The sequence below is a fragment of the Corynebacterium sp. CMW7794 genome, from assembly GCF_001563605.1.
GTDB classification, from domain to species: Bacteria; Actinomycetota; Actinomycetes; order Mycobacteriales; family Mycobacteriaceae; genus Corynebacterium; species Corynebacterium phoceense.
Genome location: NZ_KQ961780.1, coordinates 54566 through 107921, shown reverse-complemented (window position 1 = coordinate 107921; position 53356 = coordinate 54566). Strand labels below are relative to the sequence as shown.

Sequence of the window (53356 nt, the reverse complement as noted above, 5' to 3'; positions counted from 1 at the left end):
CGCCGGAATTTGCCCAGGAGGCGCAGGATCTGTGGCAGGTAGCCGGCGATCACGAGCACGATGATGAGGCGCACGATCTGGACGGAAACTACCGCAGGACCTGCGCCGCCTTCAGCCGAGAGCGCGAGGACGGTTTCGAGCGCGCCGGGCGAGGTCGCGAGGTAGGCCTCGAAGTACGAGATATCGATCCACACGGTGAGTGGCCACGCCGTGAGTGCGCAGACTCCGATGACGACGACGATGAACAGGATGGTCGCGGGCAGCTGCTTGGCAAAGGACGTGAGCGCGGGCAGGGACAGGCCGCCGCCGCAGATCCAGCCGATGGACATAAACGCCATGATCTTGAAGATGTCGAGCGGCTCGAGCGTGTGGCCCTCCGGCAGGAACTGCGCGGCGATGACGGTGAGGATGAGGGGGCCGAGCACCGCCGCGGCGGGCAGGTGCGCGAGCTTGCCTAGCTTCTCGCCGCCCACGGCGATGGCGATGGTGAGCAGGATGATCCACCACGTCGTCTCGCCGGCGACGGAGAGGCCGACGCCCTGGCCGGCGGGCGAGTCGAGGAACGCGACCACGAGCGGCAGTGACATGGACACGGCGAGCAGGCGCAGGTACTGCGTGAGTGCGACGTAGCGGTAGTCGGCGCCGAGCTCGCTGGCCAGCGCCGGCATGAGCGAGGCGCCGCCGGGGAGCATGGACAAGATGCCGGTTTCCCACGAGATATCTTTCGGTTGTGCGCGGTGGATGAGCATGCCGCCCACCATGCCCACGAGCACGCTCACCAGCGACATCGTCACGGCGGCGGGCAGGTAGCCCACGACTTGCCCGAAGGGCACGAGCGTGAGCGGGATGGCGGCCATCATGCCGATGAAGCCACGGGCGAGCGCGTAGAACTGCTTGTTGACAGGCAGCTCCTCGCCGGTGGTGAGCGCCATCGCGCCGGAGACCACAATCGCTGCAAGAATCCACGCCGCGGGCACATGGAGGTACGTAAATAACGCACCCAAGGCAAATGACCCAGGAACGATAATGGCCCAACGTGCGTGAACAGACATGGCGTCGAGTTTAATGGGTGCCATGGAGATTGCAGCAGGAGGTTGGGCGGTCCTCGTCGGTGGCGCGGCGGTCGCCGGATGGATCGATGCCGTCATCGGCGGCGGCGGGCTGGTCCTCATTCCGCTCATTCTGGCGGTGGCGCCGCAGCTGGCGCCCGCTGCGGCGCTCGCGACGAACAAGCTGGCGGCGGTGTCGGGGACGGCATCGGCAGCCTTCACGCTCGTGCGCAAGGTCCGCCCGCCGGCCCGTGAATTGATTCCCATGGGGATCATCGCCGCGCTGTCCTCCGGCCTGGGCGCGCTCCTCGTCTCCATGCTCGACAAGTCCGTCATGCGGCCGGTCATTATCGTGTTGATGGTCGTCGTAGGCCTCTTCGTTGCGTTCAGGCCGAGCTTCGGTTCCGGCGAATCCGACGGGATCCACGCCGGATGGCGCGTGGCCGCAGGGCTTGCCGCAGTTGCCGCGATCGCCTTCTACGACGGCATTTTCGGTCCAGGCACCGGCATGTTCCTCATCATGGCGTTCACCGCAATTTTCTCGCAAAACTTCCTGCGCTCCGCTGCGATGGCCAAGGTCGTCAACACGTGCACCAACCTAGGCGCACTCGTCGCATTCATCGCCGGCGGCCACGTGCTCTGGGGGCTGGGCATCGTCCTCGCGCTCGCCAATATCGCCGGCGCACAGCTCGGCGCCCGCACCGTCCTAGGTGGCGGCACGAAGCTCATCCGCTACGCGCTTCTCACGCTTGTTATCGTCATGAGCCTCTATTTGTCCTGGCAGCAGTGGAGCTAACTGCCCCGCTCGTGGGCTACGCCTTTTCCTTGGGGTTTAAAAATAAAAGCCCTTAGTTCTTGTTGAGTGGATTTTCGGTATGTTCCCGCCTGCTGAAATTCTGCAGTACAGCGCCCGCGTCTCTGAGCGCGGGCGTCTTTCTTATTTCATGCGGTTCTTCGTCCGGGCTGTCGCCGGTGCCGTCCACGGATCCTCCGGCCACGGGTGCTTGGGGTAGCGCCCGCGCATCTCGGAGCGCACGCCCTGGTACGGCCCCGCCCAAAAACTTGCCAGGTCGTCCGTCACCGCGAGGGGCCGGCCCGCGGGGGAGAGCAGGTGGAACTGGACACGATGGCCGCAGTATTCGGGCGACTCCGCCAGCCCAAAGCATTCCTGCAGCTTGATGTGGACAATCGGGCGCTCGCCCGTCCAGTCAATGCGCGCGTCGCGGCCGCTGGGCACCGCGAGCCGCTCCGGCGCGAGCTCGTCCAGGTGCGTCGCTTCCGGCCACGGCAGCAGGCGTTGCAGCGCAGGGTACATGTCGACCTGGGCAATCGGCGTGCCGTCGGCAATCTTTCGCAATTCCGGCGCGAGCCACACCGCGAGATTCTGTGCCTCGAGGTCGGGCCAGGGCTCGCCGTAGAAATCGTGCAGGTGGCGCAGACGGTCGCGCAGGAGCTGGGCCTTCTCGGAGAAGTGGAAATCATCCAAGTTGATACCGGCAGCGAGCGCGTCGGCCGCCGCCTGTCCCGTGACCTTGACCGGAGTGGAGGAGAGCTCAATGGCTCCGGCACGCTTGACCTTCCGGCCGCGGACTTTCCCTCCGTTGAGCTGTGCGACGACCTCCTCTGTGATGCCGATCGCGTCCAGGGCTTCGGCCTCCTCGATACGTGCGGCCGCGCGGACGATGGCGTTGCCAGCGTGCGACAGGGAGACCTCCGCGATGGCGAGCCACGCGGAGCCGAGGAGCGAAGAGTCGCGGACTTTCGCGCGTGTGCCGCTGGCCAGGAGATATTCGTCGTCCTTCATGCGCTTGGCGACCTGCTCGGGGAAGGCCGCGGCGACGACGGCGCCCGGCGTGGTCGGTCCCTTGTCCTCGACGAGCCGCTCAAGGCGCTGCGTTTCCCGCTTGGGTGCGCTCAGCTTTCCGATGTCCCCTCGTGCGTCGTTGCTTACGATCGCCACCGTCGGCGCCGCGCGGCGTCCCAGCTTGAGCAGGGCCGCGCCCAGCCGCGGGTCTGTGGGCAGGACGGCGAGCTTCTCGCCGAGCGGGGTCACGGCCCCTGCGGACCTGGCGCCGAGTGCTTCGAGGGTGCGGTGGGCATCGGCAAGCGCGGCTCGAGGCGGCTGATCGAGGAGCGGGAAGTCGGGGCCCGCGCCCCACGCGTCCATGAAGAGCGCGGCCTGTGTGAGATCGGCGCTCAAGATTTCCGGCGTGATGTGAGGGCTGAAGTGTTGGTAGTCCTCTGCGGAATAGCAGCGAACGACGTGGCCAGGAGCCTCGCGGCCCGCACGGCCGGCGCGCTGATCGGCGCTCGACTTCGACGTGGAGACCGTCACCAATCCGGACATGCCGCGCTGCGCGTCGCGCCGGGGCACGCGCGAGAGGCCTGCGTCGACGACGGTGCGCACGCCCGGCACCGTGAGCGAGGACTCCGCGATGGAGGTCGCGACGACGATGCGTTCCTCGTCGGTGTAGAGCGCCGCGTCCTGTTCTGCCGTGGTCTGCTGGCCGTGGAGGGGATACACGTTGGTCTCGTGATGCGCCAGCAGCACGTCTGCCACTTGGTTTACTTCTCGCAGACCGGGGACGAAGACGAGCGTGGAGCCGGGATTCTTCGCGTGCGCCTGCTGCGCGACGCGGGCGACCTCCTGGTAAAACTCGCGCGTGCCTGCAGCTCGGCCATGGAGCGGTTGGTAGCTGGTCTCAACCGGGTAGGTGACCGCCTCGGTGGCGTGAATCGGCGCGTTGCCAAGCAGGCCGGCGAAGCGCTCCGCGTCCACCGTCGCGGACATGGCGACGACGCGAAAATCCTCGCGGAGGGTCGCGAGCTCGACGCACATGGCGAGGACAAGATCCGTGTCGAGCTGACGCTCGTGGACCTCATCAAGCGCGACGGCGGACACGCCTTCAAGCTCCGGATCCTTGAGCAGCCGGCGCAGGAGCACTCCGGGCGTCACGAACTCGACGCGGGAGCCTTTCTTGCTTTCCCCACGGATGGCGTAGCCGACCTGCTCGGGTGTGCCGGAGAGCGCCGCGAGGCGATTCGCCGCGGCGCGGACCGCCACGCGCCGGGGCGCAGTGACGATGACCTTGCCGTCTACTTGATTGGACAGCGCCGGCGGGACGAGCGTGGTCTTACCCGTGCCGGGCGGTGCTTGGACCACGACGTGGCCGGTGCTGGGCAGGCTGCCGATGGTCTTGGCAACAGGCAGACCCGCGCCGATGGATTGAAGATCAAACATTAGAAAGGAGATTCGCCCGCCCCAAAGCCCTCGACGGGGCCGTCAAGATCGACGCGCTCGAGGTTCTCACCTTCGAGCTTGCGCACCACGCGGCCAGGCGCGCCGAGAACCAACGAATTATCCGGGATGTCCCGCGTGACGAGCGCGCCCGCGCCCACCACGCAATTCTCGCCAATCGTCACGCCCGGCATGACGGTGACGTTCGCGCCGAACCATGTATTGCGGCCGACCGTGATCGGCTTCGCGATTTCCCAGCCGCCCTCGCGCATCTCATGGTCGTTCATCGGGTGGCCCACCGTGATGAGCGAGCAGTTCGGGCCAATCATGACGCGCTCGCCGAGCGTCACCTTCGCCTGCGCCAGGATGGTCGCGCCGAAGTTGATGAACACGCCCTCGCCACACACGAGGTTGCGGCCATATTCCAGGTTGAGCGGCGCATGCATGCCGGGGACCTCGGATTCCTCCGGGAGGATCTCGCGCAGGATGTCCTTTGCGCGCTCGTGGTCCGTATTGCCTAGCTCATTGAACTGCTTGACGAGCTTGAAAGTGCGCGCGTGTTCCGCGCTCGCTTCCGGGTCCGTGCCCGGCAGATGCCACTGGCCGCTGGTCTGGCGTTCCCACGTTCCGAATTGCTGCAAGTCCATGCGGACATTCTACGGGTGCGGTCGTGAGCGCTACTACGCCAAGCGATGCGTGCTGCTTTCCTCTAGGATTCTTTGACAAGCCATGGTTTCTGGGGACATGACTCGGGTTTGGCAGCCTACGGGGCATTTCACTTGATCAGTCGGGACTGGCCTGAATGGTGTCCTCGCCATAAAGCCGACCACGGGGCCGTTGATGCCTATAGGGCGCTTGAGGCGTTGTGATGGTCTGGCTGCGAAAAGGGAATCGTCTTTCTGGATGAATGAATTGCAAGAGCTCCTGCGGTTCGTTATGAACTGCAGGAGCTCCGCGGGGCAAGACTCCCGACCCAGCAACGCGGCTGGAAGGACCCTTGCAATACTGTTAATTCTACGCGATAAATCCCCAAAATCAATCGTGGTGGTGCGTAACGGGATACGTTAAATCCCAAAAAAGTGATTGGATGGATCCATGCTTTTTGATTCGCTCCCGCGCCCTGCGGTGAAGGTCGCGCCGGGCGTGGCGCACCTGCCGGGGTGGCTGGATATCGACCAGCAGCGCGCGCTCGTGGAGGAGTTTCGCGAGACGGCGCGGGCTTACGCAGGCACGCCGATGGGCATGTACAAGCCGCAGCTCAAGTCCGGGCAGATGAGCGTGTTTCAGCTGCATGTGGGGCGTTTCTGGCACTACGCGAGCTACCGCTATGTCAACAATATTGAGGGCACGCAGGTGCCGCCCATGCCCGAGTCGCTGGCGGGGCTGGCTCCTGCGGCGTTGCGGGCGGCGGCATCGGTAAGCGCGGAGCTCGAACCCTGGGTCGAGGGCTACGTCCCGCAGATGGCGCTTATCAATTACTACCCGCCGGGCTCGGCGATGGGCATGCACGTCGACGACTTCGAGGAGTCCGAAGCACCCGTGATTTCACTGTCCATCGGCGACGAGGCGCTGTTTCGGATGGGAAACACGGACAACCGTAACAAGCCGTGGGATGACATCATGGCGTGCTCGGGCGACCTCATCGTCTTTGGTGGGCCGAAACGCTTTGCGTACCACGGCATCGTGCGCGTGGACGACGGGACGCTGCCGGAAGGCTGTGGCCTGCGCGAAGGGCGGATCAACATCACCATTCGGCAGGTGGATGCGGCGCCGCGGACTCCCGAATAATTCATCGGTCTGGCTACGGATAACCGCGTACCATGTGGGAAAAGATCTCATGTACACGCAGCGAAAGGACCCTGAACCATGGCAATCCCGGTAGATAAGAAGGTAGCGGTCGTCACGGGGGCGTCCTCCGGTATCGGTGAAGCTTCGGCTCGCGCGCTGGCCAGCGATGGCTGGCACGTGGTCGTCGCGGCGCGTCGCATGGATCGCCTAGAGAAGCTCGCCGAGGACATCGGTGGCACGGCGGTGCAGCTCGACGTGACGGATCAGAAGTCCGTGGACGCGCTGGCCGAGGTGCTCCCGCGTGTCGATCTGCTGGTCAATAACGCCGGCGGTGCGAAGGGGCTTGAGCCGCTCGCGGAGACGAAGATTGAGGACTGGCAGTGGATGTTCGACACGAATGTCCTGGGCACCGTGCGCGTGACGCAGGCGCTGCTGTCCAAGCTCGAGGCGGCCCCGGAGAACTCCGGTCTCATTATCAACATGGGCTCCGTTGCGGGCTGGAATGTCTACGAGGGCGGCTCCGCGTACAACAACGCGAAGCACGGCGTGCGCGTCATTTCGCGCGCGCTGCGCATCGAGAACCACAACGTCCGCGTCACAGAGCTGGATCCGGGCCGCGTGGCCACGGAGGAGTTCTCGCTCAACCGCTTCCGCGGTGACGCGGGCAAAGCCGCCGCGGTCTACGACGGCGAGGTCAACCTCACCGCTGAGGACATCGCGGAGGCTGTGCGCTGGGTGGCCTCGCTGCCCGCGCACTTCAACATCGACGTCATGACGCTCAAGCCGCGCACGCAGAGCTAGTGCCGCTGTCTACGCTGGCCGCCCGCTTGGGAGTGTGGGTGGCCGTCCTCGTCGTGCCCGGGCCCGACATCGTGCAGGTCATGCGCGTCGCCCCGCGGTCCATGATGCGGTGGATCGCGCGGTGGAGCGCCCACATCGACGTCGTGGCGGGTGTGATCTTTGTCGTGCTCGGAGCCGTCATGGTGGGGGAGGGATTCGGTAGTCTGAGGGCATGATTTTTACGACCACGAATAACGTTGAAGGCCACGAAATCACTTCATACATTCGGGTGATTGCGGGCGAGACCGTCACCGGCATCAATTTCCTCAAGGACCTGGGCGCGTCCCTGCGCTCCTTTACCGGCGGACGCTCCGCGGGTTACGAGGACGAGGCTGTCAAGGCCCGTGAGTCCGCGCTCAACGAGCTGTGGAACCGCGGCGCGGAGCTCGGTGCCGATGCCGTCGTGGGCATCGCTTTCGACTACTCGCCCATGGGCGCCAACAACGACATGCTTATGGTCACGGCCACCGGCACGGCCGTGAAGCTGCGCCCGCTGAACTAAGCATGCGCCGCCCACAGCGGGTTGAGGCACGCTGGTTGCCGAAAACCCTGTCGTGGCAGGCGTGAGAAGAAGATTTTTGGCAGCCGCGGGGGTGTGCGGCGCGGGCCGCTAGACTGGCACGCATGCTAGAAGTCTCAATCAAAGGCGAGTCCATCAAACTCGGCCAGTTCATTAAGCTGGCCAGCCTCGTGGCCACGGGCGGCGAGGCCAAAGAACTCATCGCCGAAGGTGCGGTGACCGTCAACGGCGAGCCGCAGACCGCACGTGGCCATGCGGTGCACGTGGGCGACGAGGTGTGCATCGGCGACGCGTGCGCGCGCGTCATCGCGCAGGACGACGAGGACGATGACTACTTCGACGAGGCCACGGCCGATGACGATTTTGATCCCGAAAAGTGGAGGAACATGTAATGCCCGCATTCGAAGCTGAAGTGGGCATGCCCTACTGGATTGACCTCACCACGGCGGATACGCGCAAGTCGGCGCGTTTCTACGAAGAAGTCTTGGGGTGGGAGGTTTCCCTCGCAGGCTCGGGAAACCTCGACGCACGCGGATATCGAATGGCCCGCATTCAGGGCCTGCCCATCGCCGGCATGATTCCGCAGCCCGAGGAAGGCAGCATGCCGGATACGTGGGTGACGTACTTCTTGTCGCGGAATATCGATGAGGATTTGGCGAAGGTGGAAAAGCTGGGCGGGCGCGTGCTCGTTCCGGCGCAGCCGGTAGAGCTGGGTCATATGGCGCTCGCCGTCGACACAGCTGGCGGCATGTTTGGGCTCATCCAGCCGGGCGGTGCGGACCAGTTCGTCGCGGGCGGCGAGCCGGGTACCCCGGTGTGGCATGAGCTCACGGCCACGGCGAACTTCCAGCAGGCGTTGGACTTCTACGGCGAGCTCTTCGACTGGGAGATTCGCACGCAGACCGGCCCGGAGATGGACGGCATCGTCTACGCCACCGCCGAGGAAGACGGCGCGCCATTCGCGGGCTTCTGGAACGCGCAGGGCCAGTTCCCGCCGCAGGTCCCGAGCTTCTGGCAGACGTATCTGGGCGTGCGCGATGTGGAGGCCGCCGCGAAGAAGGCCGTGGAGCTTGGCGGCGAGATTATCCGCGAGCCGTGGGATTCGCCGTTTGGCCGCATGGTGCTGCTCGCGGACTCGACGGGTGCGACCGTAACGCTCACCGAGGTTGAGGATGCGCCGGAGGAAGACCCGCGCGAGTCGGACGATCTGCTTGACCTCTAAAAAGACCTCTAAAAGGACCTCTCAGAAGGGGGCCTGGGTGGAAGGCGTGCCGCCGCGCTCGGAGAAGGCGAAAGCCAACGTCGAGCGCGTGCAGGCGCTTGTGCAAAGCATTCCCCCGGGCAACGTTACAACCTACGGGGAGATCGGCAAGGCCACGGGCGTCGGTGCGCGTTACGTCGGCTGGGTCATGCGCGTGCACGGCGCGGATCTTCCCTGGTGGCGCGTGCTGCGTGCGGACGGTTCTCCGCACGACCCGGAGCGGGTCTGGCCGCGCTGGGAGGACGAGGGCATCGGAAGGCTAGCGTCCGGAAAGGCGGACATGCGGGCGCATGGGCTGGACGCGCGGGACCTGCGCGCGCTGGTTGGCAGGAAAGAGGACTAAGGTTTCCGGCATGCTCAAACGCGCTCTTCCTGTTCTCGTTGCCTCCCTCGTGCTGGGCTCCGCCCCGGCCGTCGCCGCCACCATCCTCGATCCCGCCGCCGTTGCCGCGCGCACGCAGGTCACGCTGCGCTACAACAATGGTGTGGTGGTCTCTACCGCGAACTCGCACGAGTCGCGCCCGGCGCTCTCGCTGGTCAAGCTCTATCTGGGCTACTGGGTGCTGCACCACGGAGCGCCTGAGGATAAGGCCCGCGTGGAGAACATGATTCGCTATAGCGAGGACGCCACCGCGTCTGACCTGGACCGCAAGTATCCGCAGGCGATTCCGGAGGTCATCGGCCAGTTCGGCCTGAACGAGACCCATTACCGGGGGCACTGGGGCAACACCACGACCTCTACGGAGGATCTCGCGCGATTTACCTCGATTATGGTCGGCGACCCGGTGGCGCAGCCCATCGTCACCGGCATGCGCACCGCCGCGCCCGTCGCTGCGGATGGCTACAAACAGGACTACGGCACGTCCCGAATTCCGGGGATTATCGGCACGAAGTTCGGCTGGTCCGACGCACGTGACGTCAATGCGACCGTCTCGCTGGGCAACGGCTTTGTCATCGCGGCGAATACCTATGGCTCGGCCGCGGACCTCACCTTCGACGTCCTGCGCGCCGTGCGTGTGACGCCGGACGGTGCTCCGGCTCCCGCACCGCTTCCCGATGCCCCCGCCACCCGCCAGCCCTCGCAGCTCGAGGCCTCCATCCTGCCGGGCATCCCCGTGCAGTTCCGTGCCCAGGCGCGCCAGTTCATCCGCAACGCGGAGGACCAGGTCGCCGCGACCCAGGCGCAGGCCTGTGCGGCGCTGGCCCAGGCTGGGTCCTCAGGCTCTTCGCAGGTCTGCTAGCTCACGGAGTCGATGGCGCGCTTGCCGGTAAGCAGGTCTGCGCCGGTGCGTTCGCGGTAGGCCTTGATGGCCTTGATGGGTTCGCCCTGCGCGACGAGCGTACGCTCGGCGTCGCTCACGCCGTAGGCGTTGACGTCTTCTGCGGTGAGGCCGAGACGCTGCGTGAGATCCTCGATGACGGCGGCTTGGCGCTGCACTTCGGCGCGCAAGCGCTTTACTTCGGCTGCGTTATTGAACCAGGCGAGCATGATGTTCTCCTTGACTTAGACGGCACGGCTAAACGCGGTGGCGCGCGCGACGAGTTCGGGCTCGGGGCGAATGCCAGTGTAGAGCACAAACTGCTCGAGGGCCTGCAGGCTCATGACCTCGGCGCCGGTGATGATGATTTTCTCGAGTTCCTGCGCGCGGGCGCGCAGCGGCGTGATGGTGGGGCGGGGTACGACGTCGAAGACGACCTCGGCCGCCTGGACTGCGGCGTCGGGCACGGGCAGGTCGGCCGCTTCCGGACCGCCCTCCATGCCGATGGGCGTGCAGTTGATGATGAGCTGTGGTGTGAGCGAACCAAGCTGGGGCGCGTACCCGAAGCCGTACTTGTCCGCGAGCGCAGGGCCCGTGGTGGTGTTACGGGCGACGACGGTGACGTGGGTGAAGCCCTCGTCGCGCAGGGCAGCGACGGTGGCCTTGGCCATACCGCCGGAGCCGAGGACGACGGTCTCGAGCGCTGGGTCGAGCTGGTTGGAACGCAGCAAGGAGACGATGGCGAGGTAGTCCGTGTTGTAGGCCTTCAGATGGCCGTCCGTGTTGACGATGGTGTTGACGGACTCGATGACCTCGGCGGACGGATCCATCTCGTCGACGAGGGCGATGACGTCTTCCTTCCACGGCATGGAAATCGCGGCACCCCGGATCTGCAGGCCACGCACGCCGGCGATTGCCTGCTGGATGTCGTCCGTCGTGAACGCTTTGTAAACGTAGTTGAGCTCGAGCGCGTCGTACAAGTAATTGTGGAAGCGCGTGCCCGTGTTGCCAGGGCGGCCGGACAGCGACAGGCACAGCTGCGTGTCCTTCGTGATGCCGCCGGCGACGAGACGCGGCGAGTCTGTGTTGAGTGATGCTACGGCCGGGATTTCAGTCATGACGCCCAGTGTAACCAGACTTCCCACGGCGCCTCGCGGAGCTTAGTGGTGCTCGACCTGCTTGATTTCTTCGGACATGTCGCGGCCCAGATCGGCGGCGCTGAATTCGTCCGTGAGCGGCAGGCGCAGCTGCAGATCCGTGCACAGGCACAGCTCGACGGTGCCTTCCTCGAGGACGAAGTCCACGAGGTGGCCGCCCCAGGTGCGCTCGTCGTTGATGACGTGGGCGTGGCAGCCGGCCACGGAGATGGCGGCCTCGTAGAGCGGCGTGCGGAACCCGGCGATGGTGCCCGTGAAATTGTCGAGCCGCACGACCTCCTCGCCGTCCGTGGCCTCGACCATGGGGCGGTAGGGCTGCTCCTGGCGTTCCACGGTGCGCGCGCTGGCCCAGCTAAAACGGCCGGTAACGCGCAGGGCGTACATGTAGTTGGAGCTGGGAATGAATCCGTCTACGACCTTGGAGAATTCCTCACGCGTGAGCGGGCCGGTGAGTTCCTCGCGGATAGAGGGCACGAAGTTGGTGACCACGGCATAGGGCGTGCGCTCGTCGAGCGGGGGTTCGGTGACGGAGCCATCGGAGCGCAGGCGGTAGCAGCGCCCATCGAGGATGACCATCTCGCCGTCGAGGCCGTTGAAGGTGCCAATGCCAAAGGAGCCGTGACCGAGGAGCTCGGACAACATCATCTCGTCCTCGTAGACGCCCTGGGCGAGAGAGGTGATGAGGCTGGTTTGGAAGATGGCGTGGCGCGTGTGGTGCATGCGTTCCAGCTTAGACGCGGGTCCGCAACTCCTTCACGGCCACGTAGCCCGGATCCGCCGCTGCGAGACGCCGCGCGCGGTGCACGAGCAGGAAAACTGTGGGATAAGTAAGAAGTGCGGAACACACCATGGGGGCGTAGACCCACCACGCGTCCGTGTCGAGCGTGATGTTCCACAGGAAGTGGCCCGCGAAGGCGAAGGCGAGGAAACCCGCGGCAACGCCCACGCGGCGCAGGCGCGACCACTCGGCGGCGTAGAGCGCCCAGCCCACACCCCAGCCGGCGATGGCCGTGAAGACGACGTGGAGGCAGGGCCCAGCGATAACGCGCAGGCCCCACATGGCCCAGAAGCCGCCCCAGTCCGAGACCGGATCCATGAGCGCTCCCATAAACGAGTACAGGAGATTCTCGGTGGTCTCGAAGCCCAGGCCCACGACGGCGCCGGCAAGGAACCCATGCCACGGGCGGCGCAGCTCACGGAAGGACAGGAGCAGAAGGAACACGCCCAGGGCCTTCGCCGGTTCTTCCGGGTAGGCGCCGCCGAAGGAGGCGATGAGGGGATCCCAGCGCCAGTGGTCGATGATGTCGAACCACCCCAGCCCTGCAGCGGAGACGACGCCGAAGGACGTTCCCGAGCCCCAGAGCAGCGCGGCGACGACCCACGCGCGCCCGCCCGGCCACGCCGGCCGGGTGAGGTGGAGCAGCCACAGGACTATCGCGGTGTAGAGGGCGGCGAGGGCCGAGCCCGCCAGCGCGAGCCCCGGCAGCACAAAGAAAATAGGAAACACGAAGAGGACCAAGACCACAATGCCCAGGCCCAGACCAGCCCAGAGGACCCCGCGGGCGGCGCGACTCATACGTTCACCGCCTGCGGAAGCGCCGGCTCAAAGCCGTCGTGGGAGTCGATGTGCGCGAGCTCGTCCGTGATCGTCGCCGGCAACGCCTCGCCGGTCGCCGCCTGCCACGTGGGAGCCAGGACAGAGGCCGCGTCCGCGCCCTCAAAGGTGACGACGAAGGCCGTGTTCTCTTCTGGGGCCTCGTTTGGGGCGGGGAGGATGAGGGCTGCGGCGCCGGTGGGGGCATCGGCAAGCACGAGGGTCGAGCCGGAGACTGCGACGGGGCCAGCAGGGTCCGTGCCGAACGCGATATTGCGCAGGGCGCGCCGGGCGGCGAGCTCTGCGTCCGCGACGCCGGGAGTCTCCGTGACCGTGACGGTCGTATCCCCGCAATACCAGCCCTCAGAAGGCAGCAATCCGGCCGTGGGCGTGCACTCCATGGGCACGGCGACGTCTCCAATGACCAGTGGCTCCGCCGGGCGGAGTTGGTCTGGAAGCGTGAGCCAATAGACCGTGGGCGCAAAGAGCAGGACCGCGGCGCTCAGCAGCACCGCAGTGAGCCCTGCCCCCATGCGCGGGGGCTGGAGACGATAGGAGAAAGCGGGAGCGGACATGGCGTCCACCTTAGCTATTAAGCTTGGGCGGCATGAATGACCTTTACCAGTTTCTGAATGGGCCCTGGCTGGCCACGCACGAGATCCCCGCGGACCGCGCGGTGGACGGTACGTTCCATAAGCTGCGCGATGACGCGGAGGAGATGGAGCACGAGATTGTGAAGAACGATACCGGCCGCGCCGGGAAGTTCTACGCCGCGTTTATGGATGTCGACGCGCTCAACGCCGCGGGCGTGGCTCCGCTCGACGCGGACCTCGACCGCCTCGCCGTGGCGGATACACAGGAGCTCGCGCGCGTGTTGGGTGAGCTGGACCGACTCGGGATTGGTAGCCCAGTGGCTGCCTACATTGAGAAGGACCCGGGCGGCACTGATGCGATTGCGACGCTTATCCAGTCGGGCCTCGGCCTGCCGGATGAGGCCTACTACCGCGAGGAGGCCCACGCGGAGACCCTCAAGGCCTACCGCGCGCACGTGGAGCGCATGCTTGGCTTCCTCGATTCCGGCCGCATCTTTGGTTTGCCTGCCGATGCCGCCGCCACCCGCATCGTCGCACTTGAGACCTCCATCGCGGCTGGTCATTGGGACGTCGTCGCCTCCCGCGACGCTGTGAAGACCTATAACCCGACCGAGTTCACTGATCTGCCCGAGCACGTGCAAGAGATCCTGCGCGGCGCCCGGTTCCCTGAGTCCCGCGTCGTTGTCGCACAGCCGTCCTTCCTCACGCACCTGGATTCGCTGTTTACCGCAGACCGCATTGCGGACTGGCAGCTGTGGGCAACATGGCACATCCTGCGCGGCCGCGCGGCCCTGCTCACCGAGGAGATTTCTAAGGCCAACTTCGCTTTCTACGGCACGACGCTCACCGGTGCCACCGAGCAGCGCGATCGCTGGAAGCGTGCCCTTGGTCAGGCCGGCTACGTGGGCCAGGAGATCGGCAAGGCTTACGTGGACAAGCACTTCCCGGCCTCGTACAAGGAAGAGATGCTTGAGCTGGTCTCTTACCTGCTCGACGCCTACCGTTCCCGTATTTCCGAGCTGCCGTGGATGACCGCCGAGACCCGCGAGCGCGCCCTGGAGAAGCTGGGCAAGTTCAACGCGAAGATCGGTTACCCGGATAAGTGGCGCTCGTACGAGGGCCTGGAGCCCACGGACGACGCCGTCGAAAACGACCGCCGCGGCTCCGCCTTCTCGCACGACTATGAGCTGGCCAAGATGGGCAAGCCGGCCGACCGCACGGAGTGGTTCGCCACCCCGCAGACCGTCAACGCCTTCTACAACCCGGTGGCCAACGACATCACGTTCCCCGCTGGCATCCTGCGCCCGCCGTTCTTCACCGCGTCCGCTGAGGGCGGTGACGTCGCGGAGAACTTTGGCGCCATCGGTGCCGTCATCGGCCACGAGATCGGCCACGGCTTCGACGACCAGGGCTCCCAGTACGACGGCGACGGCAACCTCACCTCCTGGTGGACTGACGAGGACCGTGCCGCGTTTGAGAAGCTCACCGCCAAGCTCGTGGATCAGTATCAGGGCCAGGTGCCCACCGTGCTCAAGGAAGCCGGTATCGAGTCTTCCGGCGTGAACGGCGCCTTCACCCTGGGCGAGAACATTGGCGACCTCGGCGGCCTGGGTATTGCCGTCGTGGCGTACAAGAAGTACTGCGCCGATCACGATCTAGACCCGCTCGGTCAGGTCCGGCCCTTCACCGCTGAAGGCGCCGAGCCCGCTCTCGCCGAGCAGGAGTGGAACGGCCTCCAGCGCCTCTTCTTCGCCTGGGCCCGTGTGTGGCGCACTGCCATCCGCCCGGAGATGGCCGCCCAGTACCTCGCCATTGACCCGCACTCGCCGGCCGAGTTCCGCTGCAACCTCATTGTCGCCAATGTCGCGGAGTACTACGAGGCCTTCGACGTGCCTTCCGATGCCCCCACCTACGTCGCGCCCGAGGACCGCGTCACCATCTGGTAGCTCGCTTCGGCGTCCGATAGCCACAACGCCCGAATAAGGTCGAGAATTTTCAATTTTTCGCTTCTTATTCGGGCGTTGTGGCTATTTCTTCTTGTTGCTTGATGTCGTGCTGCTTGATTTCGAGCTGCGCGCCGATGCTAGCGCGTAGACGAACGCGACCGTCGTCACGCCGATGCGCACCCAGTCATTGGGAAACGCGAGGGTGAGGTGTCAGGATTCTTTTTGACACCCCACCCACAACGCCGTGCGGATCTCGGGCAGCGGGCGGGGCGTGGAGGTAGGCCGCCAGGTACTTCTCTCTAGGAGATTTCAAATCCTCGGGGTGAATGCAATGCTCCTTCCAGTCGCATTGCATTCACCACCTGAACCGGCCCCCATTGAAACGAGGAATTTTCGGCAGGAACAGGAACTGCTCAGCTGGCTTCCAGGAAACCAGGCTCGAACTCTCACGACCCTGCCCAGAAATCCGCGCGGTGCGTGCAGGTGGGTGTCCTTAAATAAGTCTCATACCCGAACATCACGTATGAGAGGACTCCCATGCAGCGCTTGACCTTGCGCACAAAGATCATCGCCGGCATCGTCGCCGGTGCCACCGCCATTTCCCTGGCCGCGTGCAGCGCGAACGACACGACCAGCACCGCATCCGCCACGTCCGTGCAGACCACGCAGCTCGCCGATCTCCTTGACGACACCACCGACGTCGGCGCGGACAACCCCGACCTTTTTGATCTGTCGCAGTCCCACGAGGTTTCCCTCGATATTGACCAGGACGCCATCGACACCATGCTTGAGGACTACCAAAGCGGCGACGAAAAGACCTGGGTGAAGGCCAACATCACGATTGACGGCACGACCATCGAGAATGTCGGTGTGCGTCTCAAGGGCAACTCCTCCCTGCGCACTCTCGGCGGCAACTCCGGTATGCCGGGCGGCGGACAAGCGCCTGGTGAGAATGCCGACGGTCAGGCTCCCGCAGGAATGCAGATGCCCACGGACGGCGAGAAGCCCACCCCGCCCGACAGTGGTCAGGGTGGCCCTGGCGGGGCCCCGCAAGGCGGCGGCATGTCCGGCTCCAGCATCGACGAAAGCGACGTGACCACCTGGCCGTTGCTCATCAGCTTCGACAAGTATGAGGACGGCCGCGTCTACCAAGGCATGTCCCAGTTCTCGCTGCGCTCGGGCATTCCGTCGCTCAACGAGGCGACGGCGCTCTCGGCCACCGCCGAAACCGGTCAGGCCTCGCAGCGCTACACGTACCTCACGTATTCGGTCAATGGCGGCGAGACGCTTACTCGCATCGCACTGGAGAACCCGGACGAATACTACGCGGCCCGCCTTGGTGACGGCATCCTCTACAAGGCGGACTCCGAAAGCTCCTTTACCTACCAGGGCGATGACCCGGAAACCTACGAGGATCAGTTCAAGATCGAGTCCAAGGATGACGACGTGGAGAAGGAACAGCCCATCGTGGATCTGCTCAAGTGGATGGACTCCGCCGACGACACCGAATTCGACGCGCACCTCGAGGATTACGTCGACGTCGACTCCTTCGCGAAGTACCTCGCCACCCAGAACCTGCTCGTCAACAGCGATGACATGGCCGGCTCCGGCAAGAATTACTACCTCTGGTACGACAACGAGACGAAGAAGGTCTCCGTCGTGTCGTGGGACCTCGACATGTCGATGCAGAATAATGCGGAGCAGTCCCCGGACGAGTCCGCATCCATGGGTGGCGGCCGCCGCCAGCAGGCCCAGCCTTCCGATGCCGCCACCTCCACCACCGCAGACGCCGCAGCCACCCAGACCGCAGACATTCAGGAGCAGCAGGGCGGCATGATGAGCGGCAACGAGCTCAAGACGCGCTTCCTGGCGTCCGAGAAGTTCAAGGCCGTCTATGACCAGGCGTACTGGGACCTCTACGAGCAGATCTATGGCTCGGGATTCGCTGAAAAGACGCTGGAGAACCTGCGCTCGCAGGTTCCGGCGACGGACGGGACGCCACAGTCAGACATCGACTCGGCCGCAGACAAGCTGCAGGAATTCATCACGCAGCGCAAGGACTATCTGGCCACTCAGAAGGCCTAGGCCTTGCGTCGCGAGGCGCGCGGAACGACGGCACCAGCGAGGTAGTCGGCGCCGGTTTCGTGATCAATGACGCGTAATTGGCCGGGGGCCTTTGGCTCGTCGATGAGGGTGGAATAGCAAAAGAACTCGCCCTCGCCGCCGGTGCCATAGGCGGTAAAACGCTGGGGGATGTCGTTGTCCTCGCGGTCGACGAAGCCCGCGGATACGTCCGATTCTTCGACGATCCTCTTGAACTCAGCCTTTGCCACGCGGTCATCGGCGCCGAAGGCGACGGAGCGCTCGCCGAGCACGGAGTGATCCATGCGTGCGATTTCCTTCTTGGTGGCGTTATCCGCGGCGCGATAGGAGAGGAAGAGCTGGCCCAGCTCGCCGGAGAAGGTGCGGCCGATGATGACCTCGATGCCCACCTCGCCGTCCGGATCCACCGCGCGATACGAACCGAGACGCTCGGTGATGGTGGAAAACTCGGCGCACAGCTCGTCCTTGGTGGGCGAGAGGGCGGCTTCGGGGTGCACGGTCGCTTCAGTCATGCCGGCCAGCTTAGCGCGCCGGGGAGGTAGTCTGGGCCCATGACTGACAAGCAACCGCAGGAAGTACCGCACGCCGAACTGGCCGAAGGTCAGTCTTGGGAGATTGGCGGCCAGGACCGCCAGCTCAGCGAGAATGAACAGCTCGAGCAGCTGGGATCGTACATCGATGCGCACTATGAGCTGCCGGACTTCCGTCCGCCGTGGGCCGGTGGCGGCTCGCCGGAGGCGGATAATTACTGCGCGAAGCTGCCGGATCGCATTGTCCAGGCCTCCATGATGGTGTTGGGGACGGCGGTGGACCACTCCATGCCGGGCACGGCGTTTACGGACGGCGTGACCGTGAGCGATAACGAGCACGGCCGCGTCTTTACCCCGAGCGATCCGAACGGCACGTACGCCGTGTCGCTGCATTCGGGCGGCTGGTGGCGCGGCGACGGTCAGGCGCTCGAGATGCAGTGGCGCCCCGAGGTCGCGGCGGCCGCGCAGCTGTCCGGAACGACCATCGTGGACATTGATTACCCGCTGGCGCCGGAACACACCGTGGATGACATGGTGAAGGTCGTGCAGGCGGCCATCGATGCGCTGCCCGGACACGTGACCGTGTGGGGTTATTCCTCCGGCGGCGCGCTCGCGGCGCTGGTCAAGGCCGACGCGTACCTGCTCACGTTCCCCGACTTCGCAGCACTCGGCAACCTGCCGGATGAGCTGCGTGCGGGTTATGAGCTTCCCGATGCCCTCCCCAACACGCTCATCCAGACCGCGACGGAAGATGAAATCGCCGGGCGCGTGGAGCTGCCGGGCGCGCAGACCGCAGACTACGTGGCGCGGCACCGTATTTCTACGCCGGCCGTGGCGCGTCAGCGCATTAAGGACACGGCGGAGTTCCTCAAGAAAGTCGCAGAGTAACGCAGGCAAGCGCGACACGGCGCGTGAAGCCACGCTGATCTCCGCGCTTGTCGATCCGATTATGGGCGCTTGCTGCCTACGATGGAAAGATTCATCGGCGCGCGGCGGCCCGGGAGCGACCCTTAGTCTTAATCGACGACGAAGTTCTTCCGCGTCGAGCGGAAGATGACCCAGCGCTGCACGCAAAAGTTGATGAGCGTCGCGGTGCCTTGGGCGATGACATAGGCGACCACGAGGGCCCAGGAGCTGGGCCAGGCAAGATCGTTGTCGAGGAACTCGAAGCACCACTTGTATAGCGCGATGTTGACTGCGTAGGTGAGTGCGTACGTTGCGGCAACGGCGAGGAAGCGGCGGGTGGAGGCCTTCGCGTTGAAGGTCCAGCGGCGGTTGAGCAGGTACGCGGTGAGCGTGCCCACGATAAAACCGACGGTGCGGGCCGCGGTGTCGCCGAGGAGGTCGAGGCCGATCTGGAGCAGCCAGGTGATCCCGACGTCGATGACGCCGGAGATGCCGCCGGTGATGGCGAACTTCGTGCCCTGTGCCTGCAGGGAGTTGGAGCGCGAAAGGCGATCGGCGGCGGAATCCATGGCGGTGGTCCCGTCTTACTTGCCCTTGAAGATGAAGACGCGCTGGATGACGAAGTTTGTGATCGTCGCGACGGCCTGGGCGATGACAAACGAGATGGTGTCCTTGACGGCGCCCTCGAAGCCCATCGCGATGAGCGGGGCGTTCGTGGCCCAGTAGAGGAAGTTCTGCACCGCGAAGGTCGAGGCGTAGAGCAGGCCGACTGCGGTGGCAGTGCGGCCGGAGACCTGCGCCCCGAAGGTCCAGCGGGCGTTGGCGAGGTAGGCCGCGATGGTGCCGAAGACCCAGCCGATGGCCTTCGCCGCGGAGCGGTGGAGGCCCAAGTGCGTGAGGATGAGGGTGAGGCCAAAGTCGAGAATGGCCGTAAACACGCCCACGGACACGAAGCGGACGAGCTGGGTGCGCAGCGAATTATTGGGCGTCGCGTTGACGACGTCGTCCGTGCTCAGGGTGGCATCGTGCGCGTCGGGCTGCTGCGAGTTGGGGGTCTGCGCGGTATTTTCCACGCTGATAGCCTACCTGCCGCGGGCCTGCGGAATGGTTAACGACGAAGAAGCGCGCGGAAGAGGTCGAGTCGGTCGACTGGGGCGAGGGCCTCGGGACCGGTGGCGCGGACCTGCGTGAGGACGGCGAGGGAATCGGCGCAGAGGTTAAGGGCGGCATCGGCAAGCAAGGGCGCGCCGGAGTCGTCGACCCAGCCGAGGGCCTCGAGCGTGGTGGTGAGGACGGACTCCGTGAGTTGCTTGTCGCCCATGCAGGTAAGCGCCAGGGCGGTGGACCAGAAAGCGTCGCGGCCCTCGAGCGTGACCTCGCGGGGCAGGCTCGCCAGCGCGTGCAGCGTGGCGGCGGGAAGGCTCACCTCGCGGGTGAGATCGAGCGCCTGGAGGAGCGGCACGAAGTCGAAGAGCCGGGAACGCACGACGGCGTCGCGGACCTCGGGGCGGACTTGCTCGAGGACGGCGTTGATGGTTTTATCGCCGGTGAGCTGAGCATTAATCGCCGTGATATCGAAGGGGACATCGAAAGAACCGGAACCGCCGACGCACAGCGCGCGCGGGGTGTCAGCGTCGCGCAGGTAGACCTCCGCGACGGTGATGGTGAAGTCCCACAGGCCCCAGACGTAGTCGATGTGTTGGCCCGGGCGGCGCAGGAAGTCGCGCACGCGGTGGGCGGGATCGATACGCGCGCCGCGGGCGGCGTCGTGCTCAAAGAAATGCCAGGGCGCGTCTTCGTTGGGGAGCGCGAAGCACGTGGCGAGAACCTCGTGGAACTCCTCGAACGTGAGCGCGTCGTTGATGCCAATCTGGCGGTGGACCTCCGCGTCCGTGCGCACGTGGGCGACCTGGACGATGATGGTCGACTCGGCAGGCTGGCGTCGCGCGCGGGCCTGCTCGAGATCGATGATGGGGGAGGACATGGGCCCCAGCCTAACCACTTTGACGGTCCCGCGCCGTGGGCGCCGAGCTGAGTTAGCGGGACGTGTCGTTGAACGACTGCTTGTCGAGGCCGCGGGCCTCCGCCTCCGAGACGGCGAAGGTGAGTGCTGCGAGCAGCGCGCCGGTGAGGCTCCAGGGCTTGGTGGCGCCGCGCTTGCGCAAGAAGCTGACGATGCCGCGGGCGATCTTCACGTTGAGGAACGCGCCGACGGCGAGTAGAGCGAGGAGGACAAGGAATGCGCCGTACGTCTTGAGTGGGGATGCCGGCTCGACCGTAAGCGGTGCGTCATCGCGCTCGTCCTCGTTCTGGGCGTTAGCGAAGGCGACGAGGCTGCCGAAGGCGGTGAACCCGGTGAGGTAGCCGACCGTGAGACCGACCTTGGACTTGAGGTAGTCCGGCAGCGCGGTGAGAATTCCCACAGCGGCGGCCTGCGCGATGCGGCCGGCAAGCGTGTCGTCGAGGGCATAATTATCGGGCTTATTTTGCGGAGCGGTCATGCGGGATAGTCTAGACGGCATGTATTCCGATAAGCATGAGCATATGACGCCGGCGCAGCAGGCGGCCCAGGACGAGCGCACGGAGGACGACCGTCGCAATGGCTCCTACCAGGCAACACAGAATACGACGGCGCCGCTCAGCGACTTTATGACGCGACTCATGGCGCAGGAACTGCCCATCATGGACTCGACCTCGCGCCAGCGCGTGTACGACATTCTGCGGGAGTATGACGGCCCCGTGATTGAGACGCAGGAGGAACTGCCCAAGGAAATCCGTGACCTCATGGATTTGTATTAAAGGTTTTTGATCGGGCATGAGAATGCCCGGTTTGTTCCGTATATCACTTGGGTCCTGCGTGTCATGCGGGCTCACACGTGGGTAGGCTGGATGGAGCATTATCCGTCGAGCAAAGAGTAAGAGATGGAACTACACACCACCGAACAGTCCCTGCATGGTTGGGGACGTACTGCCCGCACCTCCGCTCACGTCTTGTCCACCGCAGACGTTGAGGTCATCCAGGCGGCCGTCGCCCAGGTGGCGGACGACAACTCCGACAAGCCCGAGCACCTCAAGCGCGGCGTCATCGCCCGCGGCATGGGTCGTTCCTACGGCGACCCGGCACAAAACGCCGGCGGCCTCGTGATCGACATGCAGCCGCTCAACAAGATTCACTCCATTGACCCTGAATCCGCCATCGTCGACGTCGACGGCGGCGTCACCCTGGACCAGCTCATGAAGGCTGCCCTGCCGTACGGCCTGTGGGTTCCGGTTCTGCCGGGCACCCGCCAGGTCACCATCGGCGGCGCCATTGGCCCCGATATTCACGGCAAGAACCACCACTCCGCCGGCTCCTTCGGCAACCACGTTGTCTCCATGGAGCTGCTCGTGGCCGACGGCCGCGTCCTCCACCTGGAGCCGGAAGGCTCTGCAGATGATCCGGACGGCACGCTGTTCTGGGCCACCGTGGGTGGCATGGGCCTTACCGGTATCATCCTGCGCGCCCGCATTCGCATGACGAAGACGGAGACCGCCTACTTCATCGCGGATACGGACCGCACGAACAACCTGGATGAGACCGTGGCCTTCCACTCGGACGGCTCTGAGGTGAACTACACCTACTCGTCCGCATGGTTCGACGTCATCTCCCCGGAGCCGAAGCTGGGCCGCTCGACCATCTCCCGTGGTTCGCTCGCCACGCTGGCACAGCTTGAGGAGCTCGCGCCGAAGCTGGCCAAGGACCCGCTCAAGTTCAACGCGCCGCAGCTGATGACGGTGCCGGATATCTTCCCGAACTTTACGATGAACAAGCTGTCGCTCATGGCGATTGGCGAGGCCTACTACATGATGGGTGCTCCGGCCCGGAACAAGGTGAAGAACCTCACGCAGTTCTACCAGCCGCTCGACCTCATCGGTGAGTGGAACCGTGGCTACGGTTCCAATGGTTTCCTGCAGTACCAGTTCGTCGTGCCCACCGAGGCCGTCGAGCCGTTCAAGGACATCATTCGCGACATGCAGCGTTCGGGCCACTACTCGGCGCTCAACGTGTTCAAGCTCTTCGGCCCGGGGAACAAGGCTCCGCTGTCCTACCCCATGCCGGGCTGGAACGTCTGCGTGGACTTCCCCATCAAGCCGGGCCTGGGTGCCTTCCTCGACGACCTTGACCGTCGCGTCATGGAGTTCGGTGGCCGCCTGTACCTGGCCAAGGAGTCGCGTACCTCCGCCGAGAACTTCCACAAGATGTATCCGGGCATGGAGGGCTGGCTGAAGACCCGCAACGAGATCGACCCGACCGGCGTCTTCGCATCTGACATGTCCCGCCGTCTCGAGCTGCACTAGAAACCACCCCGAAAGGACCTGAAAAGAACATGCTGAATGCAGTAGGCCAGGCACAAAACATCCTGCTTCTGGGCGGTACCTCCGAGATCGGTCTGGGCATCGTCTCCGAGTTCCTCTCCCACGGCGGCACCCCGCACGTCACGCTTGCCGCGCGCAAGGATTCCCCGCGTATCGACGCGGCCCGCGCACAGCTCGAGGCCCAGGGCGCACAGGTCGAGGTTGTCGATTTCGACGCCACGGACTTCGACTCCCATCCGGCCGTCATCGACGCCGCGTTTGCGCACGGCGACGTGGATGTTGCGATCATCGCCTTCGGCACCCTGGGCGACCAGGAAGCGCTGTGGCAGGACCAGGCGCAGGCTGTTGCCTCCGCACAGACCAACTTCACGGCGCCCGTGTCCGTGGGCGTGCTGTTGGGACAGAAGCTGAAGAAGCAGGGCCACGGCACCATCGTCGCCCTGTCCTCCGTTGCAGGCCAGCGCGTGCGTCGCTCCAACTTCGTCTACGGCGCGTCCAAGGCGGGCGTCGACGGCTTCTTCGTCAACCTCGGCGAGGCGCTGCGCGAGTCCGGTGCCAAGGTGCTCGTCGTGCGCCCGGGCCAGGTGCGCACCAAGATGTCTGCCGCCGCAGGCGAGGCACCGCTCACCGTCAACGTCGCGGACGTTGCCAAGGCCACGTACGACGCAGTCGTGCACAACAAGGAGTCCATCTTCGTGCACCCGCTGTTCGAGTACGTCTCCCTGGCGTTTAAGTTCATCCCGCAGCCCATCTTCCGCAAGCTGCCGTTCTAGAACGACCCGCAACCCCCGCGCCCGCTCGTCGACTGTGACGTGGTCGCGGGGGTTTCGCGATCCCGGATCCCGGTGGGGAATGTGGTTCACTGGAAGCCATGACTACTGCCGCCGCTCAGCCGCGCCGCCGGGGTACCATTCTGCGTCCCCAGATGCGCACCGAAAACTATGCGTCCGATCTGCTCTCCCTGCGCTCCACGCTCTTAGGGCTCTCGAGCGCCGGTGTGGGCGCCTTTGCGGTGACGCTCGTGGCGTGGATGGTGTTCAAGCGCACGCACCTGCCGGCGTTTAGTACCTCCATGGTCACGCGCGCGCTCGCGACGGCGGGTATGGTGCTCACCCTTGTCATTGTGGCGGGGCTGCTCGCATGGTGGATTTCGGATGAGTACTACGGTAAACGCCGCCGGCCGCAGTGGCGCGTGGCGCTCACGTATTTCTTCTCCTACATGGCACCGGCGTTCATCGTCATCGCTGCGGTAGGAATTCCGCTTTCGGCCACCAAGCTGTGGCTCGACGGCATTCAGGTCGATCAGGTCTTCCGCACACAGTTCCTCACGCGCACGACGGAGCAGGGCGGCTACGCCGACATGAACTACCTGGACATGCCCACGTTCTATCCCATGGGCTGGTTCTGGCTGGGCGGCCGGCTCGCGGCCGTGTTGGGCTTACCGGGCTGGGAGGTTTTCCAGCCGTGGGCACTCATCTCGCTCGCGGTGGCAGGCTCCATCCTCGTGCCGATCTGGCAGCACCTCGTGGGCTCGCTGCCTGTGGCGACGGCCATTGCTGTGATGACCACGGCGGTCACGCTCACGCTCGGCGCGGAAGAGCCGTACTCCGCGGTCATTGCGATGGGCGCGCCGGCGGCGGCGTTGCTCGCGCAGCGTGCCTTCCATGGCTCGTGGTCCGCGACGGCGGGCCTTGCCCTCTTCCTGGGCATCTCGGCGACCTTCTACACGTTGTTCACCGGTGCCATTGCGCTCACGGTGGTTTCCCTGCTCGCCATTATCACCGCGGTTTATGAACGCCGGTGGCTGCCGATTGTCCGGCTCGTCATCATCGGCGTGGCCTCGTTGGCCATCGCCGCCGTCGCGTGGGGTCCCTACGTCATGTCGGCGTTGCGCAGCGGCGTCCCGCTCGAGTCTGCCGCGCAGCATTACCTGCCCAGCGAGGGCACGCAGCTGCCCGTGCCGTTCCTCTCGCCCAGCGTCATCGGTGCGCTGTGCCTCATCGGTGTCATTTTCCTGGCGCTCCGGCTTGCCGATGCCGAGGTGCGGGCGCTTGCTTTCGCGCTCGGCGGAATCTACGCATGGATCGTCGCCTCGATGGTGGTGACGCTCGCCGGTACGACGCTGCTCAGCTTCCGCCTGGAAATCATCGTCGTGCTCTTCATGGCCACCGCCGGCATCCTGGGTCTGGCGGAGGTACGGCTGGTGGGCATTCACTCCCTGTATCCGGCGCGCTTTGACGTGCCGACAAACCGCGCGATTACCACGGCCTTCGTGGTGGTCATGCTGCTGTCAGGTATCTACTACGTGCAGCAGATTCCGCGCCTCAACGAAGACGCCATTGACCACGCGTACGCGGATACGGACGGCAATGGCGAGCGCGCGGACCAATTCACCCCGGACTCGGCCTCGAAGTACGGGGAGATCAATGACTTCATCGTGGACCACGGCTATACGCCGAACGGCACGGTCATCATGACTGACGAGAAGCTGTTTATGGCGTACTACCCGTACCACGGCTTCAACGCCTTTACCGCGCACTACGCCAACCCGCTGGGACAGTTCCGCGAGCGCAGCGCACAGATGGAAACGTGGGCGCGCGAGTCCTGGGATCAGACCCCCGAGCAATTCCGTGAGGCGCTCGATAGCGCCAAGTGGCAGGGTCCGTCCGCCATCATCTTCCGCGGCGAGGTCGCCGAGGACGGTGCGGAGACGGACGGCTATAAGATCCACCTCGCGGAGGATATCTACCCGAACCAGCCCAACGTGCGCTACCGCGCGATCTTCTACAACCCGGAGGTCTTCGCCGAGGGCTGGGACGTCAAGCAGGTCGGCCCGTTCGTCGTCGCCGTGCGCACCCAGTAGTAGACAGTCGTGACAGACCCGCTGGAACACGCCATCGCGGGCGCGTGGACGGCGTGGCTGCCGGACTTCCGGCTGGCCTTCCGCATCGACCGCGCGGCGGGCCTGCTCACGGCGGAAGCCTGCTTCGACCGCGCTCCCGCGAACACGCAGATGGAGGCGGAACTGCGGGCGGCAGAGGAGGAGCTGGCCCACGCAGCTCGGGTGCTGGGGCCGGGATCACCTGCGCAGAGATAAGGCGAACCGTGCGAGGTGGTTTAGACTATCTGGGTGACTTTATCGACCGAAAGCCCAGCATCGAGCGTTGCTTCGCAGCCCGTGCGCATGGAGACCGCGCCGGCATGGTTGAAGTGGACTGCTCTCGTCTCCGGCATTCTTGGCTTCCTGGCCTTTGTGGCCCTGCCGTTGTTGCCGGTCAACCAGGTGCAGTCCAGCGTGCACTGGCCGCAAAATGACTCGCTCAATTCGATCAACTCGCCGCTCATCTCGGTGGCGCCGGAGAAGATTGATGCGGAAATCCCCATCGCAGCGACGCAGTACCTGCGTGAGGGACAGTCGCTGCTCTACGGCACGGTGCCGCCCGAGTCGGAGAAGGCGACCAACCGCGGTATGTTCGTCCGCTACGACGAGGAGCGGGGCCTCACGGTCGCCTCCCTCGACACGGTCATCCTCTCCCTCGACAAGAGCGAGGTCGCGGCTCTGCCTGACGATGCCGTGCTGCATATCGCGGCGGATGGCGACTCCGTGCGCGTTGACGTGGGCAAGCACGAAGAAGAGACCGAAGACGACGAGCGTCCGCAGGTCACCGGTACCTACACCGAGATTGATAACACGCCGGAGGCTCGCGCAGCGCTCAGCGACATGCGTGTCGACGTGGAGGTCAACTCCCGCTTTACTTCCTCGCCGTCCACGGTGAAGACCATTGCCATGTGGTTCGGCCTGCTCATGGTCCTCATCTCCTTGTTCTGCCTGTGGCGTATTGACCGCCTCGACGGCAAGCGCTTCGGCTTTATGCCGGAGACGTGGAAGCAGGTCCGTCCGCTCGATGGCGTGGTCGCCGCCATCCTCGCGTTCTGGCACATCTTCGGTTCGAATACCTCGGACGACGGCTTCATCCTCACCATGGCGCGCGTGAGCGGTCACGCGGACTACATGGCGAACTACTACCGCTGGTACGGCGTGCCTGAGGCCCCCTTCGGTTCCCCGTACTACGACCTACTCGCCGCGCTCACGCACGTGTCGACCTCCTCGGTCTTCATGCGCCTGCCATCGCTCGTCGCCGCGCTCATAATCTGGTTCGTGCTGTCGCGCGAAATCCTCCCGCGCTTTGGCGAGCTCGTTAACGGCCGCCGCGTCGCCCACTGGACCGCGGCGTTTATGTTCCTGGCTTTCTGGTTGCCGTATAACAACGGCATCCGTCCGGAGCCTATGGTCGCCTTGGGCGTCATGCTGACGTGGGCGTCCTTCGAGCGCTCCATCGCTACGCGCCGCCTCCTGCCAGCGGCTATCGGCACCATCATCGCGACGATCACGCTGGCCGTCGGCCCCACGGGTCTGTTCGCCGTGGGCATCTTCCTGGTCTGCCTGCCGCAGCTCTTTGCCTTCCTCGGTGAGCGCGCCAAGGCCACTGGGCTGGGCTGGGTCCCGCTCGTCTCCACGTTCCTCGCCTCCGGCACCGCGATTATGGTGGCGGTCTTCCACGACCAAACGCTCGCGACCGTCCTTGAGTCCACCTCCGTGCGCTCCCAGGTCGGCCCCGCGCTGCCGTGGTACTCCGAGTACGTTCGCTACACCACGCTCTTCCAGGAGTCCGTGGACGGCTCGCTCACGCGCCGCTTCGCGATGTTCACCATGCTCTTCTGCCTGGCGTTGATCGTCTACGCGTTCATTAAGAACCGCCGCGTCGTGGGCGCTGAGGCTGGCCCCACCGCGCGCCTGTTGCTCATCATCGCGCTGAGCATGTTCTTCCTCATGTTCACGCCGACGAAGTGGACGCACCACTTCGGCATCTACGCCGGTGTCGCCGGCGTCGTCGCCGCCCTGGGCGCGGTCGTGCTCTCCCAGATCGCCCTGCGCTCCTCCCGCGCACGCACCTTCGCCCTGGCCGCCGTGACCTTCCTCCTTGCCATCTCCCTGGCTGGCTGGAACGCCTGGTGGTACGTCTCCTCCTTCGGCATTCCGTGGTGGGACCGCACCGTCCAACTCAAGGCCATTGAGGCGAACACGGTGGTGCTCGCCATCGGCTTGGTCATCCTCGCTATCGGCATCATTCAGTCCTTCCGTCGCGAGTCGCGCCGCACCAAGGCGATTGCCGCGGGCACGAGCGACGAGGACTTCCGCGCCGCCGAGTCTGACCGCGTGACCCGCTGGGCCGGCGTCATGTCTGCTCCCATTGCCATCGCGTGTATTGGCGTCGTGGCCTTCTCCATGGCCTCCTTCGCTAAGGCCTACGTCTCCCAGGGCGACGCCTACTCCGTGGGCAAGGGCAATCTTGCCTCGCTTGCGGGTAACACGTGCTCGCTCGCCGATGCCACTTTGGTGGAGACCAATACGAACGACTCCTTCCTCGAGCCGATTGCCGGCACTCTGGGCGAGTCCCTCAACGACCCGAACTCCACGGGCTTTGCCCCGGATAACGTGCCGTCCTCCATCGAACCTGAGTATCAGAACTCCGCCTCCGTGGGTGCTATCGGCGGCTTGTCCACGTCGCAGAGCACGGATACGACCAACGCGTCCTCCGGCGCCGACCGCTCCCTGGGCGGCGCGGTTGACGAGAACGAGCAGAACGGCGAGACGGACGGTACGGCCTCCACGAAGACGGAGAGCGAGTCCGCCCACCGCAGCGAGCAGGAGAAGCAGGCTACCTCCGGCGAGCGTGATCAGGCGGGCGTCAACGGCTCCCACATCGCGCTGCCCTTCGACCTGGACTACACCAAGGTCCCCATCACCGGCTCGTACTCTGAGGACCAGGAAGGCACCGCCAGCCTCAAGTCCCAGTGGTTTAAGCTGCCTGAAGCAACCGACGCCGCCCCGCTCCTCGTCGTTTCCGCCGCCGGCAACATCTACCACCACGATGTCAATGGCATTGAGCAGGACGGCATGGAGCTCACGCTCCAGTACGGCACGCAGGACGGCGGCTCCATCAAGGACATCGGCGAGGCCGAACTGTCCGATGTCGGCGCCACCCCGAAGTGGCGTAACCTCCGCATGGCACTCGACCAGCTCCCCGCCGAGGCGAACGTCGTGCGCCTCGTCGCTACGGATGACTCCCTCGATGAGGAAGACTGGCTGGCCATCACGCCGCCGCGCGTACCCACCCTGGACACCCTCAATAATGTCATCGGCTCCGATACCCCGGGCCTTCTCGACTGGTCCACGGCCCTGCAGTTCCCCTGCCAGCGCACCTTCGACCACTACGCCGGCGTGACCGAGATCCCCGAGTACCGCATCCTTCCGGACGCGGCGGCGCAGACCTCGCTCACGGACTTCCAGTCCTTCTCTGGCGGCGGCGCCATGGCTACCGCGGAGGCCGTGAACTACGACTACGAGATCCCGGCCTACCTCAACCACGACTGGGCCCGCGACTGGGGCTCCATCAAGAAGTACGAGCTGCGCACCAACTCCGCCGGCGAGGCCCCCGACCTCGCCTCCATCGACCACGAGATCATCACACGCTCGGGTCTGTGGAAGGAATCTGAGATGAAGATTCGTCCGGAGGGCTCTGAAAAGTAGCCCTTCAATGCCGAAAGCCGCCGGACATCCGGCGGCTTTCGTTGTTTTCAATGAACCCGGGCGGCTACTGCCCCGGCCTACGGAAGTCTTCCTTGCGCCCCCGGTTATGCAGCGCGAGCCACTCCATAAAGCCCTTCGGGTCGTGCTGCTGGACGAGGAAGAACCAACCAAAGCGTGCGAATTCCTGCGGCAGGAGCTTGCGCATGCCACGCTGCCACAACAGGTAGCCGCGGTTGCGGTAGGTAAAGAAGCGCTTGAACTCACCCTCTGGGTACTGCGTGTGCATCTTGCCGCCCAGAATCGGCTTGAACTCGTCCGAGCCGTCCGGGTGCAAGTACGCGCACGTGAGCGCCGTGCCAAACTCGAGTCCCGAGTTGACCAGGCGGCGGTGGTACTCGACCTCGTCGCCGCGAATGAATAGGCGGTAATCCGGCACGCCGATGATCGTCATGGCCTCCGCCGAGATGAGCGCGCCATTAAACAGCGACGCGATCCCCGGCAGGAAGTCCCCCTCCAGCTCATCCATCCGGCGCCGCCACACGAGGCCCTGGCGCAGCGGGAACGCGAGGCGCTCCGGCTCGTTGATATTGCACACGGCCGGGGAGACCTCGTGCAAGGAGTTCGCCTCCGCCACGCGGTAGAGCTCCTCCAGCACGCCGAAGTCCGCCGGACGGCCATCGTCATCCGCGCACCAGATGGCATCCGCACCCAGCGCCAGCGCCTTCAAGAAGCCCAGCGCGAAGCCGCCCGCGCCGCCCAGGTTCGTCTTCGACCCGATGTATACCGCGCGTTCGCCCGCCATGGACTCCACGAGTTCACGCACCGCAGCCTCATTGCCATTGTCGACGACGATGACCCATTCCACCGGGTGAGTTTGCCCTACGACCTGCTCTAACGACGCGCGCAGCAGCTCCACGCGCTGGTGAGTGACGATGACAGCGGCAGTTGTTCCCGCCGCGGAAAGGGTCTTAACAGTCATGGCTTCCATTCTGCCACCAGCTTTCCGATGCCCCCTCTAGACACCCCGCGCCAGCCAGCGTCGCGCTCACAACGTGAATGAGTCGTGCCGATTTTTCAATTTTTTGGCCAACTCATTCACGCTAGGATGTGTGCCGGTGTGATGTGTGCCGGTGCTTAGAGCCCCGGGATGTCGATGATGCCCGCGGCATCCGCGCCCACCGCCGCGCCGCCGACCAGAAGTGTGGAGATAGCCGCAATCGTCACGCCGAGGATGATGTCGAGCGTCTGCCCAATCTTCCAGTCGTTCGCCACGTCCGACTTGATGGTCGACACGAGGAACTCGTCTGATGAGCCACGGTCAGCCGCATTCTTGAGATTCTCGATATCGGAGCTGCCGATCTCGCCCTTCTCCGCCTTGGAAGAGATAACGTCTGCAGCTACATCGATAGAAGACCCAAACCCGTCGCCGCCGAAAGCCTCCTTAGCTACGGCCTTGGTGATGGCGACTCCTACCTCACCATCAGTGACCTCCGACGAGGTCTTGCCGTCGGCCGCTCCCGCGACGCCGGTGGACAGGGGCAGGGCAGCGGCCACAGCCACAACGCCCGCAGTGAAACGCTTCATGGTCGTCAATCCTTGAAAGAGAAGATATGTTGAAAAGCAAAAAGCCCTGCTTGGCATGGTAACCAAGCAAGGCTTCGAAATCCGGAAACTAATCCTCGAAATTATCGAGAACTAGAACGGAAGGGAAACGCCCGGGATAACACCGGCATTGACGGCAGCGGCGCCAGCAGCCAGGACAGCAGCGGCGATGCCGAAGCCCCAGAGGATGTCAGCGGTGGTGCCGAGCTTGTACTTGTTGTTTGCGTCGTTATCCCAAGAGGACTGGTAGAAGTCGATGTATGCCTTGGAGGAAGCCGCCTTCTCAGACTTGGAGGAGCTATCCATGGCATCGGAGCTGGTCTCAGCGGAGCCGGAGGCCGGCTCGGAAACGCCGTTCACTGCACCGTAGATGCCAGCGGCAAGACCGACCAGTGCGCTTTCCTCATCAGTATTGGCGGCCGAAGCAACACCGGTGGACAGGGACAGAGCAGTAGCGACGGCAACGGCGCCAGCAGCGAAACGCTTCATGGGGAATCTCCTTGAAAGGGGGATGGAAAGATAGACACGCTCGTAGGGACACCTCCCTGCGGAACTGGTCTAGAGCTTAGACCATTGCTGTGGGATTCGTAAGTCTTTTCTCGGAGAAAGTATAATCCCAGGTGGATGAGGTATGAATTAACTTAATCCGGGGGTAAAAGATGGCCGTGGCACAAATGGCGAAAAGGCAAGGTCACGCTAAGTATGTTCACGCTGTTACCTGCAAAAAGAAGGCCCCGCAGACTTCCTTAAAACGGAGCTGCGGGGCGAAGAAGGGGTAAGCGGAAAGCTCTTAGTCCTTATCTTTTTCTTCATCTTCTTCTTCGTTAAAGCGCTTAAGGAGGTCGCGCACATAGTCGCCGGCGCCGGGGCCCTCGTAGGCTTCGACAACGTCGGCCACTTCGCCGACTTCCTTGATCTCGCCGTGATCGACCCACAGGGCGGTATTGCATAGCTGGGCGAGGAAGTCATTGGAGTGCGACGCGAAGACGAGGATGCCGGACTTCTTCACCATTTCCTGGAGCTTGACGCGGGCCTTGGCCATAAACGCGGCATCGACAGCACCAATGCCCTCGTCGAGCAGGAGGATTTCCGGCTCGATGGAGGTGACGACGCCGAGCGCTAGGCGCACGCGCATGCCGTTGGAGTAGGTGCGCAGCGGCATCGCCAGATAGTCGCCGAGCTCAGAGAACTCCGCGATCTCATCCATCTTGGACTTCATCTGCTTGATGGTCTGGCCCAGGAAGAGGCCGCGGATGATGATGTTGTCGTAGCCGGAGACCTCCGGGTCCATGCCCACGCCCAGGTCGAAGACCGGCGCGATGCGCCCGCGCACGTCCGCGGTGCCGCGGGTGGGCTCATAGATGCCGGAGAGCAGACGCAGCAGCGTGGACTTGCCGGCGCCATTATGGCCGACAAGCCCCACGCGGTCGCCCTCACGCAGGTGCAGGTTGATGTCCTTGAGGGCCTCGACCACGACGGTGTTGGAGGCATTCTTACCAATCGCGCCACCGGCGGTGGAGAGCATGGCTTTCTTCAGGGAGCGGGACTTCGCGTCAAAGATGGGGAAGTCGACGCAGGCGTTATACGTATCGATGGAAACCATGGTGAGAAGTCCTTATACCCAGTAGCTAACGCGGAAGCGCCATTGGCGCATGGCGAGGGCGGCGAGCAGCACGCCGCCGATGGTGCAGGCGATCACGATCCACCAGTGGTAGGCCGCGACAGGCTGGCCAATCATGGGGGCGCGGACGATCTCCATGTAGTGGTACAGCGGGTTAAGCTCCGCCAGACGCGCGCGCGAGGACACGGAGGCGTTGTCCTTCAGCGTCGAGGTCATCCACACAATCGGCGTGACGTAGAAGAGCAGCTGCGTGAGCGAGTCGAGCAAGGGCGCGACGTCGCGGAAGCGCGTGGCCACGATGCCGAAGAACATGGACACCCACACGCCATTGACCAGCAACAAGGCGAGAGCTGGAAGGAACAGCCAGAACTCCCAGCCCAGGTGGCGCGGGAAGATGGCGAGGAGGATAAGCCAAATAATGAGGTTGTGGCCCAAGAAGAGGGTCTGGCGCCACACGAGGCGGTAGACGTGGACCGAGAGCGGCGCGGGGAGCTGTTTAATAAGGCCCTCGTTGTCGATGAAGACGGTGGCGCCTTCCTTGATGGCGCCCGAGATGAAGTTCCACATGATAAGGCCCACGGTGACGTGGGGCAGGAACGTACTCAGCGGGATCTTGAACAGCAAGGAGTAGAGCAGGCCCAGCGCGGCGGCCATGACGCCGGTGGCGATGGTGATCCAGAAAGGTCCCAGGACGGAGCGGCGGTAGCGCTGCTTGATGTCTTGGACGCCGAGCTTGAACCAGAGCTCGCGTTGGCGCGCACCCTCAATGAGATCGGCGAAGGCTGCCTTGAAGGTCATCGACTGCGAAGGAGGAATTTCTCCTTGGTCGGTGACGGCAGTCATGCGGGCGATATCGGCGCGCAGTTGGTTATTGTCATGCACGTGGCATACCCTATCGTCTCCGAGGTCCCCAGTGGGAGTGGCCCGCCGTGAAAAGGCGATGAGCTGCAAGAAACACATTCTGGTGCGAACGGTATAGAGTGGGGAAGTTGTCAGCGCGGAAGGGAAGAGTTGCCATGGTTGCCTATGACGCGGCGAGTGTTCGTGGTTTATATACGGGACTCGCTGACGGCTGGACGTACCTCAACGCGCACGCCGCGCCGCAGATTGCGGAGAAGGTTGCCTCCGGCGTCGCCCGAGCCTTCCGCACCGCGAATGCCGTCTTGCCTGCAGATGCCCCCGTGGGCGCCCATTCCGCAGCCCCTGTCGCCGGCATGCTTGAGGGCGAGAAGCACCTTCAGGCCGCCCGCATGGCCGTCGCCGATCTCGTGGGCGCGCGTGCCGATGCCGTCGTGCTCGGCCCCTCCCTGCCCGTGCTCTACCAGTCGCTCGCCCGCGCCCTCGGCCCGCTCCTGCGCCGCCAGTCCTCGGTGGTGCTCTCCAAGCTTGACCCGCCGGCGCTCTACGCCGCCTTCGCCCACGGTCCGCATGGCTCGACCGTGCGCTGGGCCCAGCCGGACCTCGGCACCGGCGAGCTGCCCGCCTTCCAGTACGCGGAGCTTGTCGATGGCTCCACGCGCCTCGTGTCCCTTTCCGCCGCGCATGAGTTGCTTGGCACCGTGGCACCCGTCCATGACATCATCGAGACCGTCCGCTCCCGCTCCCGCGCCTGGACGCTTCTCGACGTCACCGCGCTCGCCCCGTACCGTCCCATCGACATGGATGACCTCGGCGCGGACATCCTTGCCATTGACCTGGCGCAGCTCGGTGGCCCGCAGATCGCCGCGCTCGTCTTCCGTGACACCGCGATGTTCCGCCGCCTCGACGCTCTCAGCCCCGGCCAGACAGCGCACACCGCCGCGAAGCTCGAGACCCCCGTCTCCGCGGGCCTCGCTGGCGGCGTCGGTCCGCTCGTCGACCATATGGCGACCCTCGCCGGCGGCGACCGTGGCTCCCGCCGCGTGCGCCTGCGCGGCTCGATGGAGTCCCTCGAGGCCTACCTCGACGATCTCCGCGCAGACCTCTATATCTATCTCGGCACGCTGAGCCAGGTCCACATCCTCGGCGCTACCGGCGAGGCCGCCGCCGAGGCTTCCGATGACCGCCTCCCGCGCCTATCCTTCGCCGTGCGCGGCGTGCCGGCCGAGACCGTCCACCGTCGTCTCTTCGACAACCGGCTTGTCACGACGCTCGCCCCGGCCACGCCCCTGCTGCGCGACATGGGCATCGACGAACTCGGCGGCGCCGTCACCGTAGCGCTCGGTCCGTTTAACACGCACAACGACATCGAGCAGCTCACCCGCGTCGTCGCCTCGCTGGCGTAAGTCTCCCCGGCCTAGTCGGCGTTCGTGAGCACCAGGGTGCCCGTGACCTCACCGGAGTCGAGGGCCTCGTGGGCGCGGGCGGCACGAGCAAGCGGGAACGTCGCGTGGAGTGCATGCTTGACGCGGCCATCCTCGAGCATGGGCCAGACGTTCTTCACCGTCTCGGCAACGATGGCGGCCTTGTCCGCGTGGTTGCGGCCACGCACCGTCGTGCCCTGAATGGTGAGCCGCTTGTTGAGGACGACGCCGAGGTTAATCTCGCCTTTCGTGCCGCCCTGCATACCGATGATGACCATGTGGCCGTCCACGGCGAGCGCCTTGAGGTTCTGCTTCAGGTACTTCGCGCCAATGATGTCGAGGACGACGTCGCACTGGTTCTTGAGCTCTTCAGCGAAGTCCTGCTCCTTGTAATTGATGAGGATATCCGCGCCGAGCTCGCGGCAGCGCTCGAGCTTTTCCGCCGAGCCTGCGGTAACAGCCACCGTCGCGCCGAGAGCCTTGGCGACCTGGATAGCGAAGGTGCCGATGCCGCCGCCACCGCCGTGGATGAGAATCGTCTGGCCTTCCTTGAGGCCCGCGGCCATGACGATATTCGACCATACGGTGCAGGCGACCTCGATGACGGCGGCGGTCTCTTCCAGTGTGAAGCCCTTGGGGATAGGCAGCAGCTGGCCTTCCGGCACGGCGACGAACTCGGCATAACCGCCGCCGGCGAGCAGCGCGCCGACTTCCTCGCCGACTTTCCGGCCGGTATCACCCGCGTCAACGATGACGCCAGCGGCCTCGAGACCGATAATCTCCGACTCGCCCTTGGGCGGCGGGTACGCCCCGCGCGCCTGGAGCAGGTCCGCGCGGTTGACGCCGGCGGCCTTAACCTCGACGAGTACCTCCCCGGGCTTGAGCTCTGGCGTATCCACTTCGCCTAGTTCGAGCGAGCGGGGGTCTTCTAAGTCCTTCTGAATGATTGCGTGCATGCACCCCAAACTAGCGTTTTCTTCCCGCCGCGCGCCGGGCTTTCGGGGCGCTGACTTGGACTGGGGATTCTTTTAGACCGTGGGTACGTACACATTCACGCAGCTAGCGAGAAAGGAGTCAACGATGGTGACTCCGCACTTGGTGATGTGGGCGACCGCGGAGCCTGTCGTGTTCGATGCAGACGATGATGCCTCGTGTCTGCGCGTGTACCGCGAGACTGTGGGCGTCGCCTCTTACGAGGAGCTCACGCGCATCGTGAACAAAAGACATTCTGATACGCCTCTGGCCCAGGTCACTGGCGCCCGACTCGTGCGGGCCACGTGGGAGGACCGATTTTCGGAATTGCGAGGCGAGTGTGAATCGCGGCCCACGGTTTAGTAGGCTAAAGCAGTTACGTTCTGTGGTCGCTTGCGACTGCAGTTGTGACGAGGAGACGTGGCAGAGCGGCCGAATGCACTGGTCTTGAAAACCAGCGTGGGGAAACTCACCGAGGGTTCAAATCCCTCCGTCTCCGCCAATATCATTTCCCCTGGTGGCTATCCACCGGGGGTTTTGCTTTGTCTAGGCTGGTCAACGGCATAATCCATTTTGTCATTTGGGGACAGGTATAGCCACAAAATGACGTAATGAAGGGAAAGTTAAGGGAATTTTCTTCCCGTTCCGGCGACTTGGTGCCTTGGCCGAGAGGATAGGCAGCGGTCTGCAAAACCTTTGACACGGGTTCGAGTCCCGTAGGCACCTCCACTTTCCGCTGAGTCCAATAGGGCACGCGTCGCAGGCGGCTGGCAGTCCACCCTCAGGCACGCCGAGACCTCTGAGCTTCATTTCGCATCGAGCGACAGATCACACTCGATAATATCGTCATCGGGCGATATAATCGCCATATGGCTATGAAGCAACAGGACGGGGCAACCCTCGACGAGGTGGCGACGGCAGCATACGCCCACCTATTCCAAGCATTTGCAGAACCGACGAGGTTGGCGATCGTGCAGCACCTCGCCTCGGGTGAGCACCGGGTCCGCGATCTGGTCGAGCACATGGGCCTGGCCCAGTCTACGGTGAGCAAACATGTCGGCTTTCTCGTTGAGTGCGGCCTGGTGACGATGCGCCCGGAAGGGCGCTCCACCTGGTACTCGCTGACACAGCCCGAGCTCCTGCGTACCCTCATCGCCGCTGCTGAATGCCTCCTCGATGCCACCGGCACGCAGGCCCTGCACTGCACGCACCTGCGACTCCCACATATCCACCACGCGACAGATACGGAGAAGAAGTAGATATGGGGGCAGGACACAATCACGGCCCCGCCGCCAGCGAGAACGGGCACCCTGGAGATTTCCGCAAGAAACTCTGGATCGCATTCTCGATCACCGCGATGATCGTCGTTGCCCAGGCCATCGGCTCGGTCATCACCGGCAGCCTCGCACTGCTGACCGACACCGCCCATGCCATCACCGATGCCTTCGGCCTGCTGGTTGCACTGATTGCCGGGACGCTGATGCTCAAACCCGCTAACGCCAAGCGCACCTGGGGGTTCCGGCGTATCGAGGTGATCGCAGCCCTCGGGCAGTCGGCACTGCTGCTGGTGGTGGGCACGTACGCCGCCATCGAAGGCATCCGGCGACTGTTCGAGCCGCCGGAGGTGCCCGCAAGCGAACTGCTGATCTTCGGCATTATCGGCCTGGTCGCGAACACCATCGCCATCACCGTCCTCGCCTCCAGCCGCGGTTCGAACTTCAACATGCGTGCCGCGTTCCTCGAAGTCCTCAACGACGCCCTCGGCTCACTCGGAGTGATCATCGCGGCGATCGTGATCGCCACGACCGGGTTCACGCAGGCCGACGCCATCGCCGGACTGTTCATCGCCAGCCTGATCGTGCCTCGCGCGTTCAAGCTGATGCGTGAGACCATCGGCGTCCTCATGGAGTTCACTCCTAAGGGCCTCGACCTCGACAAAGTCCGCTCACACATCCTCGAACTCGACCACGTTCAGGATGTCCATGATCTGCACGCCTCCACTGTGGCGACCGGTCTACCGACCCTGACCGCCCACGTCGTCGTCGACGACGAGTGCTTTACCGACGGTCATGCCGCCCAGATGCTCCAAGAGATCAAAGACTGCGTTGCAGGACACTTCGAGGTCTCCGTTCATCACTCGACCTTCCAGATCGAGACCGAGCACATTGCCGAACATGAACCGGAAGTCAGCAAGCACAACTGAACGCAGCGCCCCCTCCCGGGCTCGTACCGGGCGGGGGCGCCTAGTGCTGCCTAGTGCGTATGTGGGGATCGATATTCAGCGTCCTCGAGGCGGAGGGTGCTCGTGGCGTTGTCCTCATCGATAATGAGGTCCCCACCGCCGTACCACGTGCGGGCGGTTACGACGAGCGGTGCTGCGGAGGTGGTCATCGCGGTATTCCTTTCGCGCGCTAGCGACGCTACCGGTAGATAACGGTGTTGGCCACTACGAATTCTGCTCTAGCCAGGCGTTGATTCCGCCGCGCAGCGAGACGACGTTGGTGAAGCCGCGCTCGCGCAGGAGGGCCACGGCCTGGGCGGAGCGGATGCCGGAGGCGCAGTGGATGACCGCGTATTCGTCGGGGTCGAGGTCGGGGTTCTCGCCGTCGACGATGCGGTCGAGCAGGAAGTGCTCCGCGCCGGGGATGACGGAGTGCTCGCGTTCCTCGGCGGTGCGCACGTCGATCAGACGGGTGCCGAGGGGAACGGCGCGGACTTCGGGGGCATCGTCAGGCTGGGTGGGTACGGTGCCCGAGGTGACCAACGGGATGTACTCCCACGTGCCGGACAGGGCGTCGAAGTAGCCGAGCTTGCCCACGAGGGGCTCGCCGACGCCGGTGATGATTTTGAGGGCCTCGAGGGCCATGGCGGAGCCGACGATGCCCACGACGGGGCCGAGCACGCCCGCCTGCGAGCACGACGGCACGGAGCCGGGCGCGGGGGCCTCGGGGAAGACGTCTTCGTAGACGGGGCCGTGGCCAGACCAGAAGACGGACAGCTGCGCGTCGAAGCCCAGGATGGAGGCCCAGATATGGGGAATGCCCAGCTCGTGGGCGGCCCAGGAGGACAGGTAGCGCGCCTCAAAGTTATCGGTGCCATCGAGGATGACGTCCGCGCCACGCAGCTGTTCGAGCGCGGTAGCGGACTCGAGGCGGCCGAAGGTCTCGACTGTGACGGCGGGGTTGAGCGCGGCGATTTTTTCGGCTGCGGATGAGGTCTTCGGGCGTCCCACGTCCGGCGTGGCATGGATGACCTGGCGCTGCAGGTTGGACAGGGAGACCTCGTCATCGTCGAAGAGAAGGACGCGGCCTACGCCGGCGCCGACGAGGTAGAGCAGCGCGGGGGAGCCGAGCCCCCCGGCGCCGATGACCGCGACGGTGGCACGGGCAAGCTTGGCCTGGCCCTCCTCGCCCCAGAGAGCCTCTTGCCGGGCATAGCGGACGCTCATTCGAGACCCACCCAATTCACGGAGCCGTCAGTGTGGCGTTGCTCTTTCCAGATGGGCACCTCGGCTTTGACGCGGTTGGCGCAGTCCTCGGCGGCATGGAACGCGTCAGCACGGTGCGCGGCGGCGGCGACAACCACAAAGGCTGAGTCCCCGACGCGCAAATCGCCCGTGCGGTGCGCGCACCACAGGCGGGCGTTGGGATGGGAGCTGATGACCTCAGCGGCGACGCGTTTGATTTCCGCGTCCGCGCTGGGGTGCGCAGTGTAGGTGAGCAGTTCGACGCCGCCGCGCCCGCCGTCATGGTTGCGCACGATGCCGTCGAAAGTGACGGTCGCGCCCATGGCAGGCGTTACGGTCGCGGCGACTGCCGCGGCCGTGTCGATGGTCTCGTTCGTCATAAAAGCGTCGATGACCAGGCCGGTGTGCTCTGCTACGTACTGTGGATCAGTGCTCATGCTTCCCTTCGAGCTGTTCAATGATGTGTCCCAGGATAGGCTCCAGCACCTTGACGCCGTCCTTGACCCCACCCGTCGAGCCGGGCAGTGCCATGGCGAAGGTCGTCCCGCGCGTGCCCGCGACGGTGCGCGAGAGTGGGGCGGTGGGCACGCTTGCCGATGCCGCGTAGAACGCGTGGGCAATTCCCGGCAAGGTTCGCTCGAGGTGGGCTTCGAGGGCCTCGACCGTCTGGTCATCGGGGCTGAGCCCCGTGCCACCCGAGGTGAGGATCACCGCGGGCTTCTCGGCGAAAGCCTGGTCGACAGCGGCGCGAATGTCTGCGTCGGGAACCACGGAAGCATCGGCGCACTCCAGGCCCTGCGCGCGCAGGAACTCGACGGCGATGGGGCCGGAGCGGTCCTCATACGTGCCCGCGGCGGCGCGGGTGGAGGCGACGATAACGATTCCGGTGCGTGCCATTAGATGGGGAAGACCTCAACTGGATCGCCGGCCTTGAGGTGCGCGCCAGCGGGGATGCGGATAAGGGCGGTGGCGGACATAGCCTGGGAAATGAGGTGGGAACCTGCACCCGGGAGAAGCTCGGCCTGGCCCATGCCCTCCGGCGAGTGGGAGAGCACACCGCGGCGGAACTGGTCGCGGGACTCGAGGCCGTCCACGTCCTGCATGATGCGCGAGATATACGGCGGGCGCGAGTGGCCGAGGACCGGACCGACGTAGAGACGGAAGCTCACAAGCGTGGAGACCGGGTTACCGGGCAGGCAGATGACCGGAACATCGCCCAAGTGGGCGAGGCCCTGCGGGCCGCCGGGCTGCTGAGCGACGTGGCCGAACCAGCCGTTGGCCTCGAAGACCTGGCGCACGACCTCGAATTTGCCGTGGGAGACGCCGCCGGAGGTGACGATGGCGTCCGGCTGGTAGAGACGCACGACGCCTTCCAGATCGGAGCGCAGGATGCCCGGGTCATCGTTGGTGCGTACGTAGGCGACGACCTCGATGCCGTACTCCTTGCACAGCGCGGCGATCATCGGGCCGTTGGAGTCCGGAATCTGGCCGGCGGACAGGTTGGCGGTGCCGATCTCGGCGCCGCCGGTGACGACGACGATGCGGGCGGGGGCGTACACCTCGACCTCGGTGTAGCCCTGGCCAGCGAGCGCGGAGATAGCGGCCGGGAGCAGGCGCGTGCCGCCGGGGATGAGCAGCTTGCCTTCCTCGACGTCAGAGCCGGCCTTACGGATGTACTGGCCTTCCTTGACGGCCGGGATGGTGACGGTGCCGCCTTGTTCGACGAAGGTGGACGGCTCGCAGAATTCCACCGGCACGATGGCCTTGGTGCCCTCCGGCACCTTGGCGCCGGTCATGATTGGGGTGGCGATGCCCTCCTTGAGCGGTGTCGCAGCCGTGTCACCTGCGGCGACCGTGGCGCCCACAGTGAGCGTGCCGCCAGCTGGGTCCGTGATGGCGTAGCCATCCATCTGGGAGTTATCGAAGCGCGGGGAGTTGTAGGTCGCGTTGATGGACTTGGCCAGGACCATGCCATCGGCCTCCAGCAGGGAACGCGTGACGACGTTCGGTGCGGTGACGACGGCGCGGACGGCGCTCAAGTGTTCTTCGTACGTGCGCATGGCAACTCCTTGTACAAGGGGGATCCGTGGGTGAAACCCCGGTGGGGACACATCTTCTACAAGTCTAGGCTTTTTCTCGCGTGTTCTCGGCTGGCATAGTGGGGTGCATGCTTGAGATTCATTACTTTGCCGCGGCCCGCGCCGCCGCCGGTACCGCCCAGGAGTCTGCGGAGCCCGCAGCCTCCCTGGGCGAGCTTCTCGATGCCCTCGCGGCCGCGCATACCGGCACCACCGAGGCGGGCATGACGCTTGCGCAGGTCCTCGAGCGGTGTACTTTCCTCATCGACGGCAAAAACGCCGAACGCGACGCCGTCCTCGACGGCGCCGCGCGCGTGGATATCCTCCCGCCCTTCGCCGGCGGCTAGCGCGCCCGCAGCGGGCTTGTGAAGAAATTCACCACGCCTGAGACGAGCCCGAGCACGATCGCGCCGAGGATGGCGGGCAGCCAGCCGTCGATGTCGAGGTGACCCAGCGAGGTATCGAGGGAGTTAAATGCCCACTCCGTGATGAGCAGCGCCGCGCCATTGATGACGAGCGCGAACAATCCGAGTGTGGCGCAGGTGAGGGGTGCGCCGAGGAACCGCAGCACCGGCGTGATGACGGCGTTGACGAGAACGAAGACGGCCGCGACGGCGAGGAACGTCGACGAGGAGCCCGCCTCATTGGTCGACCCGATGCCTGGCTCGCCCGGAGTGAGCGCGGGCGGCACGATGTCGATGCCGGGGACGAAAGAGACAACGACCCATAAGGCGAGGGCGACGGCTATGACGTTGAGTGCGAAGTTCCACAGGGCTTTCATGGGTGTGACACTACCGGCCGTCCCTGCGGACCGCCTGAGAAAACGCGCAGACTAGCCGCGGACGGCCTTCCACGCGGCGAGGAGCTGATCGGTCTCCTCCGGGGTCGTCACCGTGATGCGGATGCCTTCGGGGAAGGAACGCACGAGCACGCCCTGCTCGGCGAGCGCGGCGGCGAGTTCTGGGGTCTCGCCCGGCAGCCACACGAAGTTGGCCTCGGAGGGGTACGCGCCGGTGGCCTCGATGACGCGCTGGCGCTCGACGACGGCGGTATCGGTGCGCTGCTTCAGCTCATCCTGCGCGGCGAGGGAGGCGAGAGCGCCAGCCTGGGCCACGGAGTTCACGGAGAACGGGATCGCCACCTTGTTGAGGGCCTCGATCATCTCCGGCTGGCCGAAGGCGTAGCCGATGCGCAGGCCGGCCAGGCCGTAGGCCTTGGAGAAGGTGCGCAGACCCACGAGGTTGGGGTACTTCGCGATTTCCTCGGTGGCCAGCGGGGTGTCCTCGGCGCGCAGGTACTCGGTGTACGCCTCGTCGAGGGCGACGGTGATCTCGGCCGGGACCTTGGCCATGAACTCAGCGAACTCGGCGCGGGTCACGATGGAGCCGGACGGGTTATTCGGGTTGCAGATGAAGATCAGGCGTGTGCGGTCGGTGATCGCGGCGGCCATGGCCTCCAGATCCACGCCCTCGTCCTTGAGCGGGATGGCGACCGGGGTGGCGCCGTGGACCTGGGCGAAAATGGGGTAGGCCTCGAAGGAACGCCACGGAAAGACGACCTCGTCGCCGTCGGTGCAGGTGACCTGGACGAGCTGCTGGCACAGCGCGGAGGAGCCGGTGCCCACGGCAACCTGCTCGAAGGCGACGCCGAGGTGCTCGGCGAGGGCCTCGCGGATGGCAACGGCGCCCATGTCCGGGTAGCGGTTCGCGCCGGCGGCAGCTGCGGCCATGGCGTCGACGGCGGCGGGCAGCGGCGGCTGCGTGGCCTCGTTGGAGGAGAGCTTGAGGGCGTCTTCCTGGCGCTTGCCGGGGACGTAGGCGGGGAGGGAGGAAAGGTCAGGGCGAATCATTTCTATCACTCTAGTGGTTAGGTGCGGTTACGGCTTACGGGTTACGGGGTCCGCGCGGGCCGTAGTCGAATTCGGCGGTGAGCGGGCCGAAGGCCTTGAGGCCGGCGGGGGCATCGGCAGGCGGAAGGTGCAGCTCGAGGAACGCGCCGGCATCCGAGGACTCGATGGCGGCGAGCGCCTCCTCGAGTTCCTCGAAGGTCTGCGCGGAGTAGGACTTCATCGTCGTATCCGGCTTGAAGACCTGCGGCAGCGCGCCGTACGACCAGTTCTGGATGTCGTTGTACTCGTCCTCCATGCCCAGGATGTAGCGCTCGATGGTGTAGCCGCGGTTATTCATGAGTACGATGATGGGATTGAGTTCCTCGCGCAGGATGGTGGACAGCTCCTGGGCGGTGAGCTGGAAGGAACCGTCGCCGATGAAGAGGACGTGGCGGCGGCCCGGCTCAGCAAGCTGAGAGCCGAGCGTCGCGGGCAGGGTAAAGCCGATGGAGCCCCAGATGGGCGAGTTGATGTACTTGACGTTCGCGGGCAGCTGCTGGGCGCTCAGGCCGATATGCGAGGTGCCGGCCTCGGCGATGACCACGTCGTCCGCGCGGAGGAAACGTGCCATGCGCGGCCACAGCTCGGCCTGCGTGAGCGGACCGGTAGGCGCGGCGGCGCTCGTGGTCGGGGCGGGCTCGCGCGGGGTGGCGGGACGCTCGGGGGCGCGGTCGATGAGGGCATCGATAAGTTCGCGGGTGGTGAGCCCCACGAAGTACTCGCCGTCAACGCTGGCGTGCTGGTCACCGAGGTTAACCACGAGCGCGTGGTCAAGCTCGTGCGTGAACGAACCGGAGTTGACCTCGATGAAGCGCGGGTTCGTGGTCACCAGGAAGTCCGAGTGCTCGACGCGGTCCTTGACGCCGGGCGCCGAGGCCGCGCCGTTGTAGGTGCCGATGAAGAGCGGATGATTCTCGGGCAGGAGGGCCTTGCCGGAGGACATCTGGGCGAAAGGAATCTGTGCCTTCTCCGCCAGGCGCAGGAGGGGCTCGGTAAAACCGTGGCGGTCCGCGTCCTGGTCAATAAGGAGGAGTGGGTGCTCGGCGCGGGCGAGGACCTCGAGGATGCGTGCGGCCGCGGCCTCGAGGCGCTCGGGGTCGGAGGCGGGCAGGGAGGTGTCGAGCGGGGCATCGGGAGCCTCGATGGTGAGATGCGTGATGTCCGAGGGGAGCTGGATGTGGACGGGGCGCTTCTCACGCAGACAGGTGCGCAGCGCGCGATCGATTTCCTCAACGGCGTTCATGGGGGAGACGCGCACGGCGACCTCCGTGAACGGCGCGATGGCCTCGAGCATATTCGCGAAGTCGCCATCCGCGAGGGAGTGGTGGAGGTTCCAGCGGAACTCCGTGGCGTACTGCGGTGGGGCGCCGCCGATGGAGACGACCGGGATGTGCTCCGCGCGCGAGCCCGCAATGCCGTTGAGAGCGGAGAGCTCACCCACGCCGTACGTGGTAAGAAGCGCGCCGACGCCGCGCGAGCGAGCATAGCCATCCGCCGCATACGCCGCGTTGAGCTCGTTGCAGGCGCCCACGAAACGGATGCCTTCTGCGTCGCGCAGCTGTTCCAAAAAGCTCAGGTTAAAATCGCCAGGCACGCCGATGACTTCGGTAATGCCAATGTCTTTGAGACGGCGGAGGAGGAATTCGCCCACGGTTGTCTGCATGCAGTGCTCCTTTCGAGACGGTGAGTGCTGCCGTCTATTATGACGCGTTGACATAAAGGGGGCGGTCTTTTGTGTGCGCTCTTTTGTGTGCAGGGGCGGCCCTCAGGTAAAGTCTCCGTGTGATACTTTCGAGTATCTGGAGACGTGCCAGAGCGGCCGAATGGGGCTCCCTGCTAAGGAGTTGACTTACTTGCGTAGGTCCGGAGGTTCAAATCCTCTCGTCTCCGCCACTCAACCCCCGGTTCTCGCCGGGGGTTGTCGCATGTGTGGGGCAAGGCGCCACGCGCGTCGAGGAACCTGCGTCACATAACTAGGCGGCGGGAACGCGCTGGGGTTAGGATCGGCTGGTGAAAATCTCGTGGCTTGGACCCGCGCGGCTCACCGCGGTCGGGTTTATGGCTCTCATCTTGACGGGCACGCTGTTGCTCATGTTGCCCATCTCGGCGCATGTGCCGCACTGGACGCCGTTTCTTCCGGCATTTTTTACGGCGACCTCGGCGGTGTCGCTCACCGGGCTCATCGTTGAGGACACCGGTTCGTACTGGACACATTTCGGCCAGTGCGTCATCCTGGCGCTCATCCAGCTGGGCGGTTTGGGCATCATGTCGCTCGCGTCGCTGTCGGGCATGCTGCTTACCGGGCGGGTGAGCCTCAAGGCGCGTGCTGCGGGCGCGGCGGAGGGACGCCCCATCGTCGAAGGCGGCATTCGGCGCACGCTCACGTTTACCTTTCTCTTCACCTTCGCAGCAGAGGCGGCCGTGGCGCTCGTCGTGGGTGTGCGCGGCATGGTGCACTACGGCTGGACCGGGCCGCAGGCGGTGTGGGAAGGCACGTTTCACGCGGTCTCCGCATTCAATAACGCGGGCTTTTCCACGTACTCGGATAACCTCGTGGGTTTTGCCGCGGACCCGTGGATTCTGCTGCCGCTGGCGGCGGCGATCATCGGCGGCGGTCTCGGCTATCCGGTTCACGCGGAGTTCCTGCGCCGCGTCCGCGCGCGGCTTACGGTGCGCGCACGCGTCCACCATGCATCGGTGACCGCGCGCATGACCTTGTGGGCATCTGCGGTGCTGGTCGTGGGGGGGACGGCGTTCATGTGGGCATCGGAAAGCCGGGGCGTCCTGGCGGGGATGCCGGCGGGGCAGCGGCTGCTCAATGCTTTCTTCATGGCGGTCTCGCCGCGCACGGCGGGCTTCAATGCGATTGATTATGGCCAGGCGCACCCGGTGACGCTCATGGGGACGGATGTCCTTATGTACATCGGCGGCGGCTCGGCGGGTACGGCCGGCGGCATCAAGGTCACGGCGGCGTGTGTGCTCCTTGCGGCGATCGTGGCGGAATTTCGCGGCCGTGATGACGTCGCCATCGGACACCGGCGCATCCCCACTGCGGCGGTGCGCCAAGCGCTGGTGCTGGCATTCTTCGGAATCGCCGTCATTGCGGTGGGCGTGGGCCTGTTGCGCGCCTTCGACCCGCAGTTCACCGCGGACCAGGTCATGCTGGAGGTGACCTCCGCGTTTGCGACGGTGGGCTTGTCCACCGGCATTACCGCGTCGCTGAGTGCGCCGTCCCAAATTATCCTGTGTTTCATTATGTATCTGGGCCGCGTCGGCCCCACCACACTCATCGCGGCGCTCGCCGCGCGCGCGGTCACGCAGCGCTTTAGCTACCCCGAGGAAAGGCCCTTCATTGGTTAATATTTTTGGTTCCCGGAAGACCATCGACATCGCACCCGTCGTGGTCGTGGGCCTCGGCCGCTTCGGCCACGCGTTGGCCCGCGAGCTCATGGACCATGGCGTGGAGGTGCTCGGCATCGACGCTTCGGACAAGTTGGTGCGCGAGATGGCGCCCGAGCTCACGCAGACCGTCCAGGCAGATACTTCCGATGCCGCCGTGCTCACGCAGCTCGGCATCGACGAGGTCGAGCGGGCCGTTGTCGCCATCGGCTCGGACGTGGAGGCCTCTATCTTGACGGCCTCGAATTTGGTGGAGCTGGGCCTGCGCGACGTGTGGGCGAAGGCAGACTCGGAGGCGCACGCGCGCATCCTGCTCAAAATCGGTGTCCATCACGTCATCCGCCCAGAACGCGATACCGGTCGGCGCATCGCGCACCTCCTGTCCGGCCGCTTCGAGGATTTTGCGGAGATCGCGCAGGACTACGGCGTGACCAAGCTCGTGCCGCCCGCGTGCGTGCAGGGCAAGCCGCTCGACCTGGCCAAGGTGCTGCGCGAGTACAAGGTGCAGCTGGTCTCCGTGCGCACGCTGGGGCGGTGGCTGCCGCTTACTGATGGCCGCGAGCTCACGGCGAACGACCTCATCGTGGCGGCGGGCTCGCCGGCGGCGTTGGAGAAGTTCACGGAAGGATAAGCTGCGGCGCCGGCTACAACTCGACCGGCCAGTGGTGGGGATACCGCTTCCTGTGCGCCCTGCGGTCGATCGATGGCCTGCGGGGCGCACGCCTGTCTGCCGCGTTAGACTGCGGGGCATGAGCAACCCTGACAAGCGTTTCCCGCGCGCCGTCTACGGGCGTGGCGAGGAGCCGGACCCGCGCTTTAGCCTGGCCAATGAACGGACGTTCCTCGCGTGGACGCGCACGGCGCTCGCGTTCATTGCTGGCGGCGTGGCGTTGCGCGCCTTCGAGCTCGACTTGCCGGACCGCGTGACCGGCGCGGTGAGCGTCGTCATGCTCATCGCGGCGCTCGTGCTGCCGGTAGCCGCGTGGTTGCACTGGGCGCGTTGCGAGCGTGCCATGCGTGAGGGAACACCGCTGCCGGGCAGCTTCGCGCTACCGGTGTTGATCCTCGCCGTCCTCGCCATCGCGGGCATCCTGCTGTACGGAGAAACCCGTGCCTAGCGCGCTCTTTGATGCTGGCCTGCAACCGGAGCGCACCCGCCTGTCGTGGCAGCGCACGGCGCTCGCGGCGGTCGGCGCGCTGCTGCTTACGCTGCGCGCGGCGGGGTTCGCGGTCTCGTGGGCGCTCGTCCTCGTCGCCATTGCCGCGGGCGGCCTGTATCTCGCTGCGCGGGCGCGCGCCGGTGCCGTGGACCGCCGACTCGCGGCGGGTGAGGGTCTGCCGGGGGCGGGAACCTTGGCGGGGCTCGCGGGGTTGACGGTGGGGTTGGCACTGCTTGGCCTGGTCTCGCTGTAAGCGGGCACAATGGGGCGCATGTACACGATTGCTGTTATCGCCGGTGATGGAATCGGCACCGAAGTTATGCCCGAAGGCCTGCGCGTCCTGCGCGCGGCGGCTGAAAAATTCGACCTGGAGATCGAGTTCACCGAGTTCGATTGGTCCTCGGCGGAGTACTACCAGCGCACCGGAAAGATGTTGCCGGACGATTGGAAGGCGCAGCTGGGTGGTTGTGACGCCATCTACTTCGGTGCCGTAGGCTGGCCGGATGTCGTCCCTGATCATGTGAGCCTCTGGGGTTCGCTCCTCCAGTTCCGCCGCGAGTTCGATCAGTACATCAATCTGCGTCCGGTGAAGCTACTCGCCGGCGTGCCCTCGCCGCTCGCAGGCCGTGAGCCCGGCGATATCGATTTCTGGGTCGTGCGCGAGAACACCGAAGGCGAATACTCCTCCGTGGGCGGCACGATGTTCCCGGACACGGATCGCGAGACCGTCATCCAGGAAACTGTCATGACCCGCACTGGCGTCGACCGCGTCTTGAAATACGCCTTCGATCTCGCGCAGCGTCGCGACGCCAAGCATCTCACGTCCGCGACGAAATCGAATGGCATTGCCATCACCATGCCGTATTGGGATTCCCGCGTTGAAGCCATGGCGGAGAATTACCCGGAAATAAGCGTGGATAAATATCACATCGACATCCTCACGGCCCAGTTCGTCATGCACCCGGACCGCTTCGATGTGGTGGTCGCCTCCAACCTCTTCGGTGACATTTTGTCCGATCTCGGCCCGGCCTGCACCGGCACCATTGGCATCGCGCCGTCAGGCAATATCAATCCCACGGGCGAGTTCCCCTCCCTCTTCGAGCCCGTCCACGGATCGGCCCCAGACATCGCTGGCCAGGGGATTGCCAATCCCATCGGCCAGATTTGGGCCGGCGCGATGATGCTCGATCACCTCGGCGAGCGCGAGGCTGCCGATGCCGTCATCGCGGCCTTCGAGTCCGTCCTCGCCGAGGGCCAGGGTTTGACGCCCGATATGGGCGGCACCGCGACTACCTCCGAATTGGGGGCCGCAATCGCGGCTCGGCTGGCGGACTAACGGCCCGCCGTGGGGTTGACGTGGGGGTGGCACGATGTGGCCCCGACCCTAGTGCGTGGTTTATGGTAATGCGTGTCTCTCGCGGTGAACGCCGCCGTGTATCTCATTTCCAGGAGCATCATGACCACCCCACAAACGCACCCATCGACCGCCCATGCCGAGGGCGAAGACGACAAGCCCCTCGGCACTTTCGAATGGCGCCGTGAATTCACCGGCCTCATTGTCGGTCTTGTTCTTGCCGCACTCATTTGGTTCTTTTTCCCGTCCAACGCCGTGGAGACTGTGATGCAGTCTTCCGGAGCTGACCCGGAGGAGACCTACACGCTTGAAGGCCTGCGCGCCGTCGCCGCCGTTACCGTCCTCATGGGCGCATGGTGGATGACCGAGGCCATTCCGTTGGCCGCCACCGCCCTTATCCCGCTCGTCGTCTTCCCGCTGGCTGGCGTGGGCACGATTAAGGAAGTCGGCTCGCCGTACGCGTCCTCGACCATCTTCCTGTTCATGGGTGGCTTCCTTATCGCGCTGGCCCTCCAGCGTTGGAATGTCCACCGCCGCATGGCGCTTGCCGTTGTCAAGGTCGTTGGTACGTCGCCGAAGCGCCTCGTGCTCGGCTTCATGCTTGCCACGGGCTTCCTGTCCATGTGGGTGTCCAACACCGCGACCGCCGTGGTCATGCTGCCTATTGGCATGTCCGTCCTGACGCTTACCGCTGACACGGTCGGCGGCATGGCTAACCAGAAGAAGTTCGCGACCGCGCTCATGCTCGGCATCGCCTACGCTGCGTCCATCGGCTCCCTGGGCACGCTCATCGGTACTCCGCCGAACGCCCTGCTCGCTGGCTACATGCGTGAGTCGCATGACATCGACCTGAGCTTCGGCAAGTGGATGATCGTCGGCATGCCGATTGCCATCGTCTTCCTCTTCATCGCCTGGTTCCTGCTCGTGACCATCTTCAAGCCGGAGATGGATCGTATCCCGGGCGGCAAGGAGCTCATCAACGACGAAATCAAGGCCATGGGTCCGTGGACCGGCCCGCAGATCGCCACCGCCATCATCTTCCTGTGCGCCGCTGTCGCGTGGGTTGCTCTCCCGTTCTTCCTTGATAAGGAGTCCGGCTACGACGATGCCATCGTAGGTATCGCCGCTGGCCTCATCCTCTTCATCCTGCCGGCCAACTTCAAGTCCGGCGTGCGCCTGCTTGACTGGAAGACGGCCAATGACATGCCGTGGGACGTCCTCCTCCTCTTCGGCGGCGGCCTGTCTCTGTCCGCGATGTTCAATAACTCCGGCCTGTCCCTGTGGATTGGTGAGCTGGCCAAGGGCCTGGGCTCCCTGCCCGTCATCCTGCTCATCGCCGCGATTGCCTTCTTGGTCCTCTTCCTGACGGAAATCACCTCAAATACCGCAACCGCCGCGACCTTCCTGCCGATTATGGGCGGCGTCGCCGTGGGTATTGGCCTCACGGCGAACGGCGACATCAATGTCCTCGTGCTCTGCATCCCGGTCGCACTCGCCGCCACCTGTGCGTTCATGCTCCCCGTCGCCACCCCGCCGAACGCCATTGCGTACGGCTCTGGCCACGTGAAGATTGGCGACATGATCAAGGGCGGTATTTGGCTCAACATCATCGGTACCGTGCTCATCACACTCACCGTCTACTTCATCGCCATCCCGGTCTTTGGCCTCACTGCTTAATCACTTTCTCTTTCTGCGAATGCCCCGCCTCGTGCGGGGCATTGCGTATGGTCTGACCCGGGTAAACAGCAGGTAAAAACATTGACTGGCCTGGCGATTTGTCACAATTCAAAGCCGTGGGTATAGTTATTCCACGTTGCACAGAGAGCACCAACCGCTCGAGGCAATGGTTAGCGCCCGTAGCTCAACGGATAGAGCATCTGACTACGGATCAGAAGGTTGGGGGTTCGAATCCCTCCGGGCGCACAACCTAAACCCCCAGGTTAAACGGTATAAACACCGGATTGCCTGGGGGTTTATTTGCGTTTATGGGTCTTCCCCAAGTGTTGCGGGCTGTTGCAGGTCATTGGTTCGCGTTCATTCTGTGTGTGAACGAAATGTGATCACCGTGTGAACGGATTACTGTCACCGCAACCGCGGGACGTCACGGTACCCCGTAACGTTAGTCACAGGTGTTGGCCGCAGGCCCAACCTTTCCTCGAAATGGGTAGAGCGGTTTGCGCATGACCAGGAGGCTTGTGGCCAACGCCAGGACTCAACATCATCCGCACACGCGAAGACCCCGCCGATTGCTGACTTCTCGGCGGGGTCTTCGTGTTGCTACTTGTGATTTTTGACCGGAGAGCCTGGTCGGGCGGTGTGCCAGGCCTTGACTTCCTCGGCGTCCCACAGGGGCGTCCGTTGGTCAAAGTGACCGACAGGTGTGGGTGTGCGTCCCTGGGCCGAGTAAGTCGTCCAGGTTGACGGCTTAATGTCACAATGCGCGGCGCACTCTTTGACTCGCCAAAGCTCGCGCCCCGTTTCTTTGTCGGTGATGATTGGGATCATGCGTGTTCCTCGGAGTAGACGTGGCGCGCGACAGCGGACAGTGCGAGACCGCCGCCCAGTGCCAGAAGCCACCCAAAGCCAGTAAGTGTGTAGAGCACGATGGCGCCGAGTACGTAGACAGCGGCAGATTCAATGGGGCTCATTGCCTTTCCTTTCGTTGTCGTGGAGAATGTTGGGGGTAAGCCCCGGGTTCGGAATGATTAGCGCATTTCGAACCCGGGGTCTTACTTCTTGCGCTTTTTGGAGTCCTTGATGGTGGTGTACCACTTCCGGGCTTCGGCGCTAATCGCGACTACCGACGCTGTAACAGCGGCGATAATCTGGACGATTTCGCTCAACGCAATCACCTCCTCTCTTAAGTTGTACCATCATTATAGCGCGCTAGGCCGCTATGTGTCAACTGGGCATAGGGGAATTTTCGGGTAGTTTGCCCTATAACCCTATTGCGCGCCGGGCTACACGATGCGGAACATCGAGCGTCGACGCTCAGCTTCGGATGCGTCTGCCATTCGCTGGCTAATCGCTCTGGATTCTCGCTCTGCGGCCATCTTTGACTCGATAGCGTCAGGAATCGCGTCGAGGCCTTCCTCCCACAGGTGCGCGTAGGTATCTAGCGTCATGGCGGCCGAGGCGTGGCCAAGCATGAGTTGAACCGTCTTTACGTCTGCACCCGCCGCGATAGCCAACGAGGCCGCGGTGTGCCGCAGCTCGTAGGTGTCTAGGCCCTTGATGCCGGTGTACTGGAGCATGTTGAACCAGACGGTCCTCCAGCGCGCGGTAGTCCACACGTGGCCACGCTCGTCGGGAACGAGCCATGACTCAGGTGACTTACCTTCGGCGTTGGCCATGAGCTCGCGCAGCAATGTGCCTCCGATTGGCACGTCACGGTGCTTGCGCGTCTTGGTCGCATCCACGTGCCCTAAATCGTCAACGTCACGGCGAATCATCAGCCGCGCGCGGTTGTAGTCCAGGTCCTTGACCTTCAACGCCTTCGCCTCGCCCGGCCGTAGGCCCGTCATGACGAGCACCCGCAGCAACAGGCGCGCGGCATCCGTCGGCGCCGCATCCATGAGCGCGTCCACCTCGTGAACCTTGAGATACCGGCGCTCCGAAGCTCCCGGCTTCTTGGCCACGGCCTTCTCCAAAGGGTTCGACGCTACTGCGCCGCGCTCTTTGGCCAAGTCCATGAGTCCACGCATGACCACGCCGACTTTGTATTTCTGCGCATCCCCGAGCGGTTGCGGCTCCTGGCCCTCCTTGACGGTCTTCGTATTCACCAACGTGGCAATCCATGACG

At 64.7% G+C, this 53356-nt stretch carries 57 protein-coding genes and 4 tRNA genes (2 of these 61 cut by a window edge); 32 read left to right on the top strand and 29 right to left on the bottom strand.

Features of this window, described 5'->3' with window-relative positions; translation table 11 throughout:
* A protein-coding gene (locus HMPREF3227_RS11770; RefSeq protein ID WP_230384180.1) for an AbrB family transcriptional regulator crosses the window boundary here: on the bottom strand, window positions 1-1052 show its 5' portion. Its footprint begins 4 nt before the window's first position; the window shows 1052 of its 1056 coding nt (coding positions 1-1052); the start codon lies at window positions 1050-1052; the stop codon falls past the left edge of the window.
* Between the two features lie 22 nt (window positions 1053-1074).
* Here HMPREF3227_RS11770 and HMPREF3227_RS11765 point away from each other — a divergent pair, with 22 nt between their 5' ends.
* A complete protein-coding gene (locus tag HMPREF3227_RS11765; RefSeq protein ID WP_066513274.1) occupies window positions 1075-1845 on the top strand; it encodes a TSUP family transporter in 771 nt (256 codons plus the stop codon).
* A gap of 141 nt (window positions 1846-1986) precedes the next feature.
* On the opposite strand, the gene HMPREF3227_RS11760 is transcribed toward HMPREF3227_RS11765, so the two are convergent.
* Together HMPREF3227_RS11760 and HMPREF3227_RS11755 are read right to left on the bottom strand one after the other, a co-directional pair.
* On the bottom strand, window positions 1987-4290 hold the full coding sequence (locus HMPREF3227_RS11760) for an ATP-dependent RNA helicase (protein WP_066513272.1): 2304 nt from the start codon (window positions 4288-4290) through the stop codon (window positions 1987-1989).
* Window positions 4290-4934, bottom strand: coding sequence for a sugar O-acetyltransferase (locus HMPREF3227_RS11755; protein ID WP_066513270.1), 645 nt, complete (start codon window positions 4932-4934; stop codon window positions 4290-4292). The genes HMPREF3227_RS11760 and HMPREF3227_RS11755 overlap by 1 nt, the downstream gene beginning before the upstream one ends.
* A 448-nt stretch (window positions 4935-5382) precedes the next feature.
* On the opposite strand from HMPREF3227_RS11755, the gene HMPREF3227_RS11750 reads away from it, so the two are divergent.
* The 8 genes from HMPREF3227_RS11750 to HMPREF3227_RS11715 all read left to right on the top strand — a co-directional run bounded on the left by HMPREF3227_RS11750 (window position 5383) and on the right by HMPREF3227_RS11715 (window position 9937).
* Window positions 5383-6075 carry an alpha-ketoglutarate-dependent dioxygenase AlkB family protein gene (locus HMPREF3227_RS11750; RefSeq protein WP_066485782.1) on the top strand — a complete coding sequence of 231 codons (693 nt, stop codon included), beginning with the start codon at window positions 5383-5385 and terminating at the stop codon, window positions 6073-6075.
* A gap of 78 nt (window positions 6076-6153) precedes the next feature.
* Window positions 6154-6876 carry an SDR family oxidoreductase gene (locus HMPREF3227_RS11745; RefSeq protein ID WP_066513268.1) on the top strand — a complete coding sequence of 241 codons (723 nt, stop codon included), beginning with the start codon at window positions 6154-6156 and terminating at the stop codon, window positions 6874-6876.
* Window positions 6876-7091: a hypothetical protein gene (locus HMPREF3227_RS11740; RefSeq protein ID WP_066485799.1), complete on the top strand. Its 216-nt coding sequence runs from the start codon at window positions 6876-6878 to the stop codon at window positions 7089-7091. Before HMPREF3227_RS11745 ends, HMPREF3227_RS11740 begins: the two co-directional genes overlap by 1 nt.
* Window positions 7088-7417, top strand: a complete 330-nt coding sequence (locus tag HMPREF3227_RS11735) for a YbjQ family protein (protein ID WP_066485805.1) — start codon at window positions 7088-7090, stop codon at window positions 7415-7417. The genes HMPREF3227_RS11740 and HMPREF3227_RS11735 overlap by 4 nt, the downstream gene beginning before the upstream one ends.
* A 122-nt stretch (window positions 7418-7539) precedes the next feature.
* On the top strand, window positions 7540-7827 hold the full coding sequence (locus tag HMPREF3227_RS11730) for an RNA-binding S4 domain-containing protein (protein WP_066485813.1): 288 nt from the start codon (window positions 7540-7542) through the stop codon (window positions 7825-7827).
* Window positions 7827-8657: a VOC family protein gene (locus tag HMPREF3227_RS11725; RefSeq protein WP_066485816.1), complete on the top strand. Its 831-nt coding sequence runs from the start codon at window positions 7827-7829 to the stop codon at window positions 8655-8657. Before HMPREF3227_RS11730 ends, HMPREF3227_RS11725 begins: the two co-directional genes overlap by 1 nt.
* Window positions 8647-9039 carry an MGMT family protein gene (locus HMPREF3227_RS11720; RefSeq protein ID WP_329601968.1) on the top strand — a complete coding sequence of 131 codons (393 nt, stop codon included), beginning with the start codon at window positions 8647-8649 and terminating at the stop codon, window positions 9037-9039. The genes HMPREF3227_RS11725 and HMPREF3227_RS11720 overlap by 11 nt, the downstream gene beginning before the upstream one ends.
* Window positions 9040-9049: 10 nt before the next feature.
* Window positions 9050-9937 carry a hypothetical protein gene (locus HMPREF3227_RS11715; RefSeq protein ID WP_066513265.1) on the top strand — a complete coding sequence of 296 codons (888 nt, stop codon included), beginning with the start codon at window positions 9050-9052 and terminating at the stop codon, window positions 9935-9937.
* Here HMPREF3227_RS11715 and HMPREF3227_RS11710 read toward each other — a convergent pair.
* From HMPREF3227_RS11710 to HMPREF3227_RS11690, 5 genes are read right to left on the bottom strand one after another with little or no spacing between them, the layout of a single operon-like run.
* Complete coding sequence (locus tag HMPREF3227_RS11710) at window positions 9934-10185, bottom strand: hypothetical protein (RefSeq protein ID WP_066485831.1); 252 nt, start codon at window positions 10183-10185, stop codon at window positions 9934-9936. The two genes, HMPREF3227_RS11715 and HMPREF3227_RS11710, sit on opposite strands and share 4 nt — an antisense overlap.
* Before the next feature lie 15 nt (window positions 10186-10200).
* Window positions 10201-11073: a shikimate 5-dehydrogenase gene (locus tag HMPREF3227_RS11705; protein WP_082750356.1), complete on the bottom strand. Its 873-nt coding sequence runs from the start codon at window positions 11071-11073 to the stop codon at window positions 10201-10203.
* 42 nt (window positions 11074-11115) lie between these two features.
* Window positions 11116-11832: an acetolactate decarboxylase gene (budA, locus tag HMPREF3227_RS11700; RefSeq protein WP_066485834.1), complete on the bottom strand. Its 717-nt coding sequence runs from the start codon at window positions 11830-11832 to the stop codon at window positions 11116-11118.
* A 10-nt stretch (window positions 11833-11842) separates the two neighbouring features.
* Entirely contained in the window at window positions 11843-12688 is an 846-nt protein-coding gene (locus HMPREF3227_RS11695) for a PrsW family intramembrane metalloprotease (RefSeq protein WP_066513263.1), read from the bottom strand.
* Window positions 12685-13281 carry a hypothetical protein gene (locus HMPREF3227_RS11690; RefSeq protein WP_066485838.1) on the bottom strand — a complete coding sequence of 199 codons (597 nt, stop codon included), beginning with the start codon at window positions 13279-13281 and terminating at the stop codon, window positions 12685-12687. The genes HMPREF3227_RS11695 and HMPREF3227_RS11690 overlap by 4 nt, the downstream gene beginning before the upstream one ends.
* A 32-nt stretch (window positions 13282-13313) precedes the next feature.
* On the opposite strand from HMPREF3227_RS11690, the gene HMPREF3227_RS11685 reads away from it, so the two are divergent.
* Together HMPREF3227_RS11685 and HMPREF3227_RS11680 are read left to right on the top strand one after the other, a co-directional pair.
* Entirely contained in the window at window positions 13314-15245 is a 1932-nt protein-coding gene (locus HMPREF3227_RS11685) for a M13 family metallopeptidase (protein WP_066513259.1), read from the top strand.
* A 537-nt stretch (window positions 15246-15782) separates the two neighbouring features.
* Entirely contained in the window at window positions 15783-17330 is a 1548-nt protein-coding gene (locus HMPREF3227_RS11680) for a CotH kinase family protein (RefSeq protein ID WP_066513256.1), read from the top strand.
* On the opposite strand, the gene HMPREF3227_RS11675 is transcribed toward HMPREF3227_RS11680, so the two are convergent.
* A complete protein-coding gene (locus HMPREF3227_RS11675; protein WP_066513254.1) occupies window positions 17327-17860 on the bottom strand; it encodes a CG0192 family protein in 534 nt (177 codons plus the stop codon). The genes HMPREF3227_RS11680 and HMPREF3227_RS11675 overlap by 4 nt on opposite strands.
* A gap of 39 nt (window positions 17861-17899) precedes the next feature.
* Here HMPREF3227_RS11675 and HMPREF3227_RS11670 point away from each other — a divergent pair, with 39 nt between their 5' ends.
* Window positions 17900-18766 (top strand): alpha/beta hydrolase, encoded by an 867-nt coding sequence (locus HMPREF3227_RS11670; protein ID WP_066485855.1) that lies wholly within the window; start codon window positions 17900-17902, stop codon window positions 18764-18766.
* A 128-nt stretch (window positions 18767-18894) separates the two neighbouring features.
* Here the strand turns inward: HMPREF3227_RS11670 and HMPREF3227_RS11665 are convergent, their stop codons facing one another.
* The 4 genes from HMPREF3227_RS11665 to HMPREF3227_RS11650 all read right to left on the bottom strand — a co-directional run bounded on the left by HMPREF3227_RS11665 (window position 18895) and on the right by HMPREF3227_RS11650 (window position 21285).
* Complete coding sequence (locus HMPREF3227_RS11665) at window positions 18895-19353, bottom strand: GtrA family protein (RefSeq protein ID WP_066485857.1); 459 nt, start codon at window positions 19351-19353, stop codon at window positions 18895-18897.
* 15 nt (window positions 19354-19368) lie between these two features.
* Window positions 19369-19800 carry a GtrA family protein gene (locus HMPREF3227_RS11660; protein ID WP_230384184.1) on the bottom strand — a complete coding sequence of 144 codons (432 nt, stop codon included), beginning with the start codon at window positions 19798-19800 and terminating at the stop codon, window positions 19369-19371.
* 92 nt (window positions 19801-19892) lie between these two features.
* The gene (locus HMPREF3227_RS11655; RefSeq protein ID WP_066513251.1) at window positions 19893-20768 is read right to left on the bottom strand and encodes a plasmid pRiA4b ORF-3 family protein; all 876 of its coding nucleotides are present in this window, start codon (window positions 20766-20768) and stop codon (window positions 19893-19895) included.
* Between the two features lie 52 nt (window positions 20769-20820).
* Window positions 20821-21285, bottom strand: a complete 465-nt coding sequence (locus HMPREF3227_RS11650) for a hypothetical protein (protein WP_066485861.1) — start codon at window positions 21283-21285, stop codon at window positions 20821-20823.
* A 19-nt stretch (window positions 21286-21304) separates the two neighbouring features.
* Between HMPREF3227_RS11650 and HMPREF3227_RS11645 the strand changes: the two genes are divergently transcribed.
* The 6 genes from HMPREF3227_RS11645 to HMPREF3227_RS11620 all read left to right on the top strand — a co-directional run bounded on the left by HMPREF3227_RS11645 (window position 21305) and on the right by HMPREF3227_RS11620 (window position 29732).
* A complete protein-coding gene (locus HMPREF3227_RS11645; RefSeq protein WP_066485863.1) occupies window positions 21305-21583 on the top strand; it encodes a hypothetical protein in 279 nt (92 codons plus the stop codon).
* 123 nt (window positions 21584-21706) lie between these two features.
* Entirely contained in the window at window positions 21707-23122 is a 1416-nt protein-coding gene (locus HMPREF3227_RS11640) for an FAD-binding oxidoreductase (RefSeq protein WP_066485871.1), read from the top strand.
* A 29-nt stretch (window positions 23123-23151) separates the two neighbouring features.
* On the top strand, window positions 23152-23913 hold the full coding sequence (locus HMPREF3227_RS11635) for a decaprenylphospho-beta-D-erythro-pentofuranosid-2-ulose 2-reductase (protein ID WP_066485875.1): 762 nt from the start codon (window positions 23152-23154) through the stop codon (window positions 23911-23913).
* A gap of 98 nt (window positions 23914-24011) precedes the next feature.
* The gene (locus tag HMPREF3227_RS11630) at window positions 24012-26003 is read left to right on the top strand and encodes a galactan 5-O-arabinofuranosyltransferase (RefSeq protein WP_082750355.1); all 1992 of its coding nucleotides are present in this window, start codon (window positions 24012-24014) and stop codon (window positions 26001-26003) included.
* A gap of 9 nt (window positions 26004-26012) precedes the next feature.
* Window positions 26013-26237: a hypothetical protein gene (locus HMPREF3227_RS11625; protein ID WP_066513245.1), complete on the top strand. Its 225-nt coding sequence runs from the start codon at window positions 26013-26015 to the stop codon at window positions 26235-26237.
* 87 nt (window positions 26238-26324) lie between these two features.
* Window positions 26325-29732 carry an arabinosyltransferase domain-containing protein gene (locus HMPREF3227_RS11620; RefSeq protein ID WP_066486073.1) on the top strand — a complete coding sequence of 1136 codons (3408 nt, stop codon included), beginning with the start codon at window positions 26325-26327 and terminating at the stop codon, window positions 29730-29732.
* A gap of 64 nt (window positions 29733-29796) precedes the next feature.
* Here HMPREF3227_RS11620 and HMPREF3227_RS11615 read toward each other — a convergent pair whose 3' ends face one another.
* The 5 genes from HMPREF3227_RS11615 to HMPREF3227_RS11595 form a co-directional block, all read right to left on the bottom strand.
* A complete protein-coding gene (locus HMPREF3227_RS11615) occupies window positions 29797-30720 on the bottom strand; it encodes a galactofuranosyltransferase GlfT1 (protein WP_181734619.1) in 924 nt (307 codons plus the stop codon).
* Window positions 30721-30866: 146 nt separating this feature from the next.
* Window positions 30867-31316 carry a hypothetical protein gene (locus HMPREF3227_RS11610; RefSeq protein WP_066485883.1) on the bottom strand — a complete coding sequence of 150 codons (450 nt, stop codon included), beginning with the start codon at window positions 31314-31316 and terminating at the stop codon, window positions 30867-30869.
* Window positions 31317-31427: 111 nt separating this feature from the next.
* The gene (locus HMPREF3227_RS11605; RefSeq protein ID WP_066513241.1) at window positions 31428-31823 is read right to left on the bottom strand and encodes a hypothetical protein; all 396 of its coding nucleotides are present in this window, start codon (window positions 31821-31823) and stop codon (window positions 31428-31430) included.
* A gap of 301 nt (window positions 31824-32124) precedes the next feature.
* Complete coding sequence (locus HMPREF3227_RS11600) at window positions 32125-32937, bottom strand: galactan export ABC transporter ATP-binding subunit Wzt/RfbE (RefSeq protein WP_066485888.1); 813 nt, start codon at window positions 32935-32937, stop codon at window positions 32125-32127.
* Window positions 32938-32949: 12 nt separating this feature from the next.
* The gene (locus HMPREF3227_RS11595; RefSeq protein ID WP_231724999.1) at window positions 32950-33798 is read right to left on the bottom strand and encodes a galactan export ABC transporter permease subunit Wzm/RfbD; all 849 of its coding nucleotides are present in this window, start codon (window positions 33796-33798) and stop codon (window positions 32950-32952) included.
* A gap of 173 nt (window positions 33799-33971) precedes the next feature.
* Here HMPREF3227_RS11595 and HMPREF3227_RS11590 point away from each other — a divergent pair, with 173 nt between their 5' ends.
* Window positions 33972-35219: an aminotransferase class V-fold PLP-dependent enzyme gene (locus HMPREF3227_RS11590; protein WP_066485898.1), complete on the top strand. Its 1248-nt coding sequence runs from the start codon at window positions 33972-33974 to the stop codon at window positions 35217-35219.
* Window positions 35220-35230: 11 nt separating this feature from the next.
* On the opposite strand, the gene HMPREF3227_RS11585 is transcribed toward HMPREF3227_RS11590, so the two are convergent.
* Window positions 35231-36193: an NAD(P)H-quinone oxidoreductase gene (locus HMPREF3227_RS11585; protein WP_066513239.1), complete on the bottom strand. Its 963-nt coding sequence runs from the start codon at window positions 36191-36193 to the stop codon at window positions 35231-35233.
* Window positions 36194-36623: 430 nt separating this feature from the next.
* On the opposite strand from HMPREF3227_RS11585, the gene HMPREF3227_RS11575 reads away from it, so the two are divergent.
* The 4 genes from HMPREF3227_RS11575 to HMPREF3227_RS11560 all read left to right on the top strand — a co-directional run bounded on the left by HMPREF3227_RS11575 (window position 36624) and on the right by HMPREF3227_RS11560 (window position 38412).
* Window positions 36624-36711, top strand: a tRNA-Ser gene (locus tag HMPREF3227_RS11575).
* Between the two features lie 153 nt (window positions 36712-36864).
* Window positions 36865-36938 (top strand) — tRNA-Cys (locus HMPREF3227_RS11570).
* 140 nt (window positions 36939-37078) lie between these two features.
* Window positions 37079-37468, top strand: a complete 390-nt coding sequence (locus HMPREF3227_RS11565; protein ID WP_066513237.1) for an ArsR/SmtB family transcription factor — start codon at window positions 37079-37081, stop codon at window positions 37466-37468.
* 2 nt (window positions 37469-37470) lie between these two features.
* Window positions 37471-38412, top strand: coding sequence for a cation diffusion facilitator family transporter (locus tag HMPREF3227_RS11560; protein ID WP_066513234.1), 942 nt, complete (start codon window positions 37471-37473; stop codon window positions 38410-38412).
* 50 nt (window positions 38413-38462) lie between these two features.
* On the opposite strand, the gene HMPREF3227_RS13430 is transcribed toward HMPREF3227_RS11560, so the two are convergent.
* From HMPREF3227_RS13430 to HMPREF3227_RS11540, 5 genes are read right to left on the bottom strand one after another with little or no spacing between them, the layout of a single operon-like run.
* On the bottom strand, window positions 38463-38600 hold the full coding sequence (locus HMPREF3227_RS13430) for a hypothetical protein (RefSeq protein ID WP_154666889.1): 138 nt from the start codon (window positions 38598-38600) through the stop codon (window positions 38463-38465).
* A 55-nt stretch (window positions 38601-38655) separates the two neighbouring features.
* Window positions 38656-39657, bottom strand: coding sequence for a ThiF family adenylyltransferase (locus HMPREF3227_RS11555; protein WP_066485925.1), 1002 nt, complete (start codon window positions 39655-39657; stop codon window positions 38656-38658).
* A complete protein-coding gene (locus HMPREF3227_RS11550; RefSeq protein ID WP_066513232.1) occupies window positions 39654-40112 on the bottom strand; it encodes a molybdenum cofactor biosynthesis protein MoaE in 459 nt (152 codons plus the stop codon). The genes HMPREF3227_RS11555 and HMPREF3227_RS11550 overlap by 4 nt, the downstream gene beginning before the upstream one ends.
* Window positions 40102-40572, bottom strand: a complete 471-nt coding sequence (locus tag HMPREF3227_RS11545; protein WP_066485932.1) for a MogA/MoaB family molybdenum cofactor biosynthesis protein — start codon at window positions 40570-40572, stop codon at window positions 40102-40104. Before HMPREF3227_RS11545 ends, HMPREF3227_RS11550 begins: the two co-directional genes overlap by 11 nt.
* The gene (locus HMPREF3227_RS11540; RefSeq protein ID WP_066513227.1) at window positions 40572-41735 is read right to left on the bottom strand and encodes a molybdopterin molybdotransferase MoeA; all 1164 of its coding nucleotides are present in this window, start codon (window positions 41733-41735) and stop codon (window positions 40572-40574) included. The genes HMPREF3227_RS11545 and HMPREF3227_RS11540 overlap by 1 nt, the downstream gene beginning before the upstream one ends.
* A 107-nt stretch (window positions 41736-41842) precedes the next feature.
* On the opposite strand from HMPREF3227_RS11540, the gene HMPREF3227_RS11535 reads away from it, so the two are divergent.
* Window positions 41843-42100, top strand: coding sequence for a MoaD/ThiS family protein (locus tag HMPREF3227_RS11535; RefSeq protein ID WP_066485938.1), 258 nt, complete (start codon window positions 41843-41845; stop codon window positions 42098-42100).
* Here HMPREF3227_RS11535 and HMPREF3227_RS11530 read toward each other — a convergent pair.
* From HMPREF3227_RS11530 to HMPREF3227_RS11520, 3 genes are read right to left on the bottom strand one after another with little or no spacing between them, the layout of a single operon-like run.
* A complete protein-coding gene (locus HMPREF3227_RS11530) occupies window positions 42097-42534 on the bottom strand; it encodes a phage holin family protein (protein ID WP_066485946.1) in 438 nt (145 codons plus the stop codon). The genes HMPREF3227_RS11535 and HMPREF3227_RS11530 overlap by 4 nt on opposite strands.
* A 51-nt stretch (window positions 42535-42585) precedes the next feature.
* Window positions 42586-43602, bottom strand: a complete 1017-nt coding sequence (gene hisC / locus HMPREF3227_RS11525; RefSeq protein ID WP_066485951.1) for a histidinol-phosphate transaminase — start codon at window positions 43600-43602, stop codon at window positions 42586-42588.
* A 34-nt stretch (window positions 43603-43636) separates the two neighbouring features.
* Window positions 43637-45304 (bottom strand): alpha-keto acid decarboxylase family protein, encoded by a 1668-nt coding sequence (locus HMPREF3227_RS11520; protein ID WP_066513225.1) that lies wholly within the window; start codon window positions 45302-45304, stop codon window positions 43637-43639.
* A 138-nt stretch (window positions 45305-45442) separates the two neighbouring features.
* On the opposite strand from HMPREF3227_RS11520, the gene HMPREF3227_RS11515 reads away from it, so the two are divergent.
* The 8 genes from HMPREF3227_RS11515 (at window position 45443) to HMPREF3227_RS11480 (ending at window position 51477) form a co-directional block, all read left to right on the top strand.
* Window positions 45443-45534, top strand: a tRNA-Ser gene (locus tag HMPREF3227_RS11515).
* Window positions 45535-45699: 165 nt separating this feature from the next.
* Window positions 45700-47001 (top strand): TrkH family potassium uptake protein, encoded by a 1302-nt coding sequence (locus tag HMPREF3227_RS11510; RefSeq protein ID WP_196131607.1) that lies wholly within the window; start codon window positions 45700-45702, stop codon window positions 46999-47001.
* Complete coding sequence (locus HMPREF3227_RS11505) at window positions 46994-47671, top strand: potassium channel family protein (RefSeq protein WP_066513220.1); 678 nt, start codon at window positions 46994-46996, stop codon at window positions 47669-47671. The genes HMPREF3227_RS11510 and HMPREF3227_RS11505 overlap by 8 nt, the downstream gene beginning before the upstream one ends.
* Before the next feature lie 118 nt (window positions 47672-47789).
* Complete coding sequence (locus HMPREF3227_RS11500; protein WP_066513218.1) at window positions 47790-48158, top strand: YidH family protein; 369 nt, start codon at window positions 47790-47792, stop codon at window positions 48156-48158.
* Complete coding sequence (locus HMPREF3227_RS11495; RefSeq protein WP_066485979.1) at window positions 48151-48453, top strand: DUF202 domain-containing protein; 303 nt, start codon at window positions 48151-48153, stop codon at window positions 48451-48453. Before HMPREF3227_RS11500 ends, HMPREF3227_RS11495 begins: the two co-directional genes overlap by 8 nt.
* Window positions 48454-48462: 9 nt before the next feature.
* Window positions 48463-49536, top strand: a complete 1074-nt coding sequence (locus tag HMPREF3227_RS11490; RefSeq protein ID WP_066485981.1) for a tartrate dehydrogenase — start codon at window positions 48463-48465, stop codon at window positions 49534-49536.
* Window positions 49537-49656: 120 nt separating this feature from the next.
* Window positions 49657-51231 carry an SLC13 family permease gene (locus tag HMPREF3227_RS11485; RefSeq protein WP_066485984.1) on the top strand — a complete coding sequence of 525 codons (1575 nt, stop codon included), beginning with the start codon at window positions 49657-49659 and terminating at the stop codon, window positions 51229-51231.
* 173 nt (window positions 51232-51404) lie between these two features.
* A tRNA-Arg gene (locus tag HMPREF3227_RS11480) sits at window positions 51405-51477 on the top strand.
* Window positions 51478-52055: 578 nt separating this feature from the next.
* Here the strand turns inward: HMPREF3227_RS11480 and HMPREF3227_RS13425 are convergent.
* Window positions 52056-52202, bottom strand: a complete 147-nt coding sequence (locus HMPREF3227_RS13425) for a hypothetical protein (RefSeq protein WP_156452996.1) — start codon at window positions 52200-52202, stop codon at window positions 52056-52058.
* A gap of 312 nt (window positions 52203-52514) precedes the next feature.
* Window positions 52515-53356, bottom strand: the 3' portion of a protein-coding gene (locus HMPREF3227_RS11475; RefSeq protein ID WP_066513212.1) for a tyrosine-type recombinase/integrase. 385 nt of this gene lie beyond the right edge of the window; the window shows 842 of its 1227 coding nt (coding positions 386-1227); its start codon lies beyond the right edge, outside the window — the gene reads right to left on this strand; its stop codon occupies window positions 52515-52517.

What these genes read in the sequence shown, in the direction of transcription:
- HMPREF3227_RS11765 (WP_066513274.1), top strand. Translation starts at nt 1,075, where the DNA reads ATGGAGATTGCAGCAGGAGGTTGGGCGGTCCTCGTCGGTGGCGCGGCG.
- HMPREF3227_RS11760 (WP_066513272.1), bottom strand. Translation starts at nt 4,290, where the DNA reads ATGTTTGATCTTCAATCCATCGGCGCGGGTCTGCCTGTTGCCAAGACC.
- HMPREF3227_RS11755 (WP_066513270.1), bottom strand. Translation starts at nt 4,934, where the DNA reads ATGGACTTGCAGCAATTCGGAACGTGGGAACGCCAGACCAGCGGCCAG.
- HMPREF3227_RS11750 (WP_066485782.1), top strand. Translation starts at nt 5,383, where the DNA reads ATGCTTTTTGATTCGCTCCCGCGCCCTGCGGTGAAGGTCGCGCCGGGC.
- HMPREF3227_RS11745 (WP_066513268.1), top strand. Translation starts at nt 6,154, where the DNA reads ATGGCAATCCCGGTAGATAAGAAGGTAGCGGTCGTCACGGGGGCGTCC.
- HMPREF3227_RS11735 (WP_066485805.1), top strand. Translation starts at nt 7,088, where the DNA reads ATGATTTTTACGACCACGAATAACGTTGAAGGCCACGAAATCACTTCA.
- HMPREF3227_RS11730 (WP_066485813.1), top strand. Translation starts at nt 7,540, where the DNA reads ATGCTAGAAGTCTCAATCAAAGGCGAGTCCATCAAACTCGGCCAGTTC.
- HMPREF3227_RS11725 (WP_066485816.1), top strand. Translation starts at nt 7,827, where the DNA reads ATGCCCGCATTCGAAGCTGAAGTGGGCATGCCCTACTGGATTGACCTC.
- HMPREF3227_RS11715 (WP_066513265.1), top strand. Translation starts at nt 9,050, where the DNA reads ATGCTCAAACGCGCTCTTCCTGTTCTCGTTGCCTCCCTCGTGCTGGGC.
- HMPREF3227_RS11710 (WP_066485831.1), bottom strand. Translation starts at nt 10,185, where the DNA reads ATGCTCGCCTGGTTCAATAACGCAGCCGAAGTAAAGCGCTTGCGCGCC.
- HMPREF3227_RS11705 (WP_082750356.1), bottom strand. Translation starts at nt 11,073, where the DNA reads ATGACTGAAATCCCGGCCGTAGCATCACTCAACACAGACTCGCCGCGT.
- budA (WP_066485834.1), bottom strand. Translation starts at nt 11,832, where the DNA reads ATGCACCACACGCGCCACGCCATCTTCCAAACCAGCCTCATCACCTCT.
- HMPREF3227_RS11695 (WP_066513263.1), bottom strand. Translation starts at nt 12,688, where the DNA reads ATGAGTCGCGCCGCCCGCGGGGTCCTCTGGGCTGGTCTGGGCCTGGGC.
- HMPREF3227_RS11690 (WP_066485838.1), bottom strand. Translation starts at nt 13,281, where the DNA reads ATGTCCGCTCCCGCTTTCTCCTATCGTCTCCAGCCCCCGCGCATGGGG.
- HMPREF3227_RS11685 (WP_066513259.1), top strand. Translation starts at nt 13,314, where the DNA reads ATGAATGACCTTTACCAGTTTCTGAATGGGCCCTGGCTGGCCACGCAC.
- HMPREF3227_RS11680 (WP_066513256.1), top strand. Translation starts at nt 15,783, where the DNA reads ATGCAGCGCTTGACCTTGCGCACAAAGATCATCGCCGGCATCGTCGCC.
- HMPREF3227_RS11675 (WP_066513254.1), bottom strand. Translation starts at nt 17,860, where the DNA reads ATGACTGAAGCGACCGTGCACCCCGAAGCCGCCCTCTCGCCCACCAAG.
- HMPREF3227_RS11670 (WP_066485855.1), top strand. Translation starts at nt 17,900, where the DNA reads ATGACTGACAAGCAACCGCAGGAAGTACCGCACGCCGAACTGGCCGAA.
- HMPREF3227_RS11665 (WP_066485857.1), bottom strand. Translation starts at nt 19,353, where the DNA reads ATGGATTCCGCCGCCGATCGCCTTTCGCGCTCCAACTCCCTGCAGGCA.
- HMPREF3227_RS11655 (WP_066513251.1), bottom strand. Translation starts at nt 20,768, where the DNA reads ATGTCCTCCCCCATCATCGATCTCGAGCAGGCCCGCGCGCGACGCCAG.
- HMPREF3227_RS11650 (WP_066485861.1), bottom strand. Translation starts at nt 21,285, where the DNA reads ATGACCGCTCCGCAAAATAAGCCCGATAATTATGCCCTCGACGACACG.
- HMPREF3227_RS11645 (WP_066485863.1), top strand. Translation starts at nt 21,305, where the DNA reads ATGTATTCCGATAAGCATGAGCATATGACGCCGGCGCAGCAGGCGGCC.
- HMPREF3227_RS11640 (WP_066485871.1), top strand. Translation starts at nt 21,707, where the DNA reads ATGGAACTACACACCACCGAACAGTCCCTGCATGGTTGGGGACGTACT.
- HMPREF3227_RS11635 (WP_066485875.1), top strand. Translation starts at nt 23,152, where the DNA reads ATGCTGAATGCAGTAGGCCAGGCACAAAACATCCTGCTTCTGGGCGGT.
- HMPREF3227_RS11630 (WP_082750355.1), top strand. Translation starts at nt 24,012, where the DNA reads ATGACTACTGCCGCCGCTCAGCCGCGCCGCCGGGGTACCATTCTGCGT.
- HMPREF3227_RS11620 (WP_066486073.1), top strand. Translation starts at nt 26,325, where the DNA reads ATGGAGACCGCGCCGGCATGGTTGAAGTGGACTGCTCTCGTCTCCGGC.
- HMPREF3227_RS11615 (WP_181734619.1), bottom strand. Translation starts at nt 30,720, where the DNA reads ATGGAAGCCATGACTGTTAAGACCCTTTCCGCGGCGGGAACAACTGCC.
- HMPREF3227_RS11610 (WP_066485883.1), bottom strand. Translation starts at nt 31,316, where the DNA reads ATGAAGCGTTTCACTGCGGGCGTTGTGGCTGTGGCCGCTGCCCTGCCC.
- HMPREF3227_RS11605 (WP_066513241.1), bottom strand. Translation starts at nt 31,823, where the DNA reads ATGAAGCGTTTCGCTGCTGGCGCCGTTGCCGTCGCTACTGCTCTGTCC.
- HMPREF3227_RS11600 (WP_066485888.1), bottom strand. Translation starts at nt 32,937, where the DNA reads ATGGTTTCCATCGATACGTATAACGCCTGCGTCGACTTCCCCATCTTT.
- HMPREF3227_RS11595 (WP_231724999.1), bottom strand. Translation starts at nt 33,798, where the DNA reads ATGACTGCCGTCACCGACCAAGGAGAAATTCCTCCTTCGCAGTCGATG.
- HMPREF3227_RS11590 (WP_066485898.1), top strand. Translation starts at nt 33,972, where the DNA reads ATGGTTGCCTATGACGCGGCGAGTGTTCGTGGTTTATATACGGGACTC.
- HMPREF3227_RS11585 (WP_066513239.1), bottom strand. Translation starts at nt 36,193, where the DNA reads ATGCACGCAATCATTCAGAAGGACTTAGAAGACCCCCGCTCGCTCGAA.
- HMPREF3227_RS11565 (WP_066513237.1), top strand. Translation starts at nt 37,079, where the DNA reads ATGGCTATGAAGCAACAGGACGGGGCAACCCTCGACGAGGTGGCGACG.
- HMPREF3227_RS11560 (WP_066513234.1), top strand. Translation starts at nt 37,471, where the DNA reads ATGGGGGCAGGACACAATCACGGCCCCGCCGCCAGCGAGAACGGGCAC.
- HMPREF3227_RS13430 (WP_154666889.1), bottom strand. Translation starts at nt 38,600, where the DNA reads ATGACCACCTCCGCAGCACCGCTCGTCGTAACCGCCCGCACGTGGTAC.
- HMPREF3227_RS11555 (WP_066485925.1), bottom strand. Translation starts at nt 39,657, where the DNA reads ATGAGCGTCCGCTATGCCCGGCAAGAGGCTCTCTGGGGCGAGGAGGGC.
- HMPREF3227_RS11550 (WP_066513232.1), bottom strand. Translation starts at nt 40,112, where the DNA reads ATGAGCACTGATCCACAGTACGTAGCAGAGCACACCGGCCTGGTCATC.
- HMPREF3227_RS11545 (WP_066485932.1), bottom strand. Translation starts at nt 40,572, where the DNA reads ATGGCACGCACCGGAATCGTTATCGTCGCCTCCACCCGCGCCGCCGCG.
- HMPREF3227_RS11540 (WP_066513227.1), bottom strand. Translation starts at nt 41,735, where the DNA reads ATGCGCACGTACGAAGAACACTTGAGCGCCGTCCGCGCCGTCGTCACC.
- HMPREF3227_RS11535 (WP_066485938.1), top strand. Translation starts at nt 41,843, where the DNA reads ATGCTTGAGATTCATTACTTTGCCGCGGCCCGCGCCGCCGCCGGTACC.
- HMPREF3227_RS11530 (WP_066485946.1), bottom strand. Translation starts at nt 42,534, where the DNA reads ATGAAAGCCCTGTGGAACTTCGCACTCAACGTCATAGCCGTCGCCCTC.
- hisC (WP_066485951.1), bottom strand. Translation starts at nt 43,602, where the DNA reads ATGATTCGCCCTGACCTTTCCTCCCTCCCCGCCTACGTCCCCGGCAAG.
- HMPREF3227_RS11520 (WP_066513225.1), bottom strand. Translation starts at nt 45,304, where the DNA reads ATGCAGACAACCGTGGGCGAATTCCTCCTCCGCCGTCTCAAAGACATT.
- HMPREF3227_RS11510 (WP_196131607.1), top strand. Translation starts at nt 45,700, where the DNA reads ATGGCTCTCATCTTGACGGGCACGCTGTTGCTCATGTTGCCCATCTCG.
- HMPREF3227_RS11500 (WP_066513218.1), top strand. Translation starts at nt 47,790, where the DNA reads ATGAGCAACCCTGACAAGCGTTTCCCGCGCGCCGTCTACGGGCGTGGC.
- HMPREF3227_RS11490 (WP_066485981.1), top strand. Translation starts at nt 48,463, where the DNA reads ATGGGGCGCATGTACACGATTGCTGTTATCGCCGGTGATGGAATCGGC.
- HMPREF3227_RS11485 (WP_066485984.1), top strand. Translation starts at nt 49,657, where the DNA reads ATGACCACCCCACAAACGCACCCATCGACCGCCCATGCCGAGGGCGAA.
- HMPREF3227_RS13425 (WP_156452996.1), bottom strand. Translation starts at nt 52,202, where the DNA reads ATGAGCCCCATTGAATCTGCCGCTGTCTACGTACTCGGCGCCATCGTG.